The organism is Aeromonas sp. s8, assembly GCF_040907785.1.
In the GTDB taxonomy this organism is placed as follows: domain Bacteria; phylum Pseudomonadota; class Gammaproteobacteria; order Enterobacterales; family Aeromonadaceae; genus Aeromonas; species Aeromonas veronii.
In genome coordinates this window covers 1-56,862 of the sequence record NZ_JBFOCL010000037.1, presented here as the reverse complement: position 1 = coordinate 56,862, position 56,862 = coordinate 1, and the positions used below count along the sequence as shown (strand labels likewise).

Here is a 56,862-nt window from a genome sequence, read left to right as displayed (position 1 = left end):
ACCACCAGCGCGCCCGGCAGGGGCGGCGCGGAGATCCAGCCGTCGGCCGTCTCGACCTCAAGCCCCGAGTGATTGTCCTGCATCACCAGCGTCAGGTAGCCGGGATCCTTGTGGGCGCCGACCCCCTGACTGCTGCCGCCCGCCTCTTGCCCCGGGTAGTGAATCAGCTTCATGTGCTGGTAGGGGGCGCCGCGAATACTGTCGTCAAACACTTGGGCCGGTTGTTCCAGCACCTCGGCAAAAGCGGCCAGCAGGGTGAGGGTGATATCGCTCAGCCGATCCTGCCACGCCAGCAGATGGCCTTTCATCTCTGGCAGAGCGGTCGGCCACTGGTTGGGGCCGATCAGCCGCTGCCATGGTTCACGGATCAAGGCCGCAGGCAGGGCTTGCGCCTCGTTCATGATATCGAACTGCTCTCGCAGATCCGGCCGCTGGCGGGTCAGCTCGGCACCGACCCGGTTGTAGCCGCGAAAGTGGGGGCTGTTGACCATCTGCACTGCCAACTTCTCCTGCTCCGGCAGAGCAAAGAAGCGCTCTGCCAGCGCCAGGGTCTGTAGCATCTCAACCTTGCTCAAGCCGTGGCCGACCAGATAGAAAAAGCCCACATCGCGGGCGGCCGCGGCCAGCCTGGCCAGCATAGGGCGACGCACCTCGGGCGCCCCCTTGAGGGCAGCCAGATCGATGATCGGCAGTGGTGAATGTTCCATGTGCACCTCCTCACTCTTTCGTTATCTCTGGCGCCATCTCTTGCACTGCCTCCGCTGTTGGCAGACCTGATAAGCGGCAAACGGGATGGCGCGACAGTGTGGCGGTGTGCGCTGCGGTGTGGCGCCATCTGGAATGAAGGGGATGCTACTGTTCGGTGTTATAAGACGGAAACAACAAATTATTCTTAGTTATATACAAAATTCGAAATGGAATTCGGCGTCTGATGGGCTGAAGGTTTTTTGCGCAGCCATTGCGGGGTCAAGGGGCAATGATGAGGGGGAGAGTGATAACCAGAGGCAAGCAGCCAGTGGCAAAATCACCAAAACAGAAAATGGCCAAACCAGAAAATGACCAAAACAGAAGGGAGGCGGATGCCTCCCTTCTGGTTGAGCGGTTTTTCACCTGACCGAAAGCACAGGCGAATGACCGCGTATTCTGGCCTTAACCGCCTGCTGGCTCTCAGTAACCCAGGGTAAAGCGCTGGCGCAGGTGAGCCGGTTTTTCCACCTCGTTCAGCACGCCATCGGCCAGATCACCGGCGGTGATCCCGGCAGGCTGTTCGCCGCTAAAGAGCACCTGATCGCCACCAATCCGATAGCCGCCGCGCTTCTCGCCCGGTTCGAGGAACACCGGGGGAGAGACAAAGCGCCAGTCGAGGGTGGTTTCACGACGCAGGGCGGTGAGACCGTCGCGGGCCGCCAGTGCCCCCTGTTTCCACTCAGCCGGGAACTCCGGGGTATCTACCAGTTGCACGCCGGGGGCAACCTCCAGACTGCCGGCGCCACCTACTACCAGCAGCCAGCTGTGGGCCGCTTTGGCTGCTGCGACGATCGCGTTGGCACCTTTGAGGTACTGGTCGTAGATATCCGGTGTGGTCCAGCCCGGGTTGTAGGCGCTGATCACCCGATCGTGCCCCTTGAGCACCTCGGCCAATGCCTGCGGGTTTTGGGCATCCACCGCCACGGCGGTGACCTGCGGATGGGCGGCCACCTTGCTGACATCGCGGACGATGGCGGTGACGTGATGGCCGCGGCTGATGGCCTCGTTCAGGATGGCTGAACCGACAAAACCGCTGGCACCGATCAGGGCAATCTTCATGGGGAACTCTCCTTCACTGTTGGAATGGGGCTATCCTACGCCGCCATTTATGATTTAATAATCACCTCAAAAATGCATTCACTTATAAGCTGGATTTAATAATGGAACAGCTCAGACGTTACGCCATCTTCGCCGCCGTGGTGGAAGCGGGCAGCATGACAGGGGCGGCCAAATCCCTTGGCATGACCCCCTCCGCCGTCAGTCAGCATATCAGCCAGCTCGAAAGCCTGCTCGGACTGCCCCTGCTCCATCGCTCCACCCGTCGTCTCAGTCTGACCGAGGCGGGAGAGGTGGTGTGGCAAGGGTGCCGGGCGTTGCAGCAGACTCTGAGCGAGACCGAGCTGCGCCTCTCGGAGGTGCGTGACGCCCTGCTCGGGGAAGTGCGGATCACTGCCCCGGTGGGGATGGCGGGCCAGCCGCTGGCACTGGCCCTCTCACCGCTGCTGCAGGCCCACCCCGGCCTTACCATCCAGATCATCGCCGACGACGAGAAACGGGATCTCATTGCTGAGCGGATCGATGTGGCACTGCGGGTCGGCACCTTGCCCGACTCAACCCTGGTGGCCCGCAAACTGGGGCAGACCCGGATGCTGCTCTGCGCCGCCCCCGCCTATCTGGCGCGCAAGGGAACACCACGCACCCCCGTCGATCTGGCCACTCACGACTGGCTCTGTGGCGACATGCTGGGCAACGGTTTGCTGCTGCAGGATGAAAAGGGTGGCGAACACAGGGTGAGGTTCAAGGCCAAGGTGCTCTGCAATAACGTATTGCCCCTGCGCCAGTTTGCGCTGGCGGGGCAGGGGATCTCGCTGCAACCGGAGGGGGAGATTGGCGAGGATCTGGCGCAGGGGCGTCTGCTCGAACTGTTGCCCGGTTTTCGGGTGGCACCGATGGAGATCCACGCCATCACGCCGCAGCGGGAGATCCCGGAGAAGGTGCGACGGGTGGTGGAGGCGCTGCGCAGCTACTTCGGCACGACGATATCGTCATAAGCTGCGCCTTAATGGTTGAGAAAAGGCCCCCGATTATCCTGAAGGGGGATTATCCATAAGGCGGTTTGTCGAGAAGAGCGATAGCCCGGATGAGGAGATGGGCATGCTTGACTGTTAAGCATACTTAAAACGAACTGACGGCCCGCACCTGATCTTTGAGCCAATTAAGCCCGATATCCTGACCGGAGCTCTTGTGCCAACTCATGTAGACGGGGCAATCCTCCGAGAGCCAGGGGAGGGGATAGCTGGCCAGATCCAGCGCTTGCCCCAGCTTCTCCATATGCCACTGGCTGGCGACGCAGAGCCAGTCGGTACGACTCACCAGATGAAGAGCGGTGAGCAGGGAGTCGCTCTCGTAGGCAATCTGGCGCGGCGGCAGCGGCGCCTTGGTCAGGGTGTTGAGCAGCAAGCTGTCGAGCCGTCTGGTTTGCAATACCACGTGCTTTTCGTTGAAGAAGGTGGCCATGTCGGGGGCCTGGCGGATCCTGGGGTGATCCTTGCGGCAGGCGATGCGCAGGGCCTGGGACATGATCTGCTCGTTTTCGATCCCCTGCTCCGCCATCGGCTTGGTGGCCAGCACCAGATCCACGCTGTGCAGATAGAGGCTGTTCTGGCGCAGGGCTTCGTCCTGCACCTGGGTGTTCCACTCCAGCTGACAGTTGGGGGCTTGGGTCTGCAGCAGGTTGTTGAGCTCCGGCAGGAAGAAGATATCGATATCGGGCACCCCCGCGATGCGAAAAGTGCGCCGACTGGTCTGGGGATCAAAGAGATCGGTGCGCTGCAGGCTGCGCTCCATGTCGTGCAGCGGCACCATGATCTCGTGGTGCAGACTGAGCGCTCGCGCCGTGGGGGTGATGCCGCGTCCCTGGCGGACAAACAGCGGCTCGCCCACCAGGCTGGTCAGGCGGCTGATGGCCTGGCTGATGGCCGAGGGGGTCATCTCCATCATCTCGGCGGCCGTGGTGACACCACCATAGCGGATCACCGCATCGAGGACGCGAAAGAGATTGAGATCGACTTGAGACATGGTGGCTACCGTTAAGCAAGATTAAACAGTTAACATACTGAACAGCCTCTTGTCCGGCCAGCATTCCCTGCGATAACTGTGATGTTTCCCTCTCTATTCGTCACCTTTCATCTTGCCGCGAATGCGATCGAGCCTGTTTTGCAGCCATGCTTGAGCCCGGCAGGTGGCCCGCGGCATAGAGTAGCGCGACCAGCAGCAAGCCGCCCAGAAAGAGCCAGCGAGCGCTTCCCCAATGGCCGCTGTCCGTCATCAGGGCCGCCAGCAACAGGGGGCCAAGCAGCTGACCGAAGTTGGCGAGCTGGACAAAAAAGCCCTGCACGATGGCCAGTTGCACCGGCCCCTGACTCACTCCCTGCGCAGACGAGAGGATAGCTGGCGGCGCCATACCGCCCGCCAGGCAGAGGACGAGGCACAATCCATAGGCCCACCACGGCGACAGGCCGGGCCAGAAGGCGAGCATGCCGCACAGCGCCATCAGGCCCAGTGCCCAGCTGATGAGCCGATCTCGTGCCACGCCCCGGCGCAGCAGCCATGCACCCATCAGGTTGCCGGGAATATTGGCGACCACCGCCAGCGCAGAGCAATCTGGCTTTGGCCAATCCCGGGGCTGCCTTGCAACATGGTTGGCAGCCAGACAAAGAGCGCCCAGAGCATCAGGCTGTAGAGCGTGAACGCCAACCCGTAGCGCCAGAGTGTCAGTTGTCGGAGCACCGTGAGCTGGCGCAGTGGGTGGCCCGAGTTGATCGAGTTTTGGGGTGCCCAGACCCGCAGTTTATCTGCCGAGCGACTGGCGAGCAGAAGCAGCAGGGCAGAGAGTTGCGGGATCATCAGGATCTGCCAGGCCAGTCGCCAGCCACCTTGCGCCGTGAGCCAGGGGTGAGCAGCATACCCGCCGCCGCCCCGAGGGGCAGGTTGACTGCCCACAGGCTTATGGCCAGCCGTTTATCCTCCTCCCGGGTCACCGCCACGATAAAGGCGGGCATGGCCACCGAGACCAGCAAAAAGCCAATCCCCTCTACAATGCGCGACAGCAGCATCATGGCTAGCTCGGTGGCGGGCAGTGCCAACGCCCCGCCTATGACGATAACCAAAAGCCCGACAACCCCGGTTTGCCGCCCACTCCAGCGGGTCAGCAGCAGGCCGAGAAAGAGGCTGAAGAGGATCGCCAGCGTATTGAAAGCTGAGGCGAGATAGCTGGCTTCGACCAGTGTCAACCCCAGCTCGCCGCGCAGTATGCCGAGCACGGCGGGCACTTTGCCAAGGCAGAGAGCGCCGCTGGCACCGGCGAAAATGGCGAGGAAGACCAGAGGCCAGCGCGTGCTTTGTGGCTGGTGGCCAGCGAGCGTGCTCATGGCCGAGATTGGCCGTTGCGCAGCCACTCATCGTTGAGCTGACCAAATTCGCCGCGCTGATAGGCATGCAGCCGATCTGCAATGGCGTCGTGGCTGTTCATGACGAAGGGGCCATGTTTGACCAGGGGTTCATTGAGCGCCTGGCCTGAGAGCAGCACAAAGTGGCAGGGCTCGGTGGCCTCAAGTTGCAGTGCCACCGCCTCGCCGCCATCGGCAGAGAGGCTGACTGCCATCCCGTGACCTGCCGGGATGAGGTGCCGCTCTCCCTCCGCCTGCAGGGTCAGCGATCCGGTCAGGGGATAGATCATGGCATTCCAGCCTGCCGCCAGCAGATGGGTGAAGCGGCTGTCGGGCGCGCAATGGCCATCGAGCAGGGTAAAGGGTTGGGGCAGTTCTGCCGAGTGTGGTGCCGTTATCCCGTTACTGTGGCCTGCGACCACCCGTACTCGCACCCCTTCGCCATGAAACTCGGGGATGGTGGCTACGTCTGCGTGGACGGTAAAAGGCGACGCCATCTTCTGACGGGCAGGCAGGTTGACGAAGATCTGCAGGGCGTGTACATAGGGCGATTCCCCTTCCGGCTGCTCGGTATGCACAGCCCCGCGCCCGGCCGCCAGCCAGTGGAGTGCCCCCGGTTCGATGGGGCCCTGATTGCCGAGGGAGTCGTAGTTGACGTGGGGGCTCGTCGAATCTTCAAACAGATAGGTGACGGCAGAGATCCCGGCGTGGGGGTGGGGCTCGAAGGTGGGGGCGGTCATCTGGAAGTGATCCACCATCACCACGGGGTCTATCATGCCGTTGAAAAAGTGTTCGCCAAAATGGCTGGCTGCAAAGCCGCTGCCAATGTGCAGCGGTTGGCTCTTGACGGGGGCGGAGAGAGTCAGGCGTCTGGTCATCGATATAACCTCTTGAAGATAAAAGATGCCTTCGGTCATCTGACCGAAGGCGGGCGAGTTACGACTTCTTGGCACCTTCTTGCATCTGCCACACCAGGGTAGCGAAAGGCATGTCGAGGGCGCTGTAGACATCGTGCGCCTTGGGGTCGACGTTGCTGCGTAGCATCTCGACCGCGGCAGAGGCGTAGTCGGTGACCGGGATACCGGCCCCCAGCAAGCGTTGCAGACCCGTGGTGCGCTTGGCTTCGTTGAAGGTGCCGGAAGCATCGAGCACCACCCGGGCATCATAGCCGGCAGCCTTGGCAGAGAGGGCCGGGAAGCTGGCGCAGATCTCGAGGGATACCCCGGCGATGATCAGCTGTTTGCGGCCGGTCTTCTCAATGGCGGCACGCACGGCAGGATCGTCCCAGGCGTTAATGACGGTGCGGTTGATCACCTTCACATCCGGCAGGGCGCTGGTCAGTTCGGGCATGGTGGGGCCCCACATGCCATCGGGCATGGTAGCGGTCACGATCACCGGCACGCCGAGGGCGCGGGCGGCGTTGGCCAGCGCCACCACGTTGTGCTTGAGTTCGCCCACCGTGGTGTCGCGCACACCGCTCAGCAAGCCGACCTGATGGTCGACCAGCAGCAGTACCGCATTGTCTCGGGAGAGCATCTCCAGATACCGGTTGGGTGATACGGTCGGATGGCTGGCAGCCTCGGCGGCCATGGCAGGTGTCGCTGTGGGGGCCAGCGTGGCGGTCAGGGTCGCCAGACCGAGCAGGGTGGCAGAGCAGATTTGTCGCAGTTTCATGGTGAACTCCTTGTGATATCGGAACAGTCAAACGGCCCTTGCTGGTGGGGCGGATTGCCCGCGCAGCAACCGTCTGATGGGGACAGGGCCATTATGATGGCTGCAAAAATGGCGACAATCTGGTGAAATAGGTTCTTATCGTTCTATTGGTGGAACGATGTGAATGCACCTCACCCTGACCAAGGCTGCCCGATGACACCACTGGAACTTGATTTGAACGATCTCTATCTCTTCACCCATGTGGTGCAGCGACAGGGATTCACTGCCGCCGCGCGGGCGCTTGGCGTGCCCAAGTCGCGGATCTCGCGCCGGATCCGGCTGCTGGAGGAGCGGCTGGATACCCGGCTGCTGCAACGTACCTCGCGCCAACTCAGCCTGACCGATGCCGGTGAGGTGCTCTATCGCCACTGTCAGGCGATGCTGGCCGAGGCGCAGGCGGGAGAGGCGGCTGTGCGGCAACGGCAGCAGGAGCCGAGCGGTCTGGTGCGGATCAGCGTGCCCATTACCATGGCCGATGCGCTGCTTGCCCGCTTGCTGCCCGCTTTCATGGCCCAATACCCCAAGGTGAGGCTCGCCGTGCAAGCCAGCAATCGGCAGGTGGATCTGCTGGAGGAGGGGCTGGATGTGGTGATCCGCGGGGTTGCCTTTGAGCAGCCCCCCTCCAGCCTGGTGCAGGTGCCGCTCTGTACGGTGCAGTGGGGCGTGCTGGCGACCCCGGCGTGGCTCTCGCGCCACAATGCGCTGGCGCATCCACGCCAGCTGGAAGGAGAGGATGCCCTGCTCTTCAGCTCGCTGGAGCGTCAGGCCGATCTGTTGCGGCTGCGGCACGATAGCGGGGAGAGTGAGGAGGTGGCGGTCAATGTGCTGCTGCGCAGCGACAATGTGCAAACCCTCAAACAGGCGGCGCTGGCGGGGCTCGGGATGGTGGGCTTGCCACTTTACGCCTGCGTGAGTGAGTTGGAGGATGGGCGGCTGCAACAACTGTTGCCCGAGTGGCGTCCCAAAGATGGCAAGCTGGTGATGCTCTATCCCGCGCGGCGCGGTCTGTCACCGGCGGTCAGGGCCCTCATCGACTTTATCAAGGCGCAGTTGCCTGCACTGCTGGCAGAGGTCGGTCAGCCACGCTGAGGAGGGCTATCCCTCCATCTTGCGGCGAATGCGCTCGAACAGGCTCTGCAGGCAGGCTTGATCCCGATCGGCGGCCCGCACCGCGCCGTACATATGGCGACGAATACCACTGCCGAGGGGGCGGGCGCAGAGCATCCCCTGTCTGACAAATTCGTCGCTTGCCCAGCGCGGCAAGGCGGCGACGCCGAGTCCTGCGGCGGCCATCTGCAGCATCACCGAGGTATTGTCCACCGGCTTGCAGCGGGCGGGCTCCACCCCGGCGGGTTGCAAAAAGCGGCTGAAGATATCCATGCGGCTGCGCTCCACCGGATAGACCAGCAGCACCTCCGGCCCCAGATCGCCTGGCTCGATGTGGCTCCGGTGGCAGAGGGGATGATCCGGCGCCATCACCAGAGTCAGATCGAAGGCAAACAGCGGCTCGAAGTGGAGATCGCCGCGGGCCTGTACGTCCGAGGTGAGCAGCAGATCAAGCTGGCCGCCGAGCAGGGCATTGATGGCATCAAAGCCCGGCACCGACTCCACCTCCAGATCCACCCCTGGCCACTGGCGGCGAAATTCCGGCAACAGCGGCAGCAGCCACTGGATGCAGCTGTGGCAATCGAGCGCCAGATGCAGCCTGCCCGCATCGCCGCTCTGCAGGGCCTGCAACTGTTTCTCGGTCTGGGCCAGGGCGGGTAACACCTGACGGGCGAGGGCGAGCAGCTGGCTGCCGGCGGCGGTCAGCACCAGCGGGCGGCTTTTGCGCAGGTAGAGCTCCAGATTGAGGCGGGTCTCCAGCTCTTTGAGCTGGTGGGAGAGGGCGGACTGGGTGAGGTTGAGGGTCAGCGCCGCACCGGCCAGCGAGCCCTGCTCGGCCAGTGCGGTCAATGTTTTCAAGTGTTTGATCTCTATCCCTGCATTGCTTGGCACTGCCATAAGATGGCTCCTTGTGAGATTGCGTATGGCGCTGAGGTTGCGGTCGGCGGTTACCCTGTTGCGCTTCTTGACTCCGGCACCTCTTGCACCTGTAAACATCGGCCTCTGTATCCTCGCGGTGAACCTGATTGGCGGTCAGTTGAGGATTATTTGAGAGCCACTTGAAGAGGATTCAATAGCCAGCGTCACCTTATCTTGTCATTTTGGATGTGTAAACATCTGGATGGCTAAATCATCCAGTTTCCCATCAGATGAATGAGCATAAGGAAATGAACCTATGACACGAGCACACACCCTGGGCTTCCCCCGTATCGGCGCCAAGCGCGAGCTGAAATTTGCCCTCGAATCCTACTGGCGTGGCGAGACCACTCAGGCCGAACTCGTTGCCGTGGGCAAGACGCTGCGTGAGCGCCATTGGCAGGCCCAGCACGGCGCCGGGGTCAATCTGCTGCCGGTGGGCGACTTTGCTTGGTACGATCAGGTGCTCGGTACCAGCCTGCTGGTGGATGCGGTGCCTGCCCGCCACCGTCATGGCGAGACCGATCTCGACACCCTGTTCCGGGTGGCCCGTGGCCGTGCGCCGACCGGCCCGGCGGCGGCGGCCGCCGAGATGACCAAATGGTTCAACACCAACTATCACTATCTGGTGCCGGAATTTAGCCGTGATCAGCGCTTCAAACTGGGCTGGAGCCAGCTGTTTGATGAGGTGGAAGAGGCCAAGGCGCTGGGGCTGCCGGTCAAGGCGGTGCTGCTGGGGCCGGTCTCCTACCTCTGGCTCGGCAAGGAGAAAGAGAGCGGCTTCTCCCGCCTTGAACTGCTCGATCGCCTGCTCATCGTCTATCAGGAGATCCTGGCCAAGTTGGCCGCCCAGGGAGTGGAGTGGGTACAGATCGATGAACCTGCGCTGACGCTGGACTTGCCGGACGAGTGGCGGCTGGCCTACCTCAACGCCTACGAGCGCCTCACGGGCCCCTGCAAGCTGCTGCTCACCACCTATTTCGGTTCGGTGGCTCATCAGCGCGACATCATCACCAGCCTCAAGGTAGATGGCCTGCATCTGGATCTGGTGGCCGCCCCCGAACAGCTGGAGACCCTGGTGCCGCATCTGCCCGCCCAGTGGGTCATCTCAGCCGGGGTGATCAACGGCCGCAACGTCTGGCGTGCCAATCTGGCCAAGCTGGCGCCGACTCTGAAGGCACTGAAAGCCAAACTCGGCGAGCGGCTCTGGGTGGCCTCATCCTGCTCATTGCTGCATAGCCCGGTGGATTTGACCCTGGAGCAGGAGCTGGATCCCCAGACCCGCAGCTGGTTCGCCTTCGCCTTGCAAAAATGTTTCGAGCTGGGACTGCTCAGAGAGTATCTGGATGGGGGCGAGCTCGACAAAATCACCGCCTACAGCCAGCCCATCGTCGATCGGGAGTCCGACAGCCGGGTGCACAAAAAAGCGGTGCAGTCACGGCTCGCCAGCCTCACCAACAGCGATTTTGATCGCCACAGCCCCTATCCGGTCAGGGCCGAGCTGCAGCGCTCGGATCTCAAGCTGCCGCTGCTGCCCACCACCACCATCGGCTCCTTCCCGCAGACCTCCCAGATCCGGGTGTTGCGGCAGGATTGGCGCGCCGGTCGCATCGATGACAGCGCCTACGAGGCTGGCATTAAGGCCGAGATCCGCGATGCCATCGCGCGTCAGGAGGCCATCGGGCTGGACGTGCTGGTTCATGGTGAGGCCGAGCGCAACGACATGGTGGAGTATTTCGGTGAGCTGCTGGATGGCTTTGCCATCACCCGCTTCGGCTGGGTACAGAGCTATGGCTCACGCTGCGTCAAGCCGCCGGTGATCACCCGTGACATCGACCGCCCGACTCCCATGACGCTCGAATGGACCCGATTTGCCCAGAGCCTGACCGACAAGCCGGTGAAGGGGATGCTGACTGGCCCTGTGACCATCCTCTGCTGGTCCTTCCCGCGCGAAGACGTGAGCCGCGAGCAATCGGCCCTGCAAATCGGGCTGGCTATTCGCGACGAGGTGGCAGATCTGGAAGCCGCCGGCATCAAGATCATCCAGATCGACGAACCGGCGATCCGTGAAGGCTTGCCCCTGCGCAAGCAGGATCATCAGGCTTATCTCGACTGGGCGGTGCGCGCCTTCCGTCTGAGCGCGAGCCCGGTGGCGGACAGCACCCAGATCCACACCCACATGTGCTACAGCGATTTCAACCTCATCATCGAGGCGGTGGCGGCGCTGGATGCGGACGTGATCACCATCGAGACCAGCCGCAGCCAGATGCAGCTGCTCGAAGCGTTCGAACGCTTCAACTACCCCAACGAGATTGGCCCGGGCGTCTACGACATCCACTCGCCAAATGTGCCGAGCCAGAGCTGGATTGAGGGGTTGCTGCGCAAAGCCGCCAAGCAGATCCCGGCCGAGCGGCTCTGGGTCAACCCGGATTGCGGCCTCAAGACCCGCGGCTGGGAAGAGACAGAAGCCGCCCTCAAGGTGATGGTTGATGCCACCAAGGCGCTGCGGGCCGAGCTGGCGTAACCGGCAAGCCGTGACAGCCATCGGTAAGGTGGCGTGCTGACAAACGAACAAGAGAGGGGAAGCCACTGCTTCCTCTCTCTTTTTTCGTTGGCCACTTTTTCCACTGGATCCTGAACCTTGCCGCAGCCCGCTTTGCACTAGGCTCAGAGTTGGCAGAAGTGGATGGAGTCGCGGCCATGAGAGTCAGTCTGGGGAGCGCAATCCTGTGGGGATTGCTGATGTGGCAGAGTGCATGGGCGGCGCCAGCGGCCGAGTTGAAGATGGTCTACTTTGACGACTTTGCCCCATATTCGTGGCGTGACGAACAGGGCAGGATGCGCGGGCTGATGATAGACGTGATGGATCGGGTGGCAGCGCAGATGGGGCTGCGGGTGCGCCATGAAGGTTATCCGTGGCAACGGGCGCAAAAACTGGTGCGGATGGCGCAGGCCGATGGCTTTGTCACCATCGCCACCCGGGAGCGCCGCTCTTACACATTGGTGGTGGAGGAGCCCGTTACCACGACGGTTTTGACGGTATTTACCCGGCTTGGCCACCCCCGGATGAGCGATTTTCAGCGTGCCAGCCGCTTGAGCGACTTCAAATCACTTACCTTTCTCGACTATTTCGGTAACGGCTGGGGCAAGGAGAACCTGGCGGGCTTCACCGTTCATCACACCATCAATGTCGATAATGTTTTCAAAATGCTGGCGGCGGGTCGGGGGGACCTGATGGTGACCGACCCACTGGTGGCACGCTTCAAACTCAACCAGCTGGGATTGTCCGGGCAGGTGGTCGAGGTGCCGCTGCAGCTTGCCTCTACCCCGTTCAATCTCTGCATCGGCAAGCACTCCCGCTTCAATACCCGGATAACCGAGTTCAACCGTGCCCTGCAACAGCTGCGACAAAGCGGCGAGTTGGCGCGTATCGTCGAACGCTATCGTTGATGCGTTGCCGCCATCTGCGGTTTGCCAAGGGCGTGTCTATCTTGGCGTCATATCGGCGATGGTTGCCCAGAAGGCATCGATCAAGGGCCCCTTGCTGTGGGGCGGACGGATCAGGCCAATGGTCCAGCAGGCTTCCCCGTCTCTCAAGGGGAGGGTGAGCACATCCGGGTGCTCTATGGTGGTGGAGGAGGGGACCAGGGTCCAGGCGATCTCGGCTGCCGCGGTGGCGACGCCAGCGGCGAAGTCGTTGACGTACTGGATATCGCGAAAACGCAGCCCGCTCTGGGCCAGATAGTTCATCAGGTGATCGTAAAACGACGGGGCCTTGTCCCGACGCAGGATCGCCAGCGGCTTGTCCACCAGATCCGCCAACTCCCTCACATCGCGGTAGCTGGCGGGCAGCACGGCGACAAAGTGGGCTTCGACCACTGGCAGGGCGTGCCACCCCTTGGGGGCAGGCAGGCGACAAAAACCGAGATCCAGCTTGCCTTCACTGAGCGCCAGCAGCTGGTGGTGGGTGGAGAGATCGTTGAGCTCGATAGTCACCTGCGGCCGCTCGGCGCGAAAACGGGCGATGGCGGCGGGCACCAGGATTTTGGTGGCCACGCCAAAGCCGATGCGCAGGGTGCCGACATTGCCCGCCAGCACGTCGCGGGCGGTGCGCGAGAGCTGCTCGCTCTGGATGACCACAGCGCGGGCATCCTCATACAGCGCCCTGCCCAGTCCGGTGAGGCGAGTGGTACTGGCATTGCGCTCGAACAGCTCGCCGCCCAGCTCCTCCTCCAGCCGCCTGATCTGTTTGCTCAGGGCCGACTGGGTAACGTGCTGGCGTACCGCCGCCTGGCCGAAGTGCAGCACCTCCCCCAGAGTGACAAAGGCTTTCAGATCCCGTAGCTCCATCAGGGCTCCTTTCATTCCTGTTGGGAATGTTGAGTGGTCAAATTTGTCATTGGACGGAATTTTAGAAGTGATGGATGCTTATGCCAATTCATTTCGGGTGCCCCGACAGGGGGCGCCGAGTTATCAGAGATGGCTGACACCATCAGCGCAGAAGGAGCAACACCAGATGCATCACCACAAGTTCAACGACTTCCCGAGCGATTTTCTGTGGGGCGCCGCCTCCGCCGCCTATCAGGTGGAGGGGGGCTGGAATGCCGATGGCAAGGGGCCCTCGGTGTGGGATCTCTTCACCAAGCTGCCGGGCAAGACCTTTGAGGGGAGCAACGGCGATGTGGCGGTCGATCACTACCACCGCATGGAAGAGGACGTGGCGCTGATGGCCGAGATGGGGCTCAAGGCTTACCGCTTCTCGGTGAGCTGGCCGCGCATCTATCCCACCGGTCGGGGGGAGGTGAACGAGGCGGGTCTGGCCTTCTACGAGAAGCTGATCGACACCCTCTTGGCCCACCAGATCGAACCGGTGCTGACCCTTTATCACTGGGATCTGCCGCAGGCGCTGCAGGATGAGTACGGCGGTTGGGAAGACCGACGCATTATCGAGGATTTCGAGCGCTACTGCGTGACCCTCTATCAGCGTTTTGCCGGCAAGGTGAAGTACTGGGTGTCGCTTAACGAGCAGAACTACAACCTGACCAACGCCTATCAGCTCGGCACCCATCCGCCGGCTGTGCAGGATCGCAAGCGCTTCTTTGCCGCCAACCACATCGCGTTTCTGGCCAATGCCCGAGTGATCAAGGCGTTTCGCCAGCATGTGCCAAATGGCCTCATCGGCCCGAGTTTTGCCTACTCCCCTGCCTATCCGGCGTCGTGCGACCCGAAAGATATGCTGGCCTATGAGAACGCCGAGGAGTTCAACAACCTCTGGTGGCTGGATGCCTACTGCTTTGGCCGCTATCCCCAGGCGGCGCTCGCTTACTTGCGAGAAAACGGCGAGGCACCCGAGATCCTGCCGGGCGATATAGAGTTGCTGCGAGAGGGGACGCCCGACTACATCGGCGTCAACTACTACTACACCCTGACCTACACTGATAACCCCTTGGGCGGTCAGACCCTGCAGCGCATCAACACCACCGGCAAGAAGGGTACTACGCCATCCAGCGGCATCCCCGGCCTCTACAAGACGGCGCCCAATCCGCACCTTGAGACCAGCAACTGGGACTGGGCCATCGACCCGACCGGGATGCGCATCGCGCTGCGTCGCCTCTCTTCCCGCTATGGCCTGCCGCTGATGATCACCGAGAACGGCCTTGGCGAGTTCGACAAGCTGCAGGCGGGCGACAAGGTGAACGATGTGTACCGCATCGATTACCTGCGTAGCCACGTCAAGGCGTGCCAGGAGGCGATGCAGGATGGGGTGGAATTGCTCGGCTACTGCGCCTGGTCGTTCACCGACATCCTGAGCTGGCTCAATGGCTACCAGAAGCGTTACGGCTTCGTCTATGTGGAGCGTGACGAGCAGGGGGGCTCCCTTCGCCGGATCAAGAAGGCGAGCTTCCACTGGTACAGCCAGGTGATTGCGAGCCAGGGCAAGCAGCTCTGACGATGTATCGCGTCGCGTAACCAGCGGGCCCGGGCAATCCCCGGGCCCGCGCTGTTTTTGGCGGGGGAGAGGGGGCAAGCCGGTTTCTCACCGTGCGACTCATCCCTGTTTGCTGATTTTTGTCCTGCCAAAGCCGCCGACCCCTGCTATTATCTGCGGCCGAACATGAGCCAATAAAAATCAGGATATCGTGATGACTGACCACACTTTTATTCCCGGCAAGGACGCGGCGCTGGAAGACTCCATCGAACGCTTCCAGACCAAGCTGCAAGCCTTGGGCTTTGATATTGAAGAGGCCTCCTGGCTCAACCCCGTGCCGAACGTCTGGTCGGTGCATATTCGCGACAAAGAGTGCGCCCTCTGCTTCACCAACGGCAAGGGTGCCAGCAAGAAGGCGGCCCTCGCGTCTGCCCTTGGCGAATATTTTGAGCGTCTCTCCACCAACTACTTCTTCGCCGACTTCTATCTGGGCGAGCAGGTCGCCAACGGCGATTTCGTTCACTACCCGAACGAGAAGTGGTTCCCCATCGAGGGTGACCAGTTCCCGGCCGGTCTGCTCGACAGCTTCACCCGCAAGTTCTACAACCCGGACGGTGAAGTGACCGCCGACATGCTGGTGGATCTGCAGTCAAACAACGAGGAGCGCGGTATCGTCGCCCTGCCGTTCGAGCGTCAGTCCGATCACGAGACCGTCTACATCCCGATGAACATCATCGGCAACCTCTATGTCTCCAACGGCATGAGCGCTGGCAACACCAAGACCGAAGCGCGCACCCAGGCGCTCTCCGAGGTGTTCGAGCGCCACGTGAAGAACAAGATCATCGCCGAGGCCATCAGCTTGCCGCTGATCCCGGACGAGGTGATTGCCCGTTATCCGGGGATTGCCGCCTCCATCGCCGCCCTCGAAGCGGAAGGCTTCCCCATTTACAGCTTCGATGCTTCCTTGGGTGGCCGCTATCCGGTCATCTGTGTGGTGCTGCTCAACCCGAGCAACGGTACCTGCTTTGCCTCCTTCGGCGCCCACCCGCGCTTCGAAGTGGCCTTCGAGCGGACCGTCACCGAGCTGCTGCAGGGCCGTGGTCTCAAGGATCTCGACGTATTCGTGCCACCGTCATTCGATAACGAGCAGGTGGCGGATCACCACAACCTCGAGACCCACTTCATCGACTCCTCGGGCCTCATCAGCTGGGATCTGTTCAAGCAGGATGCGGACTTCGAGTTTGCCGATTGGGACTTCCGTGGCACCTCACAGGAGGAGTTCGATCACCTGATCGGCATCTTCCACGAGCTGGAGCAGCCGGTCTATATCGCCGACTACGAGCATCTGGGTGTCTACGCCTGCCGCATTCTGGTGCCGGGCATGTCCGACATCTATCCGGCCGAAGATCTGCTGCTGGCCAACAACAACATGGGCGCCAACCTGCGCGAAGTGATCCTGGCGCTGCCATCACTGGATTGGGATGCCGAGCAGTACATGGCGTTGTTTGATCAACTGGATGAAGAGGGGCACGACGAGCGCACCCGTGTACGCGAGCTGCTGGGCATCGCCGCTGCCAAGGGGACCGCGATGCACACCCTGCGCGTTGGCGAGCTGAAAGCCATGCTGGCGCTGGCCGCCGGTGAGCTGGAGACGGCGCTGGATCTCATCGACTGGACCATGGAGTTCAACCAGTCGGTGTTTACTGCCGAGCGTGCCAGCTACTACCGCGCCCTGCGTGCCTGCGTCGAGTTGTTCCTCGACGAGGAGCGGGATCCGGAGCAGTATCGCGCCGTCTTCATTCGCATGTATGGTGAAGAGACGCTGGCACAGGCATGGGCCAACGCCACTGGCGAAGCACGCTTCCACGGGCTGGAGGCGGCCGATCTGTCGCTCTCCCAGTTCCCGCTGCACCAGAAGCTGCTGGCGGCCTACGAGAAACTGCAGAAGGCCAAGCGAGCCCATCACTGGGCGTGATCGTTGCTGTAAAGGAAGGGGCCGTGTGGCCCCTTCTGTTTATCGTGCGGCAAGGCACGGGATTGTTATTCAAAGATGAAATAAAAAACAAAAAATACCCCTAAGGGGGTTGATGGCAGGGCAGGGGATGTGCTGTCGATCTGCAAAGATATCTTGCCAATGCCACATTTCCATGCTCTAGAATAAATTCTTTAAAATCATTGCATTAAAAATGTGATATTTCTGTTTCAGCTGATACCTGGTGTAAAGTGGCGTAGCCATCGCACTAAAATATTTGTAGTAAAATTACATTCGCACTCTGATAAACTTGATCAATGTCAATTTTGGCTATTTGGCCCTTTGTTATGATTTCAACAGGCAAAACATTCAGGTAGAAAATAATTGAAAGCTGAATCTCCATTCGATTGTCTCAAGCCCGAAGCCATCGCTGCACTGGCTGAAGACATCACCTATGCCAAGGCTACCAAGCCGGCATACAAGGTCATTCCACTGGCCATCACCGCAGGCGCTTTCATCGCCATCGCATTTATCTTCTACATCACAGTGACGACCGGAACCGGCTCCATGCCTTGGGGTATGGCCAAGCTGGTGGGCGGTCTCTGCTTCTCTCTCGGACTTATTCTCTGTGTGCTGCTCGGTGCCGAGCTGTTCACCTCCACCACCCTGACGCTGGTGGCCAAGGCTGCCAATCGCATCAGCTGGGCTCAGCTGCTCAAGAACTGGGGTCTGGTCTACTTCGGCAACCTGATTGGCGGTCTGCTGATGGTGGCGCTGATCATCGTTTCTGCCGAGTACACGGCAGCAGACGGTCAGTGGGGTCTCAATGCCCTCAAAGTGGCCCAACACAAAATTCACCACACCTTCTTCGAAGCGGTGGCGCTGGGTATCCTCTGTAACCTGATGGTATGTCTTGCTGCCTGGATGGCGTTTGGTGCCCGCAGCGCGACTGACAAGGTAGTGGTTATGCTGCTGCCGGTTGCCATGTTCGTTGCATCAGGTTTCGAGCACAGCATCGCAAACATGTTTATGATTCCGGTTGGTATCGCTATCCACAGCGTGGCTAGTCCGGAATTTTGGCAGGCCATCGGCCAGGATCCGGCAACCTTTGCTGACCTGACCGTATCCAACTTCGTCCTACACAACCTCATCCCCGTGACCATCGGCAATATCATCGGTGGTGGCGTGATGGTTGGTCTGACTTACTGGTTTATCTTCCGTCGTCATCATTAAGGATGATTGCGGGATACTACATCAATACCGTGTGAGGTAATGAAAAATGGCAGAACTTAACGAACAGTTCCAAAAAGCATGGGAAGGCTTCGCGGCCGGTGAATGGCAGACCTCTGTCAACACCCGTGACTTCATCCAGAAGAACTACACCCCGTATGAAGGTGACGAGTCCTTCCTGGCTGGCGCGACCGAAGCGACCACCAAGCTGTGGGACAAGGTCATGGAAGGGATCAAAATCGAGAACCGCACTCATGCGCCGGTCGATTTTGATACTGACCTGCCCTCCACCATTACCGCACACGATGCCGGTTATATCGATCAGAGCCTGGAGCAGATCGTTGGTCTGCAGACTGACAAGCCGCTGAAGCGCGCCATCATCGCCAACGGCGGTATCAAGATGGTTAAAACTTCTTGCGAAGTGTACGGTCGTCAACTGGACCCGATGGTCGAGAAGATCTTCACTGAATACCGCAAGACTCACAACCAGGGCGTGTTTGACGTTTACACCAAAGACATCCTGAACTGCCGTAAGTCTGGTGTTATCACCGGTCTGCCGGATGCCTACGGCCGTGGCCGTATCATCGGTGACTACCGTCGTGTTGCTCTGTACGGTGTTGACTTCCTGATGGCCGACAAACTGGCCCAGTTCAAGTCCCTGCAAGCTGACCTGGAAAACGGCGTCAACCTGGAAGCCACCATCCGTCTGCGCGAAGAGATCTCCGAGCAGCACCGTGCCCTGGCACAGATGAAGGTGATGGCTGCCAAGTACGGTTGCGATATCTCCGTACCGGCCAAGAACGCCAAAGAAGCCGTACAGTGGACCTACTTCGCCTACCTGGCGGCAGTCAAGTCCCAGAACGGTGCAGCCATGTCCTTCGGTCGTACCTCCAGCTTCCTGGATATCTACATCGAGCGTGACCTGCAGAAAGGCCTGATCACCGAGCAAGAAGCCCAGGAGCTGATGGACCACATGGTCATGAAGCTGCGTATGGTTCGCTTCCTGCGTACTCCGGAATACGATTCACTGTTCTCCGGCGACCCGATGTGGGCGACCGAGACCCTGGCTGGTATGGGCGTTGACGGCCGTACCCTGGTCACCAAGAACAGCTTCCGTATGCTGAACACCCTGTACACCATGGGCCCGTCCCCTGAGCCGAACCTGACCATCCTGTGGTCCGAGAAGCTGCCGGTCGGTTTCAAAAAGTACTGTGCCAAGGTATCCATCGAGACCTCTTCCGTTCAGTACGAGAACGACGATCTGATGCGTCCGGATTTCAACAACGATGACTACGCCATCGCTTGCTGTGTATCCCCGATGATCGTTGGTAAGCAGATGCAGTTCTTCGGTGCTCGTGCCAACCTGGCCAAGACCATGCTGTATGCAATCAACGGTGGTATGGACGAGAAGCTCAAGATCCAGGTCGGTCCGAAAACCGAGATGGTCAAGTCCGAGTACCTCGACTACAACGACGTAATGGATCGTCTGGACCACTTCATGGATTGGCTGGCCAAGCAATACGTTGCTGCGCTGAACATCATCCACTACATGCACGACAAGTACAGCTACGAAGCCTCTCTGATGGCGCTGCACGACCGTGACGTATATCGCACCATGGCGTGTGGTATCGCTGGTCTGTCCGTAGCCGCTGACTCCCTGTCTGCCATCAAGTACGCCAAGGTCAAGCCGATTCGTGACGAAGATGGCGTTGCCATCGACTTCGAAATTGAAGGCGAATACCCGCAGTTCGGTAACAACGACGCTCGCGTCGATGATATCGCCTGTGACCTGGTTGAGCGCTTCATGAAGAAGATTCAGAAGCTGAACACCTACCGTGGTGCTGTTGCTACCCAGTCTGTTCTGACCATCACCTCCAACGTGGTATATGGCAAGAAGACCGGTAACACCCCGGATGGCCGTCGTGCCGGTGCTCCGTTCGGCCCGGGTGCAAACCCGATGCACGGTCGTGACCAGAAAGGTGCTGTTGCTTCCCTGACTTCCGTTGCCAAGCTGCCGTTCGCTTACGCTAAAGATGGTATCTCCTATACCTTCTCCATCGTTCCGAACGCACTGGGTAAAGATATGGAAGCCCAGAAAGCCAACCTGGCTGGCCTGATGGACGGTTACTTCCACCACGAATCCAACGTAGAGGGTGGTCAGCACCTGAACGTTAACGTGATGAACCGTGAAATGCTGCTGGACGCCATGGAAAACCCGGAGAAATATCCGCAGTTGACCATCCGCGTATCCGGTTATGCCGTTCGCTTCAACTCTTTGACCAAAGAGCAACAGCAAGACGTCATCACCCGTACCTTCACTGCTTCTCTGTAATCGAGAGATAGTGAGCAAAAACCGGCGCCAAGGCGCCGGTTTTTTTATGCGTGCGATTCAGGGGGAGTAATCATCCCCTGTGAATCGCCTCCAGTTCCATCGCAACCACAACAGTTGTTACTGGGGGTATTCGAAGAGGATTAAGGGGAGGGACTCACCAGGATTGACCTAGGCCCCGTCTGTAATGCGATTATGCTTTATTCGCGCTCTAAGGGGATAGGCGGTTGCTTTACCTGCCATTGCATCAGTGTTGCTATGGCTCGTGGAACAGCTGATCAGGTTTAAGGGGTGAACAGAGGCGCCATCGTGGGTATCAAGCAATACCCATAAGCCTGTGACTATGGAATCATGCTCTGCCTCTGCCTCTGCCTCTGCCTCTGCCTCTGCCTCTGCCTCTGCCTCTGCCTCTGCCTCTGCCTCTGCCTCTGCCTCTGCCTCTGCCTCTGCCTCTCTCAATGTGCAGTTGGGAGGGGGTCTGGTTTAGCCAGCCAGATATGTGTGAAGCTACAAACCCTGCTTGCAGAAACAACAAGGGCTGCACATTGTGCAGCCCTTACCTCTGGAGAATAGCGGGTTGAGCGTGTCAGCTGGCCCAGGTGATGATGTGATCGATCCATTCACCGGCCTGATCCTCGTGAATGACTTTGCCACGGACGGATTGACCAGCCTGATGCATCGCGGAACGACTGCCGGTCAGCAGAGGATGCCACTCTGGAAGAACGTCACCTTCAGACAGCAGGCGATATGCGCAGGTTGAGGGGAGCCAGTCATATTCGGTGATCTTGTCATGGGTGATCTGCAGACAGTCAGGCTCTTTTTTGAAACGATTGGCGTAATCAGAGCACTGACAGGTCTTGGTGTTAAGCAAATTGCAGGCGACATTGGTGAAAACCAGTTCGTCGGTATCTTCATCGATCAGCTTGTTGAGGCAGCATTTTCCGCAACCATCGCAGAGGGATTCCCATTCGGATTCAGTCATCTGCTGCAGACTCTTGGTCTGCCAAAAGGGGGCTTGCATCATACCGCTCACTTATTACACCTGATAAAACGCGTGGTTATACCCCTTGTTACCCAGTATTTCAAGGGGCGCTTTTTCAATGGCTCCAGTGGAAGCTGATCAAAAAGAATATTTATGCGACAAGGGGGGAAGCTTGCTGCAACGTATTTGATTATATCGAGATGTATTACAACCTAATCAGGTTTCATGGTTCCGATGATGGGCTGTCGCCGGCTGAGTTTGAAAGCAGTTCAATGTTCAACAATCATGTGTCTAGAAAACTTGGGACGATTCAGTATGGCCCCCGCTAGGTGTGCTCTCTTTGTAGGTTGTTCACTCGGGGCATTCCCGGAGAATTGGAGGCTCCAACCAAACCAATCATCCGATGAGTCCCAGTGAGCAATCATAAAAATGCCCGATTAAGCGTCTTTGGTCGACAACTTCTTGTCCAGCGTATCCTTCAACAGGGTCTGTGCTTTGAAGAAGCCGCTCATGCTGCCGGCGTTAGAACCGGCACCGCTTACAAGTGGCTCACTCGATATCGCTAGGAGGGGCCCTATGGCTTGTACAATCGCTCTTCTCGACCCGCATTTCGCCCCCATGCCATTGATGACCTGGGCCAACAGAGGTGTATCGAACTGCACAGACAGCGACAGATCTATCGGCACATCAGCCAATCTCTGGGCATAGGGCACAGTTCAGTCGCTCGTATCCTGCAAAGAATGGGACTGACTCGACTGGCTAATCTGGAACCTGCCCCTTCAGTACAACGCTATGAACATGAGAAACCGGAAGACTTGCTGCATCTGGACATCAGAAGGTTGGGGCGTTTCCATCGGGCGACTGGTGACCGCTGCCAGGACTCTCCGGGGGCAGGATGGGAGTATGTGCATGTGGCGGTTGATGACCACTCCCGTGTGGCATTGGTTTCATTCAGCTACTCACTGACAATGGCGCCTGTTATCGGGCGACACGCTTCCAGAAGCTCGGTCGTTGCTTGGGACTCAAGCACCTGCAAACCTTACACACCCCAAAGGAATGGCAAAGCAGAGCGCTTCATTCAGACAGCGTTGCGTGAATCGAATTGGGCTATCGGGAGATCAAGCACAGACTGGCTCTTCGTAGCAAGAAGGCGATGGGGATACGACAGGAGTTATTGGGCGTGCTGTTGGCGTACAACCTACTGCGCAGTCAGATGGTGAAGATGGCGGTGAGTCTGAAGGGATACACGTCGAGCCAGCTGAGTTGTTACATGTCATCGGCGTACCTCATCCATGAGCTGAGCTGCATACCGTACCTGTTACCGGGGAGTATCCCGAAGCGGGTGGCATAGCTGGAGAAGCAGGTGGGGCCGTTTGTCCTGCCGCCTGCACGAAGGAAACGAAGTTACCTCCGCTGAGTGAAGCCCAGACCACAGAAATGCAGTGTAAAAAAAGCCAATAAAAACAATGCCAGTCAGGCTTAATTGACTGGCATTAGGCACCCTCGGGTGCCTTTTTCACAATCTGAATGGCTTGCCTATTAGGCAGCGGCTTTCAGCTGTACGGCGGCGGCTTTCTTGTGATCGCCGATCGGCATCACGGTGCGGCCGAACTGCTCGTTGATCACGGTGGCCATGGCCAGGTAGATGGCGCTGGCGCCACAGATGATGCCTTCGAAACCGGCGATGGTGCCGATCAGGGTGCTGCCGGTGAAGTCACGGGCGGCCAGCAGGAAGAACAGCACGGTCAGGGAGGCGAACACGAACTGCTTGGCGCGCGGGTAGTTGATGGTGCCAACCAGCATGAACAGGGTGAACATGCCCCACATCAGCAGATACCAACCCATGTAGGCGTGCGGAGTGGCTTCGGCCAGACCCATGGTCGGCATGATCAGCAGGAACACCAGGCTCAGCCAGAACAGGCCGTAGGAGGTGAACGCGGTCACACCGAAGGTGTTGCCACGCTTGTACTCCATGATGCCAGCGATGATCTGGGCGATGCCGCCGTAGCACAGGCCCATGGCCAGGATCATGGCGCTGATGGGGAAGAAACCTGCGTTATGGATGTTCAGCAGGATGGTGGTCATACCGAAACCCATCAGACCCAGAGGGGCAGGGTTGGCCAATTTTTCGCTCACGTGGCGTTCTCCAAAAATAGAGGTGGGGTTAACAAAAGACGCGCGATTTTAGGCAGGCTGTGGCGCGCCCGCAAGGGGGCAAGGGGGATAAATCGTAAAAAAACTACGTGATTATTTGCATCAGAGGCCAAATGCTCACCAAGACAGGCTGTTTGGTGAGCAAAAGGTGTCAAAATAGTTGAGGGGTTGTATTTTTATTACGCATTTGCGCAGTGCGGCGGCCTTACTGATCCAGTGTCAGGATCACTTTGGCTTCCTTGTCCTCTTCCTTGACCTGGCTGTCGAGCACGAACAGCCGCTCCGGGGCGATCCCCTGGCTGTCGACCAGAAACTCCTTGGTATTTTGCGCCCGGCGCATGGCGAGATTGCGCAGGGATTTGGCGGTGATGAGCTGCTGATCCCGCAGCAGGATCACCGCCTGGGCCCGCAGTGCCGCGCTCTCTTCATCCAGATGGAGCCGATCGGCCAGATCATCCAGATCTTCGCCAAAGCGCTCTTCATAGGCTTGGGCCAGCGCCTCTTGCAGGGCGGGGTCCTGTTCCAGCAGGTCGAGATCCGCCTGATTGCCGGTGAGCTTGGCCAGTACCCGTTCCAGCTTTTGCCGTTGCAGGATGGGGCGCTCCTCGTTGAAGTTGACCTTGCCGCGAATGTTCATGCTGAGCTTGGGTCTATCCTTGAGGGCCTGCGCCAGCTTGACCAGTTTCTCCTGCTGGGTGGGGGTGAGATCGGGATCCCCCGGCAGGAAGGGAAGTTCGTCGAGATCTTCGGTGCCATCGGCCAGCGAGGCGAGCAGGGAGAAGGGGGAGGTGATCGCCTTGCTCAGGGTGTTGCCCAGCACATCCCAGAAGATATTGCTGATGCTGAAGTCAGGTTGATCGAGATCGCCCTTCACCTTGAGGTTCATCTGTATCACCCCGTTGGCATCGCTCAGCAGGGCGATGGCCAGCCCCAGCGGCAGATCCTTGGCCTGATCGCTCTTGATCTTCTCGCCCAGTTGCAGCTTCTTGATGGTGATGTCGTTATCCCCCTCCAGCCGATTGCCCTCCAGCTTGTAATGCAGCTTCATGGAGAGCTGCCCCTTGTCGATGGCATAACCGGCATAGGTGCCCGAATAGGGGGTGAAGGTGGTGAGCTCCAGATTGTGGAAAGCGACCGCGATGTCGAGGATCGGGTTGGCGACCAGCAGGTTGGTACCGCCGCGAATGGTCACTGGCGCATAGCGATCCACCTTGCCGTTGAAGGCGAGATCAGAGCGTTGCCCCGGAATATTGCTGATATGGCGACTCTGGCCGCCCAGCGAGGCGATATCGGCCACAAAATCCTGACTCAGACTGCGGTCGGCAAAGCGCAGGTTGCCCTGCTCGGTGCGCAGCTGGTCGATGGTGAAACGAAAATCGGGAGCCTTGCTGCCAGCCGTCGCGTGAGGGCTGTTGGTTGCCGCCGGTTGTGGCAACAGCAGCTGTTGCAGGTTGGTGGTGCCATCTTCGTTGATCTCGATGCGGGCGAAGGGCTTGTTCAGGGCAATGTCCTTGATCCGCATCTGCTGGCTGATGCCGTCGTACGTCAGACCGGTGAGAGCTAGGGTGTTGAACTCCAGCAACCGCTGATTGTCTGCCCGATCGACCACCTTGAGCCCGTTGACATCGAGCCCTCCCTGCAGGGTCAGCTTGCTCAGATCTCCCTGGGCGGTGGTGGCGAGATCAAGTCTGGTCTTGCTGCTCAGCAGCCCGTTTTGCACCTTAATGCGTACCAGATCGGCCAGATAGGGCTGTGCCAGCGTCAGGGGCAGCCCCTGCTGGTTGATGTCGCCGCTTAAGGTGAAAGGAGTCAGGGTCAGTTGGCCATCAAAGGCGAGGGGGCTGCTCTGGTTGAACTGGGTGGCCAGAGTCAGTTTGCTCGGTTGCTCCACCTCGCTGCCCAGTGGCCCCAGCGCCAGCTTGAGGCCGGAGAGCTGGCGTGCCTGCGGTTTGCCGCTGCTCGATTCGGTGAGGGTGAGATCGCCCTTGTCGATAAGGATCTGCTTGATCTGCCACTGCCAGGGTTTGTCTGGCACATGTTTCTTGCCGTTACCGGCTGTCTTTGCTTGTTGTGCCGATTTGGGCGCCGCATTGCTGGCCACCTCGTTTGCGGCGTGGGCCCCTTTGACGGGCTTAGCGGGGGCCTGTTCAATCAGCAAGTCAGCCAGATCCAGCTCCTGCTGTGGGTTGAGGGTGGCCTTGAGCAGGGGCTGTTGCAGGGTCACCTTGCCGATCTGGAGCGACTGTTTCTGGCCATCGACTGCCAATTCGCTCAGGGCCAGCTGGCCGAAGCGGGCAAATTCGTCGCCCTTGTGTTTTTTAAGCTGCCAGTTGTCCAGGGTCAGCTTGCCTTTGGACAATTGCCACAGCACTCCTTGCTTGCCCTCTTTAAGCTGGTATTCCACCTCTGCATTGGCGTGGCCCTTGGCCAGATCCAGCTTGAGATAGGGTGCCCAGAGCGGGGCGAAGGGTTTCAGGTCGACCTGCTTGAGGCTCACCTTACCCTGACCCATGCCGCTCATCACATCGAGCTTGCCGTGAGCGGCGAGGCTGCTTTTGCCGTTGATGGCGGTGCTCAGCTGATAGGCGGTCGGATGGTTTGCCTCGGTGCGCAGGTTATCGAGCTTGAGGGTCACTTTTTCCAGATTGAGGGGCGGCAACCAGCCGGGTTCGCTCTCCTTGCGTTGATCCTGATAGCGCACATGGCCGTCAGTGACCGCGATGCTGGCGATGTCGACCAGTAGCGGGGCGCTGGCTGTCTCGGGCTCGGGGGAGGGCGCAGGGGCGAGCAGGGTGGCCAGCGCATCGGTCAGATTGAGTCGAACATCCCCCTTTTTGTCTGCCAGCCGTTGCAACTGCACCACGGGGTTGGTCAGGGTGACGGCGGAAAGCACGACCCCTTTCTGCTGCCAGCTGGCTTGCAGGTCGGGGGTGATAAAGAGCTGCTCAAAACGGACGATAGGCTGCTGTTTGGCATCGAGCAGGGCGGTCGCGCCGAGGGTGAGAGATGGGTTGCGTACTCCTACGTCAATCTCCCCCAGCGTCAGTTGCAGGCCATAGTGCTCGGCCAGCCAGCCGGGCAGATAGCGCTGGATCAGACGGGGGGTTTGCCACAGCAGCAGAGTGATCAGGATAAGAAGCAGCAGAAAAGCGTAGGCAAGGTAGCGCAGCAAGCGGAGCTTGGGGGACGCGGGCTCGGTGGTGTTCATTTGGTGCACTCCCATTTGGTTCCCGCCATGGTACAGAAAAGCTGGATAGTAATCATGGGGTTGCGTGCTGTTGTACGCCGTACTTTGTCCAAAGGCGATCCAGTTCCCCCTTTTTTTGCAGCGCTGCGAGCCACTGTTCCAGCTGGGCAGGGGTAATGGGGGCCGCAGGGTGAAGGATGGCGCGGTGCTGATACTGTTGATCCCATTTTTGCGAGATCAGCAGCTGGTCGGCGGTGTCGGGATGGGCCAGCAGATACTGGTTAAGGTAGGAAACGTTGAGAATGGCTACCTCGCCACGCTCTTTGAGCAGGGCTTGCAGGGCGCTGATGTTGTCCTTGACCAGGGTGATATTGAGCTTGCGCTGCAGGTAGAGGGGATCAGCATTGAACTGGCCGACGCCGTAGTGGTAGCCGGTCACCCCGATAAGATGATGCCGAGAGGGGTCATCGAAAAAGCGCTGATCCCGGCCCGTTTTGTTCAGGGCCACATAGACCTCACCACCACCGAGAAAGGGGGCTGTTATCTTGAATTTATCTGTGTCCCAGCCCCACTTGGTGTCTTCAAACAGCATCAGCGAGAAACGGCCCAGATCGAGCGCCTTGTAACGGTTGGCGGCCGAGGTGGGAACAAACACGAATCTTACCTCGTGCTGGATCTCGTTTAGCTTGGCGATGAGGTCCAGCGTCAGCCCTTCATAGCGGGAATCGGAGAGTTTGACCACAAAGGGGGCATAGGGGTATCCGCCAACCTTGATGAGGGGATGGCTCCAGCCAGAGAGGCTGAACAAGAGCAAAAACCAGCACCAATATCTCATGGGATCCCCAGGGCAATAGCTTGCTCCCAGATTCGGTTAATCTGCGCCAGTTTTCAAGCTGTTAAGGGAATTAACACAGCGCTGTTCGGCGGCCTCCAGCTCGGCCATCACCATCTGGATATCCTCCAGTTGCTGGCGCAGGGCGCCGCGTTTTGCCTCGATCAGCTGGATCATGGAGTGGAGCTGGGTTTTGCTCGATTTGTCGGTGTCGTACATATCGAACAGCTCGCGGATCTCGGCCAAGCTAAACCCCAGCCGTTTGCCGCGCAGGGTCAACTTGAGCCGGATCTTGTCCCGATGGCTGTAGATGCGGGTTTGCCCCTCCCGCAGCGGGGTGAGCAGCCCCTCATCCTCGTAGTAGCGGATGGTGCGCGGCGTGACATCGAACTCGTGGGCCAGCTCCGAAATGCTGTAGGTGATCTCCTTGCCGGGCAGGGAACGGGGCATGGTCATGACTCCTGTTGCTGGGCGTGTGGCTGGCAGAGGCGGGCACGCAGCCGCTCGGCATTGGCGTGCAGGGCCTGACCGACCCGCGAGCCGTTGGGGCGAGCGAGCTGCTCGCTCACCCACTGGCCGGTGGCCGCCAGTTTGTCGAGATCCACCCCCGTCGTCATGCCAAGGCCGTGCAGCAGGTAGACCACCTCTTCTGACGCCACATTGCCGGAGGCGCCCGGCGCATAGGGGCAGCCGCCAAGCCCCGCCACCGAGCAGTCGATGGTGCGAATGCCACGCTCCAGCGCGGGTAGCAGGTTGGCCAAGCCCTGACCGTAGGTGTCGTGGAAATGGACCGCGAGTCGACCCGCCGGGATCTCGTGCAGCACCGCATCCAGCATGGGCGCCACCGTGCCCGGGGTGCCGACGCCGATGGTGTCCCCCAGCGAAATTTCGTGGCAACCGAGATCCAGCAGTTGCTCGGCCATGGCGGCGACCCGTTTCGGGCGGGTCGGGCCATCGAACGGGCAGGCGATGACGGTGGAGAGGTAGCCGCGCACCTTGATGCCGAGGCGGCGGGCCTCCTGCACCAGCGGGGCGAAGCGCACCAGCGACTCCTCCACGCTGATACCGATATTGGCGCGGGTAAAACCGTCGGAGCAGGCGGTGAAGAGGCCAATTTCGTCGGCGCGGGCGGCAATGGCAGCCTGCAAGCCTTGCAGATTGGGTACCAGAGCGCCGTAACGGGTTGAGCCCTTGCGCGGCAGTGCCTCGAACAGCGCTGCGGAGTCCGCCATCTGCGGCACTTTTTTGGCAGAGACAAAGGCTCCCACCTCGATGCGTTGCAGGCCGCTGTCGGTAAGGCGCTGGATCAGCTCCAGCCGCTGTACCAAGGAGAGGGGCGCAGCTTCATTTTGCAGGCCATCTCGCGGCCCCATCTCTACCAGACTGACCCTGTCGTCACGGACGTCCTGTGATCGGTTCATGGGTGATCCTCCTGTGTGGCAATCTCTTCGGCAAAGCGCACCAGCACGGTTCCCTGGCTTACCTGCTCGCCCTGTTTGCACTGCAGGGCTTCAATTACCCCGTCCCGCTCTGCACGCAACTGGTGTTCCATCTTCATCGCCTCCAGCACCAGCAGGGGTTGCCCCTTGCTGACTGTTTGCCCCTGCTCGATCAGCACGGCTACCACTATGCCGTGCATGGGGGCGATGGCGCCCTGCGCCTTCTCGTTTGTCTGATCATGATGGTGGCTGTGCTGCCGATCATCGGCCGCGAAACGGATGCGCTGCCCCGCCAGGGTCATGATGAAGGTTGCCTCCGAGCCTGCGACCGTCTGAATGGGGATCTGTTGCCAGCAGCCACCCTGCTGCAGCCGGATATTATCGTCACCTCTCTGGTAGCAATGAGTCTCCCCTTGCCACTCAAACTGGCCGCCATGATCGTGAAGGGTCAATACCCGGTGCTCATCACCGATGCGCACCGCCGCTGTCCAGCAGCGATCCGGCCCCAGCCGAAATCCGCAGGCTTGCTGCCAGGGGGAGGTGCCCGCAGGGCGGCTCGCCAGCCAGAGGGCGGCCAGCGGCCAGGCAAGTTCAGGAATGGGCTGCGCTGTGGTAGGGATGGGCCACTGGGTATGGTGGCCCATGGCCAGGACGTCAGGCTCTTCACACAGGCGCAGCAGCAGAGGACCGTTGTGCACCAGCGGGCCGAGATCCAGCGCCGCCAGCGCATCTGCCAGTTTGGCGAGCGCCTCGGTGCGGTTCTGGCCGTGGGCGATCAGCTTGGCGATCATGGGATCGTAATAGGGGCTGACCTCATCGCCAACGGTAACGCCGGTGTCGATGCGCACGCCAACGGGCCAGTGGAGCCAGTGGATAGGCCCGCTGGCAGGCAGAAAACCGGCCGCCACATCCTCAGCGTAGAGGCGCGCCTCCACCGCATGGCCGCGCAGCACCACTTCCTCCTGGGTGAGTGGCAGCGGCTTGCCTTCGGCCACGGCCAGTTGCCAGGCCACCAGATCCTGCCCGGTTACCGCTTCGGTGACTGGATGCTCTACCTGCAGCCGGGTGTTCATCTCCATAAAGAAGAACTCATCCTTGCAGAGCAGGAACTCGATGGTGCCGGCCCCCTGATAGTGGATGGCTTTGGCTGCGGCCACGGCTGCCTCCCCCATGGCGCGGCGCAGAGCCGGAGGGATGTCGGGGGCGGGCGCCTCTTCGATCACCTTCTGATGGCGTCGCTGCAAGGAGCAGTCCCTGTCCCCCAGATAGATGGCGTTGCCTAGGCTATCGGCAAAGACCTGTACTTCCACATGGCGAGCCTGGGGCAGATAGCGCTCCAGCAGCACCAGATCGTCACCAAAGGCGGCCTTGGCTTCCCGTTTGACTGCCGCCAGCGACTCGTCAAAGTCGGCCAGCTGATCGACCCGACGCATCCCCTTGCCACCGCCGCCACTGGCTGCCTTGATAAGTAGCGGGAAGCCAATCTGGCTCGCCTGATCGCGCAAGAAGTCCTGCCGCTGATCCGTGCCGTGATAGCCGGGCAGTACAGGTACACCGGCCGCCTGCATCAGCGCCTTGGCCCCCGATTTGTCGCCCATGGCGAGAATGGCGGCGCCGCTTGGGCCGACAAAGCGCAGGCCGCGCTGTTCGCAGGCGGTGGCAAAATCGCTGTTTTCCGACAGAAAACCGTAACCGGGATGGATGGCATCGGCGTGCGCCTCTTTGGCAATCTTCAGCACCTTGCCGGTGTCGAGATAGCTCTCTCTGGCCGGTGCGGGCCCCAGATGCCAGGCCTCATCGGCCAGGTGGGTGTGCATGGCGTGGGCGTCGGCATCGGAGTAGAGGGCGATGGTGTGAATGCCGAGGCGTTTCGCCGTCTTGATGATGCGCACGGCGATTTCGCCGCGATTGGCAATCAGCAGGCGTTTAATCTGAGTGTGATGGGTCATGTCTCATCCTTGAAACGGGGACGCCAGGCGGGAGGGCGTTTGTCAAAGAAGGCCTGCATCCCCTCCTGGGCTTCGAGTCCCACCCGAACCCGGGCAATGGTCTCGACAGTTTTCTCTTCGTGCAGGCGGGAAGGATGGGCCTCTATCGCCGCCAGCAGCCGTTTGGTCTCTTTCATCGCTTCCGGCCCGTTGCGGCACAGACGAAGGGCCTGCGCCCGTCCCTCCGCCAGCAGTTGATCCGGTTGGCAGAGTTGGTGTGCCACATTGAGCCGACAGGCGGTAATGGCATCGAACGGCTCGGCACTGAGCATGTAGCGGCGCGCCTGACGCATTCCCATGGCACGTACCACGTAGGGGCTGATCACCGCAGGTACCAAGCCCAGGCTCACCTCGGAGAGACAGAAGCGGGCATCATCGCTGGCCAGCACCAGATCGCAAGCGCAGATGAGGCCCAGTGCCCCGCCATAGGCGGCCCCCTGCACCAGCGCTACCGTGGGGAAGGGGAGCTCGTCGAGGGTCTGCATCAGCCGCGCCAATACCCGGGCATCTTCGCGATTGTGCTCAAAATCGGCGTGAGCCAGATTGCGCATCCAGTTGAGATCGGCACCCGCGCAAAAGTGTTTGCCCTCTGCCCGCAGCAGCAAAGCATGAGGACGTTCGGCGAGATCATGACCATGGAGATGGGCCAGATCATCGAGGCAGTCGAGCAGCCCCAGCATCAGGTCGGCATCAAAGGCGTTGTGGCGGGCCGGGCGCGACAGCACCAGCTCGGCCAGCGGGCCGTGCCGCTCCAGCCGAAATGGGCCCTGTGTTGAAGAGCCAAGTGCTGAGGAAGTAAGTGGATCTGACATCGTTTTGCTCCTTACATCCGAAAGATGCCGTACTGCTCGGGTTCAATGCGGGCACCCTGACAGGCGGCGAGCGCCAGCGCCAGCACGGTGCGGCTCTGGGCCGGGTCGATGACGCCGTCATCCCAGAGGCGGGCGCTGGCGTAGTAGGGGTGACCCTGCCGCTCATACTGCTCGATCACCGGGGCACGGATGGCGGCCGCCTCCTGCTCGCTCAAATCTTTGCCCTCGGCAGCCAGCTTGTCCCGACGCACCTGCACCAGCACCCCGGCAGCTTGTTCGCCACCCATGACAGAGATACGGCTGTTGGGCCAGCTAAAGAGAAAATCGGGCTCATAAGCGCGGCCACACATGCCGTAGTTGCCGGCACCAAAGCTGCCGCCGACGATCAGGGTGATCTTTGGCACCCGGCTGCAGGCCACTGCGGTGACCAGCTTGGCGCCGTGCTTGGCGATCCCCTCTTTTTCTGCGCTACTCCCCACCATAAAACCGGTGATGTTCTGCAAAAAGAGCAACGGGATGGCACGCCGGTTACAGAGTTGGATAAAGTGGGCCCCCTTCTGGGCACTGTCGCTGTGCAGCACGCCGTTGTTGGCGAGGAGCCCCACTTCCATGCCGCAAATACGGGCAAAGCCGGTCACCAGAGTGGTGCCAAACAGCGCCTTGAATTCGTCAAAGTCAGAGCTATCCACCAGTCGTGCAATCAGTTCGCGGGCGTCGTAAGGGCGTTTGAGACTGGTGCCCACCAGACCGTAGAGCTCCTCTATGGGGTAGCAGGGGGGCTCGTAGCCGGGGCTGCTCTCTATCGGCTCGTTACCCAGATGAGTAACCAGCGTGCGGGCGATGGCCAGCGCATGGGCATCGTCACGGGCCATATGATCAGCAACTCCCGAGTGGGCGCAGTGTACCTCGGCGCCGCCCAAGGCCTCGGCGCTGATCTCCTCGCCGGTGGCGGCCTTGACCAGCGGCGGACCCGCCAGAAAGATGGTGGCCTGCTCCCTGACCATGATGGATTCATCAGCCATGGCGGGCACGTAGGCGCCGCCAGCGGTGCAGAGCCCCATCACCACCGCCAGTTGAGGGATGTTTTGGGCCGACATGCGGGCCTGGTTGTAGAAGATGCGGCCAAAGTGATCCCGGTCGGGGAACACCTCGTCCTGCATCGGCAAGAAGGCGCCTCCGGAATCCACCAGATAGAGGCAGGGGAGACGCAGCCGCTCGGCGATGGTCTGGGCGCGCAGGTGTTTTTTCACCGTGAGCGGGTAGTAGGTACCACCCTTCACGGTGGCGTCGTTCACCACCAGCATGCAGAGCCTGCCCGAGACCCGGCCGATGCCGGTGATGATACCGGCGGCGGGTACCGGCTCGTCATAGACCTGCCAGCCAGCCAGCGCCGAGAGTTCGAGAAACGGGGAGCCCGGGTCCAGCAGCTGATTGATGCGCTCGCGGGGTAGCAGCTTGCCACGGGCCTGATGGCGGGCGTTGTTGGTCGCGCCGCCCCCTTGCGCGATCTCGGCAATGCGGATATGGAGATCGTCGACCAGCCCCTGCATGGCGGTCCGATTAGCCGCATATTCCGGGCTCGCCGTGTCGAGGCGGGAGTGGATACGACTCATGCATTTTCTCCCATCAGCTCGCGGCCGATGAGCCAGCGGCGGATCTCCGAGGTGCCGGCGCCGATCTCGTAGAGTTTGGCGTCCCGCAGTAGGCGGCCAGTGGGGTATTCGTTGATGTAACCGTTGCCGCCGAGCAGCTGGATAGCGTCGAGGGCTATCTGGGTGGCGTTTTCGGCGGCAAACAGGATGGCTGCGGCGCAATCTTTACGGCTTGTGCGACCCTGATCGCAGGCGCTCGCCACCGAGTAGACCAGCGCCCGGCTGCTGGCGAGGCGGGTATACATGTCGGCGAGCTTGCCCTGCACCAGCTGGAACTCGCCGATGGCTTGACCAAACTGCTTGCGCTCACGCACATAGGGCAGCACTACATCCATGCAGGCCTGCATGATGCCAAGGGGGCCCGCCGCCAGCACCACCCGCTCGTAATCGAGCCCGCTCATCAGCACCTTGACCCCGCCGTGCAGCGCGCCCAGCAGGTTTTCCTGCGGCACTCGGCAGTTGTCGAACACCAGCTCGCAGGTGCTGGAGCCGCGCATCCCCAGCTTGTCGAGCTTCTGGGCGGTAGAAAAACCGGGAGTGCCGGCTTCAACGATAAAGGCAGAAATTCCTTTGGGGCCCGCACTGGTATCTGTCTTGGCATAGATGACGAAGGTGTCGGCATCGGGTCCGTTGGTGATCCACATCTTGTTGCCGTTCAGCACGAAGTGATCGCCCTCGCGCTCCGCGGTCAGGCGCATGCTGACCACATCGGACCCGGCTCCCGGCTCGCTCATGGCCAGTGCCCCCACATGCTCGCCGCTCACCAGCGGGGGGAGGTAGCGTGCTTTTTGCTCCGCCGTGCCGTGGCGGTGGATCTGGTTGATGCAGAGGTTGGAGTGGGCGCCGTAGGAGAGGCCGACCGAGGCGCTGGCGCGGCTCACCTGCTCCATCACCAGCACGTGGGCGAGATAGCCGAGGTTCACCCCGTCATACTCCTCCGCCACCGTGATGCCGTGCAGCCCCAGCTCACCCATCCGGGGCCAGAGATCACGGGGAAAGGCGTTGCTCTGATCGATCTCGCTGGCGCGCGGGGCGATCACTTTCTGGCAGAAGGCCGCAACCTGTTCGGTCAGGGCATTCAGGGTCTCATCCATCTGCATCCATGCTCTCCTTGCGGATATGACAGTCGGGTAGGAAGGTTGGCTCGACCGGCTGACTCGACTTCAAGGCTGGCAGTGGTCGGTCCATTTTGTACTTCACTTCTGCCACAAGTTTACGTTAGCGTAAACGTAAATCAATTGTTAATCTGTTGTGTGTCGATAGATAGGTGGTAGTGAGAGCGTCAGCAGCTACCACGACAACAGCGCCATAGTGGCAGATCCGACTGACGCAGCGTGTGGGCGCCGCGTCATAAAGCACTAACTCAGGAAAGTAAGCGCTGGGCAACAAGGGAGCGAACGACAAGATGGATTTTACCCTGACCGATGATCAACAGGCGTATGTGGAGGCGGCCACCGCCTTTGCCGATGAGGCGCTCAAACCCCATGCCGCGCGCTGGGACAAGGAGCATGAGTTTCCGATCCCGACCATCAAGCAGGCGGCCGGGCTAGGTTTTTGTGGTCTCTATACTCCGGAGCAGTTTGGCGGATTGGGGCTGCCGCGCCTCGATGCGAGCCTCATCTTCGAACGCCTCGCCATGGGCTGTACCTCGACCACTGCCTATCTGACCATCCACAACATGGTGAGCTGGATGCTGGGCAGCTGGTTGCCCACCGAGGTTGCCAAAGAGTGGGTGCCCAAACTGGCTAGCGGCGAATTGCTGGGCTCCTATTGCCTCACCGAGCCGGGGGCGGGTTCCGATGCGGCGGCACTCAAGACCCGGGCGGTGCGCGAGGGTGACAGCTACCTCATCGAGGGAACCAAGGTCTTTATCTCGGGAGCAGGCAGCAGCGATGTGCTGGTGGTGATGGCCCGTACCGGTGGTGAAGGTGCGAAGGGGATCTCTGCCTTTATGGTGCCGGCAGATAGCGCGGGTATCGTCTATGGCAAGCCGGAAGAGAAGATGGGCTGGAACAGCCAGCCGACCCGGGAGGTTGTTTTCAATGGGGTTCGCATTCCTGCCTGCTATCGGTTGGGCGAAGAGGGGGAAGGGTTCAAGTTCGCCATGCAGGCGCTTGATGGGGGGCGCATCAATATCGCCACCTGCTCGGTGGGCACTGCCCAGCAGGCACTGGACGATGCGCTGGCCTATGTGCAGCAGCGCCAGCAATTTGGTCACCCGATCAGCGAATTCCAGAGCGTGCAATTTCGCCTGGCCGATATGGCGACCGAGCTGGCTGCCGCCCGTCTGCTGGTGCGTCAGGCGGCTGACAAACTGGATCGCGGGGATCCCGACAAGAGCGCCTGGTGCGCCATGGCCAAACGGTTTGCCACCGACGTCGGTTATCGGGTTTGTGATGAGGCTCTGCAACTCTTTGGCGGCTATGGTTATATCCGCGAGTATCCGCTCGAGCGCTATCTGCGCGATACCCGGGTACACCGCATTCTGGAGGGCACCAACGAGGTGATGCGACTCATCATCGCGCGCCGCCTGCTGGCCGATCCCGGTTTGTCGCTGGGCTAACCGGTGGTCGCATCAAGGGTGTGTTGCCTGCCACCCGATTTGCACCGTGCCATGCCGGTTTCGGCTTTGTGAGCCAGCCACAGGTTGGTGTCACTCAAGCCTGTCATCATGGCGGCAGCTTCATCGACAAGGACAATGTTATGACAAGGATCAGACTCGAATATCATGGCCACGTGGCCTATATCACCCTCGACCATCCCCCTGCCAACACCTGGACCCTCGCCAGCCTGCAGGCCTTTTTGCAGATGATGGTGGAGCTCGACAGTCGTCCCGATGTGGTGGCGCTGGTGATCCGTGGTGCGGGCGACAAATTTTTCTGCGCCGGTGCCGACCTCAATATGTTTGTCGAGGGGAATGTCGAGCTGGCCCGCGAAGTAGCCGAGGCCTTTGGCAAGGCCTTCGAGGCGCTGGCCCGTTTTCACGGCGTCAGTATCGCCGCCATCAATGGTTATGCCATGGGCGGTGGCCTGGAAGTGGCGCTGGCCTGTGATATTCGCATCGCCGAGCAGCAGGCGTTGCTGGGACTGCCGGAAGCTTCGGTGGGCTTGCTTCCCTGTGCCGGTGGCACCCAGCGTTTGACCGAGCTGGTGGGGCCGGGCTGGGCCAAGCGGATGATCCTCTGCGGTGAGAAGGTGAGTGCCTCGCTGGCCTACGAGATGGGGCTGGTGGAGGAGGTGGTGAAAACCGGTCAGGCGTGGGAGGCCGCGCACCAGATGGCCCATCTGGTGGAGCGCCAGAGCCCGAGTGCCCTGCGCGCCTGCAAAACCCTGATCAATCAGGGCCGCAGTGGCCCGCGGGATGCCGCCTTGCCCCTTGAGCGAGCGCGGTTTCTCGATCTCTTTAGCGATGCCAACCAGCGTGAAGGGGTGGCCGCCTTCCTGGAGAAACGCTTACCGCGCTGGCAATATGGCCCAACAGAATAAATCCATACGGAGCCGTTTATGAGTGAGCCGGTCAAGGTTAGCTGTTATCCCACCGAAGATGGCCATCAGATCGGGGTGTTGACCCTCGACAGCCCTGCGTCTCTCAACGCATTGAGCCTGCCGATGATCCAGATCCTGCAACAGACGCTGACCCGTTGGGAGCAGGATCCCGCCATCGTCTGTGTGCTGCTGCAGGGGGCGGGTGAGAAGGCGTTCTGTGCCGGTGGCGATATCCGCTCATTCTATTACCGCAAGCAGGAGGCGAGCGAGGCGGAACTGTTCGAATATGCCCGCGACTTTTTCGAGCAGGAGTACCGGCTCGACCACCACATCCACTCTTACCGCAAGCCCCTGATCTGCGTGGCGGACGGTATTTGCATGGGGGGCGGCATTGGCCTGTTTGCCGGAGCCGATTTTCGGGTTGTCACCGAAAGAAGCCTGTTCGCCATGCCGGAGGTGACCATCGGCCTCTACCCCGACGTGGGAGCGAGCTGGTTTTTAAGCCGGATGCCGGGGCGGCTCGGGCTCTGGCTCGGTCTGACTGGCGCCCGCTTCAACGGGAGTGATGCCATCGGTCTTGGGCTGGCGGATCACGCCATCGCCAGTGGCGAGCGCAGTGCGCTGTTGTCACGCCTCGCCGTGCTCGAGTGGGCTGGCAGTGGTGAGCCCCGCGAGCAGATCGATCTGCTGCTCAGGGAATTGCACAGTGAGGTGGCGGCCCGGTTGCCAGCGCCTGTATTGCTGCCCCATCAACAGAGGATCGGTGCCCTGCTGGCGGGGTGCACGCTGCAAGGGGTATTGGCGCGGTTGTTCGAGGCTCAGTTCGATGAACAGGAGGCGGTACTTCAGCAGGCGCAGCAGCTCTGCCGCACCGGCAGCCCCATCAGCCGCGCCATTTTGTGGCGTCAATATTGGCAGGCTCGCCGCAACTCACTGGCAGAGGTATTTGCCGAGGAGCTGACCCTCTCGGTCAACTGCGTGCTGAAGGGGGATTTTGTGGAAGGGGTACGGGCACTGCTGATCGACAAGGATAAAGATCCCCGCTGGCAACAGTTGCCACCGGAGGGGGAGTGGCTGGACGAGTTCTATCGCTGGCCGCAGGGGAGCAATCCGTTGGCCTGCAAGGAATAACATCTTGGCAACCGGCGCACGCCGCCATCAGTAACGCAAGGAGCAAGCGGGATGACAAGGATAGGGTTTATCGGGCTCGGCAACATGGGGGGGCCCATGGCGGCCAATCTAGCCAGGGCCGGGCACAGGGTGCAGGTGTTTGATCTGGTTGCCCAAAACATTGAGCGCGCCATCGCCGCTGGCTGCATCGCCACGGGGGATGCCCGTGAGGCGGTGACCGGCTGCGAGGTGGTGATCAGCATGCTACCTGCGGGGGAGCATGTGCGCGACCTTTGGTTGTCTGAGGGGCAGGATCTGCTGGCAGCCCTGCCGTTTGGTGCACTGGTGATCGACTGCTCCACTATCGATGTCGACTCTGCCCGTCAGGTCGGGGAGGCGGCCCGCGCCCGTGGTTTGCGCTTTATCGATGCCCCTGTCTCGGGCGGTGTCGCCGGTGCGGCCGCCGGGACGCTCACCTTTATCGTTGGCGGCGATGCGGCAGATTTCGAGGCGGCGAAACCTCTGCTCGCCTGCATGGGGCAGAACCTGTTTCACGCCGGGACGCTGGGCGCCGGGCAGATCGCCAAGATGTGTAATAACATGCTGCTTGCGATCCATATGGCGGGCACTGCCGAGGCGCTGGCCCTCGGGGTGAAGGAGGGGCTGGATCCCGCCGTGCTCTCCACCATCATGGGCAAGAGCTCCGGCAACAACTGGAGTCTGGAGCGCTACAACCCCTGGCCCGGGGTGATGGAGAATGTCCCTGCCGCCCGCAACTATCAGGGGGGCTTTATGACCCGTTTGATGGTGAAAGATTTGGGATTGGCCATGGCGCTGGCCGAGCATGGCCACAGCGCTGTGCCCATGGGGGCGCTGGCCCGCAACCTGTTCAACCTGCATGCCGCTCAGGGGCAGGGGAGCCGCGATTTCTCCAGCATCGTCGAACTCTATCTGGATAAACAGGATCCCGCCTGACGGGCCACCTATCTTCAAGGCATCTCCCTTCGACCAGCTACAAGGAGCATTGATGGATATCAAAGATAAGGTCATCGTTATTACCGGCGCTGGACGTGGCTTGGGACGGGCCATTGCGCTGGCCCTGGGCGCACAGGGGGCGACGCTGGCACTGCTCGACATCAATCGCGCCGATCTGGAAGCGACCGCCGCCCTGGTGCGCAGTCAGAATGATCAGTGCGATCAAGATAGCCAGTGCGAGCTGTTTGTCTGCAATGTGGCAAGCGAAGCCGAGGTTGAGTCGGTTTTTGCTGGCATCAAGGAGCGTTTTGGCGTGCTGCACGGTCTTATCAACTGCGCCGGCATTTTGCGCGATGGCATGCTGATCAAGGTGAAAGAGGGTGAACTGGTGGAGAAGATGACGCTGGCCCAGTGGCAGAGCGTGATTGACGTCAACCTCACAGGTACCTTCCTCTGTGGGCGTGAAGGAGCCGCGTTGATTGCCCAAGGGGGGCAGGGGGGCGTTATCATCAACATCTCCTCCATCGCCCGCGCCGGCAATATTGGCCAGAGCAACTATGCCGCCAGCAAGGCGGGGGTTGCCTCGCTGGTGGTGACCTGGGCGCGGGAGTTGGCGCGCCATGGCATTAGGGTGATGGGGATTGCCCCTGGGGTGTTTGCCACCGACATGACGGCGGCGATGAAGCCGGAGGCGATGGCGCGGATGCAGCAGGCCATTCCGGTCGGCACCCTTGGCGAGGCGCAACAGCTGGCCGAGACGGTGAGCTTTATTTTTGCCAACGACTATCTGTCGGGACGGATGATTGAACTGGATGGCGGTTTGCGTTTATAGGGATTTACATAATGGGCCCCGGTGTTTCCACCGGGGCTTTTTTATGCAGATTATTTATACAGAGAGTGCCTGAATGGCGATGCATAGGAACCATTCGAGTCAGGTTGTGTTGACAGAAAAATGAGAAATATCAATGGGTCTTGGTTAATTTGAGCCAGCTCACAGGCCATATGGGTCAGTGCTGTAAAATTGCGCGCGGTCAAGGCGGTGCATGATTGACGGGACGAGGGATTGCGGTCGGAATAGTCATGCAATATAGTTGCCGCCTTTTTCACGGGGTCAGGATTCCCAGCCCCTCCCATATTGCGCGCAGTATGAATACGGACGCTCTGCCGCCGCCTAAATAAACAGGATTGAAATGGACAAGAAACTAGGGCTGGGCGCCCTCATTTCGCTGGTGATCGGCTCCATGGTCGGCGCCGGGGTCTTCAGTCTGCCACAAAATATTGCTGCGCATGCCAGTGCCGGGGCGGTCGCCCTGGGTTGGGCCATCACCGGTCTGGGCATGATCTGTCTCGCGCTGGTTTATCAGAACCTCTCCATGCGCCGCCCCGATCTCGATGGCGGTATCTTCAGCTATGCCAAAGCCGGTTTCGGCGATTTCATCGGTTTCAACGCCGCTTGGGGTTACTGGCTCTGCCAACTGCTGGCCAACGTCTCTTACGCCATCGTGGTGTTCAGCGCCCTGAGCTACTTCTTCGATACGCCGGACAACGTCATCTTCGGTGACGGCAATACGCCGGTCGCCATCACGCTGGCCTCCATCCTGATCTGGTCGGTGCATGCGCTGGTGCTGCGCGGGGTACAGGTTGCTGCGCTGGTGAATATCGTCACCACCATCGCCAAGATGGTGCCGCTCATCGTCTTCTGTGTTGCGATCCTGCTGGCCTTCAACATGGATACCTTCACTCTGGATATTTGGGGCCAGAACAACATGGAGCTGGGCTCCGTGATGGATCAGGTCAAGTCCACCATGAAGGTGACCCTCTGGGTCTTTATCGGGATTGAAGGGGCCGTGGTGGTCTCTGCCCGTGCCCGTCATCGCAAGGATGTGGGCCGCGCCACCGTGCTGGCGCTGCTCGGCGCCCTGACGCTTTACGTGATGGTGACCCTGTTCTCGCTGGGTGTCATGAGCCAGCCGCAACTGGCGGCGCTCAAGAACCCTTCGACCGCCATGATCCTCGAAGCCGTGGTCGGCCCCTGGGGCGCCTGGCTTATCAACATCGGTCTGGTGGTGTCGGTGATGGGTGCTCTGCTCAGCTGGACCGTGCTGGCCGCTGAAGTGCCCTACATTGCAGGCAAGACCGGTGTGTTCCCGGGCTGGTTTGCCAAGGAGAACAAGAACGGCTCGCCGCAGGTGTCCCTCTGGTGCTCCACCTGTCTGGTGCAGATCTTCCTGATCATCATCTACTTCCAGAGCAGCACCTATCTGGCGCTGGTCAATATCGCCACCTCGGCGGCGCTGGTGCCTTACGTCTTTTCGGGCGCTTATGGCCTGAAGCTGGCATTGAAAGGGGAGACCTATCAGGGTCAACCTCATCAGCGCAAGCGTGACCTGCTGCTGGCCCTGGTGGCGACGGTTTACGGCTGCTGGCTGGTATACGCTGCCGGTGTGGAGTACCTGTTGCTGGTGGCGCTGCTCTATAGTCCGGGCATCTTCATCTACTGGAAGGCGCGTCAGCATCACGGTCTGCGCGGCCTTAACCGGTTGGAGCAGGGGATGACGGCGGCCCTGCTTGGCTGTGCCGTGCTGGCCTTCTACAAGGTGATGGACGGTACCATTCCACTGCACTAACCGGCACAATGAAGAGATGGCCCTCGCGCCATCTCTTTTTTTTTCATGCAGATATCCACTGTTGCCCGGCCGTGTTGGCCAGTTTTTGTTTAACACAGGAATTTTTATGCTGTTTATGGGTTACCTCCTGCTGGGCGCCTTTGCCGGTATGCTGGCGGGGCTGTTCGGGATCGGCGGCGGTCTTATCATTGTCCCCGTGCTGGTCATGACCTTTCGCGCCCAGGGCATAGACCCTGAAATCATTACCCATCTGGCCCTCGGCACCTCGTTGCCCACCATGATCTTTACCGGATTCAGCTCGCTGCGGGCCCACCGGGAGGCGGGCGCCGTCGATTGGGTGATGATCCGCCGACTCGGCGCCGGCATGCTGATTGGGGGCTGGCTTGGCGGCATGACCGCCAATCTGCTCAGCACCAGCACCCTCAATATCATCATCGGTTGTTTCGCCTGGAGCATGGCGCTACAGATGGGACTCAACCTTAAACCCAAAGCGGAACGCCATATGCCGGGTCCGCTCGGCACAGGCATCGCCGGTACCATCATTGGCTGGATGTCTGCGCTGTTTGGTATTGGCGGTGGCTCGCTCACGGTCCCTTACCTGAGCTGGAACTCGGTGCCCATGCGCAATGCGGTAACGGCCTCTGCAGCCTGCAGCATGCCCATCGCGCTGGCGGGGAGCCTCAGCTACCTCTATGCGGGTTGGGATCATGCCGATCTGCCCGAGTGGAGTGTGGGCTACATCTATCTGCCCGCCCTGCTGGGCATTGTGCTGACCAGTACCCAGTTCGCCCGCATTGGCGCCAAGCTGGCACACCGCCTGTCACCCACACGCCTCAAGCAGGCCTTTGCCCTGCTGATGCTGCTGGTGGGGGCGAAATTTATGCTGTTTAGCTGATTCATTCGGCAGATTGTTGAAAAATAAGGCAAACGATCTGTTGGAGGGTAGAAAGCCGTTGCATTGAACGCCCAGTTTGCCTATTCTCCTCGCCGGTGGTCCTATTGGTCCTCTCGCATTGATAACCCGTCGACCTGGTCAGGACCGGAAGGTAGCAGCCAAGGCGGGGGACTCGAGTGCCGGGATGTGGCTGGTAGGGCCACCACTTGTTTCTGCAATTCAATAAGTTAGCTTCCTAAAGCCCTTGGTCATCCACTTTGTGTGGACGACGAGGAGCTCATCGATGAATCTCTGGCTCAGTCCCCACGGCATCTGGTATTACCGGAAAGTCACCACGCTCCCCTGTGGTCGTCGTAAAGAGATCAAAAAATCCCTGCATACCCGAGACAAGCCGACGGCCCGTGCAACTGTTGCGAAGCGGCTTGCCTGTGTGCGTTCTAAAGCTAAGCCAGTTGTGCAACCCACAAGCGAGCCAGATAACCCTCAACCTCAGCCGAATATCAAGCCTGCTGTTCCGGCGGCCAAACCGCTTGCTCCGCTGTTGTCGGTCTCGTGTGACCGCTATCAAAAAGAGAAGGCCCTCTCCTGGGCACCGAAAGAGCTCAGCAACCAGAAGAACTACATCGGCTGCTTCATCAAGGCGCTGGGTGAAATTGCACTGTGCGATGGCGAATGGATTTGCTAACGGATGGGTCAACTTACTGGTCAAGCGTGACGGGCCTTAGTCGGCTGCCATTGCCGACCACCATGGAGGCGGCGGTCAGTAACAGGGCACTGCCCATAAAGGTGGCCCTGATAGAGAGGGAATCCAGTAACCACCCCCCCACGGCAGCCCCCAACGTGATCGCCAGCTGAATAGCTGCCACCATCAGGCCTCCACCGCTCTCGGGTGAATCTGAGATGCTCTGGGCGATCCAGGCTGACCAGGCGACCGGAATGGCGGAGTTAAGAGCGCCCCAGAGGATCAGCATCAGGGCCACACTCCAGAAGTGATGCTCCACCGCCAGCAGCGCCAGGGTGATAACGCCTAGCACCAGTGGCAACCAGCGCAGCATCCGGTAAAGATGACGGCGCAGCAGCATGCTTACCGCTGTGGTGCCGACAAAACCGGCCAGCCCCAAAGCCAGCAGCAGCGCCGAGAGTTGTGGCAGGTCGACCTGGGTGCGTGTCTCCAGGAAGGGGCGAAAATAGGTAAAGGCACTGAAGGCGCCGGCAAAGGTCAGCGTCACGCCCATGATGGCAATGGCGACGTTGGGTCTGCGCATAAGGCGAAATGCGCTGTGCGGGCGTGCTTGGGAGTGCATGGAAGGCAGGCAAAGTACCATCCACAGCAGGTTGATCACTCCCAACGGTACCAGCAGCCAGAACACGCCTCGCCAGCCGATCAGTCCACCCAAGTAACTGCCAATGGGGGCCGCAAAGGCGGTCGCGACCGCATTGCCGGTATACAGGATGCCCAACGCTTTGGGGACGGATTGGCTGGAGACCAACCGCATGATGGTCGCGGTTGCCAGCGCCCAAAAACCGCCGATAACGATCCCGAGCAGAGCGCGTGCCACCATCAGCACGGTAAAGTTGGGGCTTAGGGCGATCACGATTAAAGAGGTCAGCATCACGACGGCTAGCCCCATGAGCACATGACGTCGGTCCAGCCTGTGAGATAGAGGTGCGATCAGCAAACTGGTCGGGACGGCAAACAGGCCGGAGATGGCAATAGCAAGACCGGCCATGCCATTGCTGGCACCTAGATCGGTGGCGATCGGCGTCAGCAGGCTGACCGGCATAAACTCGGCGGCAATGAGCAGTGCCACACACAGGGACATGGCAGCAACCGCAGACCAGTGTTCGTTGACGACAGCGGGTGTATGTGATGATAACGATGTTACGTTCATGGCATGACCTGAAAGTGAAATATGGGCTTATTCGATTGCTTCGATCGTGATGCTGGCGGCCGAGGTTGTGGTCAGGTGGGAGAGACCCGATTCAATGCGCCCTAACTTAATCAGTCCGGTCGAATAGCCAAAGTCCCGATAGAAGATCGCCAGATTGCCCCACGGGGCGTAATAGGTGAGATCTCCCACGTTCGGGTCAATGCCTTTTGGGGCGCCCTGTGTGGTCAATTTGCGGGGCAGATAAGCAATCTTCTCGGTGTCGGCGTAATCCTCGAGGGGCAGTGTCAGGGGGAGCATGGCAAAAAAGTCCCGGGCGCTGTGACTATCTTCCAGGGTGGCCGTGATGATCTGGCTGGCTATCGTCATCTTGATGTTCATACTATCTGCCTTGTTCTGAGCCTTAGCACTTGTAGCGGTTGCTGTGCTGGTCACCCCCAGCAACAGAGCCATCGCGCCAACAAACACTCCTCTGATCATTGAGCTTCTCCCTATGTGACGTGAATGGTGGCGTCGAAACCAGTGAGAAAACGCGGCGAAGAGGCCGCCGCGTTTTCGACGCTTACTTCATGTTGGTCTTGAAGAACTGCTCGAACTTGGCGAACGGGATCTTGCCAGCCTGGTTGTCATACAGGTCGACATGATTGACGCCAGGCACAACGACCAGCTCTTTCTGCTTGCTGCCAATGGCCTTGAAGGCATCTTCGGCAAAGTAACGAGAGTGAGCCTGCTCACCGGTCACGATCAGAGTGGGAATGGATATTTCGCTTGCATAACTCAGCAGCGGCATATTCATGAATGACAGCGGCATGGTAGTGGTCCAGGCCCCGTTGGAGTTGACAGAACGGGCATGGAAACCACGCGGTACACGGTAGTAATCGAAGAACTCCTTGAGTACCGGGTGCGGGTTTTCCGGCAGAACCTCTGGCAGGGTGCGGGCGGCAGCGGTGACATTTCCCTTGTCATCGACATAGAGGTCGTGATTGCTATGGGCATAGGTGCCACTTTCCGCATCTTTCCAGCGTTGTTCATTCAGGTATGCCAGCACGGCGCGGCGATCGGCGGTGGAAAATCGATCCTTGCCATCGCCCACCCCATGCCCCATGGCCCGGCTCATGTCATACATCACGCTGGTTGCCACCGCCTTGATGCGGGTGTCGCTAGCGGCGGCATTGAGGGCCATGCCACCCCAGCCGCAAATCCCCAGTAGACCGATACGGTTGCGGTCGACCTCTTTTTGCAGGCCGAGAAAATCGACGGCGGCGCTGAAATCTTCGGTGTTGATGTCTGGCGAGGCCACATCACGCGGCTGGCCGCCACTCTCACCGGTGTAAGAGGGGTCAAACGCCAGCGTGACAAAACCATGCTCAGCCAGGGTCTGGGCATAGAGGCCGCTCGACTGCTCTTTTACGGCACCAAATGGGCCGCTCAGAGCAATGGCCGCCAGCTTGGCGTCTCCCCGGTTTTTCGGCAGATAGAGGTCAGCCACGAGAGTGATGCCGTAACGGTTCTTGAAGGTGACCTTGCGATGATCGACCTTGTCGCTTTGGGTGAAGGTCTTGTCCCATTGGGTGACCATGGAGACAGGTTCAGTGGGGTTGGTTGTTTGGGCATGACTCAATGTAGAGACTCCGGTTAATGCGGCGCCCAGCAGCAGGGTAGACGCGATAGCTGTCAGTTTCTTGGGGAGAACATTCATGGCAAAGTTCCTCGAAATCGGATTTCAGATGCATGGTCCTGGTGGTGGAGGGTTGGTTTTGTGAACCACGACACACAGTCTAGTTAGAACGAATAGTGATGATTAGAGGCGGTTTTTTGATAACATTAATGCTTTTTGTTCTAAATTAAGACGTCTGACGCGCACCTGACTCAGGTCGTGGCGGACAGGAACATAGGGGGTGAACAAAATGACAGGCCGCGAGAATTACAACGATCTCCACGTCTTTATGCTGGTCGCTCGGGAAGGGAGTTTTACCAAGGCCGCAGCCAGGTTGGGGCTTGCCCAGTCCGGGGTCAGCCGAACGATTCGGGATCTCGAGGCCCGGCTCGGGGTGCAGCTTCTGATGCGCACCACCCGCAGCCTCTCCTTAACCCAAGCGGGTGAGCAGTTGTACCGCACGGCGCAGGGCTGTTTTCAGTCCCTTGATGCGGGTCTGGCTACGCTCGCCCACTATCGTGATACCCCTTCAGGCACGGTACGGATCAACGCCAGCCAACATGCCATCGACAAGGTGCTGCTTCCCAAGCTGACCAACTTCAGGCAGCGTTATCCCGATATTCGGCTGGAACTCATCAGTGAAAGCCGCTTCGTGAACATCATCGATGAGCGCTTTGATGCTGGCGTGCGGCTGGGTGACGAGGTGGATGAGGGGATGGTGGCCGTGCGCATTACGCCCGATTTGGAGATGGTGATGGTAGCCACACCAGATCATTTTCTTCAATACGGATTTCCCCAGGCGCCTGCCGATCTGGCGGGACATCCCTGTATCGCTTACCAGTTTGCCGATGGCAGCCTCTATCAATGGGAACTGTGGCAAGAGGGGAAGGCGATTAAGCATCGACCACAGGGGCAGTGGGTCTTCTCTGACAGTTATATGGAGGCGGCTGCTGCCAAAATGGGGCTGGGACTGGCCTATGTGCCAGAGGAATTGGTGAGCGATGAACTTGAGCGCGGTATCTTAATCCAGGTATTGAAACCCTATAGTCACCGTTTGGCTGGTCTGTACCTCTATTATCCCCACCGCAATGTTTCACCCGCATTAAGAGTGGTTATTGATGCATTAAAAACATAAATATAGTCATCCACTCTGGTCTGGACGTTGTAGGGAGGGGATTACTAGATCTGTACAGAACAAAAAATCCCTGCATACCCGAGACAAGCCGACGGCCCGTGCAGCTGTTGCGAAGCTGCTTGCCTGTGTGCATTCCAGACCCAAGCCCATTCAGTTGCCTGCAGAGGTCAATGTTGCCCCACATGAGCAATCAGTAGCCCGGAATCCGCGGTTTTATTGCTTGGTGACACGCATGGCTGCGTTGTATTTGAGCCGACCATGGGAAATATGTCTGTTTATCTCGCTCAGTAGCGTCTCTTTATTGATGGGCTTGGTGATATATCCATTCATGCCATGGGAGAGATAGTATTGCTTGGATTCCGGCATCGCATCCGCCGTCAGGGCGATGATGGGGATATCTGCCCAAGGCATCTGGGAGGTGCGGATCCGGGTGGTGGCCACCAGGCCATCCATCACTGGCATCTGGACATCCATCAACACCAGATCAAATTCGGTGTGACCCAGTTTCTCCAACGCCTCTTCTCCCTGAACGGCCAGTGTGACCTGATGGCCCACGGAGTCGAGCATGGCGCCGATCACCTTGCGGTTGGTGGCATTGTCATCAACCAGCAAGATGCGATAGCTTTCCTGATCCACCGGCTTGGACGGCAGGCAAACAATCGAGGGGGTCGTGGCTCTGGCGGGCCAGATGTAGATAAAGGTACTGCCATGTCCCTCGCTGCTCTCTACCGAGATATCGCCGCCCATCAGGCGTGCGAGGTTACGGGATATTTCAAGTCCCAGGCCCGATCCGCCATATTGGCGGGTGATCGAGACATCCGCCTGGGCGAAACGTTGAAACAGGTTCTTTAGCTGACTTTTGCTCATGCCGATCCCGGTGTCCTGGATCGAGATGCGTATCGAGTGGCGATCCTGCTCCAACAGGGTGCTATCAACATGGATCTTTACTTCCCCCTGGTGGGTGAACTTGATGGCATTGCTCACCAGGTTGAAGAGGATCTGACGCACTCTCAGCGGGTCGATCATCAACCACTCCGGCGTATCGGGGGCAACAGTCAGGGTCAGCTTGATCCCTTTTGCATCGCAGTTGCTCTGCATCAGGGCACGGATATCCTCCAGCAGCTGGGGCAAGTGATGGGGGGCCAGTTGCAGCTCGATCTTGCCCTCTTCCAGCTTGGATACATCCAGAATGTCGTTAAGCAGACCGAGCAGATGATTTGCCGATTCCCGCGCCGTCTCCAGATAGTCTCGCTCCCTCGGGTCCATATCCCGGTCGGCCAGCAGTGAGAGCATGCCGAGAATGCCATTCATGGGGGTGCGAATTTCATGGCTCATGTTGGCCAAAAAGCTGCTTTTGGCTCTTGTGCCTGCCTCTGCCGCCTGATTTGCCCGCAGCAGTTTGTCATTGAGCTGCTGCATCAGTTTGTGTTGCAGAAACGAGATATTCATTTGCCGCCAGATCAGCAGGGCGAGCACAAAGAGCAGCGCAAATTGCAGGGTCGCGATGAGTGTCGTCGTGATGATCTGCTCCCTCACGCTGTCGCGGCGTGCCACATCAAACAGGGTCGCCTGCTGGTTCACCTCCAGAGTCAGCTGATGGAGCAGGGAGGCAAGCTGTTGGCGCAGCTCCTGATGGGCAAGATTGTCGAGCGGCTTGGTGGCTTCCGGGCCGAGCCAGATATCCGCCAGAGAGATGTAGGATCGAATGGCTTTGCTTGCCTGCTGGTAGATCTCTGTTTGCTGAAGCAGGCTGCGATCCTTGCTCTCCAGCACCAGATCCATGCGGCTGACCAGAATATCGTATCTGAGCTGGAAGGTCGGTTGCGACTCATGGAGCAGCGAGCTTTGAAAACGCAGCGCTTCGTTATAGAGCTGGAAATAGTTCCACATCACGTTGTCTTCGCCCTGGCTGGTACTGCGCTGCAGATCCTGAAATTGCCGATACTGAATGGTACCAATACCGGCAAAGGCTAGGAGCAGCACACAAAGCACCACAAACAAGAAACGTTGACTGGCCGCCATGGAACGCATGATGGGATCTACTCCACTTTTATCGCACTGATCTGCCAGATAGCCCGACCGTAATAGAGCTTGTTTTGCAGTTCGGGATATTGATCGAACGGATAGACAAGGAACAGCGGCCCTTTGTCACGCACCGACAGTGGCTTGCCATTGATCGTGCGGGCGAGGATGACCCGATACTGCTCGGCATCGCTTGTCGGCACCTGTACCGAGTAGTCATTGAGCGCGGTAATGGTGAGCTGTTTGCCGGTTGCCCCGACCTTGGCCAATACATCTTGCAGCAGCGGGCCGCGAAAGGTCTTGGCTTCGTCATACCATGGGGTATGGGTTTTGATTTCGTGTACCGGTAGTTGATCCAGCATGGCGCTGTCCCACAGGGCCAGAGCCTGATGAGTGGGGCTGCTGATGGCGCCTTCAACCTTCAACACGGCGCTGTCAGGGGAGGGAGCTGCGTATGCGGTGCTGCAAAGGGCTGCCAGCAGTGGTGCGATGTAAAGGCCTGCTTTCATGATCTCTCCTTCCTGGAAAATGGCGGCATGGGGGCCGAACCAACGGTGGCTTGTGAGCTGTGTCCAAAGGCAAGCAATAATCGGGCCCGGTGTAATGGGCTTGAATTATCAGTCATTTAGCCTGTTATCGGGCGATCTCGGCCAAGGTGAATTGCAGTTTGCAACGTGCGGGGGAGGTTAATTGCAATTTGGCAATCAAAACGAGGAGTGGGTGTCGGCGAATAAGGCGCAAAGAGTATCATTTGGAGAACAAGTGCCGTGGTACTGCCCGGCATAACATTTGCAGCGTGCTGAATGCCGTGACCGCAAATAGTCTGAGAATCGACAAGGAGCTAGCGATGGAAAGCATGACTTACACCCTTAATGATATCCAGGTAGTGGTACTGGAAAACGAGTTTGACGCGATGGCCGTCAGTGAGCTCCGCCCGTTGTTTGAAACCCTCTCGACCCACCCGGGAGATATCCTGGCCGATATCAGCGATGTTCATTTTATCGACTCGTCGGGGATCGGAGCCTTGGTATTTCTCTATAAAAGATTGATTATGAACGGGCATCAGATGGCCCTTGTCTGTGGACCCGGTCAACCTCATGACCTGCTGGAGATGCTGCATATTGACCGGGTGATCCCCTGCCATGAGAGCATCAAGGCCTATATGCGTTCCCGTGGCATGATGGCCGCTGCATCATGAAACGCTTTGGTATCCTGCTCTCGTCCATTCTGCTTTCGGGTTGCGCGCAGTGGCCGCCGGAGGGATATGGCGGCATGGCCGAGGCAAGACCCACCCGTATTCCGGTCAATGAGGATGAACGGCGGGTCTGGTCTCGTTATGATGAGCGTCAGAAGGAACTCGACTTGCAGCTGACGGAATTAAAGCAAGCGAGTCTGCAGGGGTGTATGCCTGCCGAGTTGAAACGACTACAATCTCAACGTATTGATATCGAACGGGATATGCACGGACGGCTCTGGTCGGATGTAGCCTGGCGTCAGACCGTGTTGGCACAATCACTACAACAAGTACGTTTGCGGCTGCAACAGACAACAGCGGATGGCTGTCGTGCTGATTGGTCAGGGCTCCCCTTACGCCAATGGGGGCAGACGTAACAGACGAAAAGGATGTCTATGAAACGGGGCGCTCTCGAAGGATTGATCTGTGTTCTCTTGCTGTTGTTCACCTGCCCGTTACTGGCCTCCACCTTGTTGGCTCCCGGTGATCGGTTGGCCATAGTGCAACCCGGTGAGCCTGCTTTTGATCAGCCTTTCCAGATCAACAAGCAGGGGGAGATTGCACTGCCTGAAGTTGGCAACGTCGTGGTGGGGGGGAAGACCCTGCAACAGGCGGATGAACTGATCCGCACCGCCCTCAAACCTGTTTACAACAACCTCTCTCAATTGACCGTCACCTTGCTGGAGAAGCGGCTGCTGATCAGCGTGATGGGCTATGTCAAAAAACCCGGCAGTTATGATCTGGCGCCCGATGGCAACGTGCAGATGGCCCTCGATGCCGCTGGCGGTCTGGTGCCTGGTGCCCAGCTCAACAACATGCAGGTGCGGCGCGGCAGCACGGTCTCTAGCTTCGACTACAAGCGTTATCTCGATACCGGCGATGCCAGCGTGTTGCCGCCATTGCAATCCCTTGATGTGGTGTTCGTGCCAGCATCCCCTTTGATCGGCAACGTGCAGATTGATTTTGATGCGGCAACCCTGGCGGCAGGCGGGGATGGCGATACCGGCAAGGCGATCAAGGTGTTTGGCGAGGTCAACAGCCCCGGCGCCTTCAGTTTCAAGAGTGGCAACTCCATCGTGGATCTGCTGATGCGAGCCGGTGGGGTGACCCGTTTTGCCGGGGTGGAGCGGATCCGGGTGATCAATGGTGATGCCCCCGAACTGTTCGATCTCAAAGCCTATCTCGACTCCGGCAACAACAAGCTGCTGCCCAATCTGGCGCCGGGCGCCACCATCTTCGTGCCCAAGGATGAAGAGCAGATAAAACGGGGAGCACGCACCATCTACATCATGGGCGAGGTGTTCAAACCCGGCGCCTATGAGGGGCGGGAAGGGGACTCCTTCCTCGATATTCTGGCCAATGCCGGCGGCCCGACCCGCTATGCCGAGAGTCGCCAGATCCGTTTGCTGCGCACCGATGGCACGATCGAACCCATCGACTTGCAGGCCTATACCGAAGGGATGCAAAAGGCGCTGCCTCAAGTCAAACCCGGTGATGCCATCTTTGTGCCGGAAAAAACCGATATCAACGAGAAGTCCTGGTTGAAAGTGGCACCCGGGCGGGCGGTGATGGTGATGGGGGCGGTGCGGATCCCGGGCCGTTATGAATGGTCTGACGAAATGTCGTTGCTGGATCTGATCGCCCACGCCGGAGGGCCCAACGAGCGGGCCGATATCGCCAAGGTACAGATCCTGACCGCCGCAGGGGGGCAGGCCACGCCAACCCTGTTTGATCTCGACAAGTTCCTTCATCAGGGCGGGGCTCTGGCCAGCCTGCCGAAGATCCGGGCCGGATTCACCATCATGATCCCCGAGCTGCCCACCGATCCCAGTGACAACAAATCCCAGTGGGTGCGCCAGTCACCGGATAGCTCCATCTATATCTTCGGTCAGGTCGGGGCGCCCGGTCGCTATGCCTTCAATGAGCAGATGGGCTTTATCGACATCCTGTCGGCCGCCGATGGCCCGACTGCGGCGGCGGATCTGCGCAATGTGCGCATCGCCCATCGCAGTGGCAGCACGGCGCGGGTCAGCAAGCTCGACCTTGCCCTCTACTTTGAAACCGGCGATGAAACCTTGCTGCCCAAGGTGCTGCCCGGCGACTCCATCTATCTGCCGGAGAAGAATCGCCCCTGGCTCGACGAGCCCAAGGAGAACACCATTCGGGTGTTGGGGGCGATTGCCCGTCCCGGTCGCTACCGCTTTGACTCCTCCATGACCCTGCTGGATCTGCTGGCCGAGGCGGGGGGCCCGACCAGCAGCGCCTATATCAAGAAGATTGTGGTGATCAACATGGCCACCAGTGGTCAGGGGGATCAGGCCCGCAGCTTCGATCTCGACGGCTTTGCCAAAGAGCCCGACTTTAGCCAGTTGCCGGTGCTGCGCGCAGGGGACACCGTCTTTATCCCTGACAGCAAAAGCAGCAACTGGGCCATCTTCATGGATGGCATGCGCGACATCCTGACCACGATCTCGGTGGTGGCCCTGGTCGGGACGCTTTGATATGAGCATCCCCATTCAATATCTGGAGCTCGAATCCCTCTACGCGGCGACGGTCGCCCGGGGGATCCGCTCGCTGGCGGTCACCTCGTCGGAAGGGGGGGAGGGGGTGAGCTCCATCTGCGATGCGCTGGCAAGGCGCTCGGAGGCGGATGGGCTGCGCACCCTGCTGGTGGATCTCAACCTCTATCATCCCGGCCGCGCCACGGCGGTTGCCTGGGGGCCCAATGATGTGCCCGAGCCGGTGGCCACTGGTCGGTCGTTGTCGCTGCTCCCGGCGCCGGGCAAGGATCTGATGGCTTTTCGCAACAAGGATACCTTGCGTCAGCTGCTGGTTCGCTGGCTGGAGCATTACGATGTGGTGATCTTCGATACCTCGCCGCTCACCGCTCTCAATCGGGGCAATATTCCGGCCGATCAGGTGTGTGGGGCCTGTGAAGGGGCGCTGCTGGTGGTACTGGCGGGGGTGACCCCGACGACCGTGGTACAAAGTGCGGTGGATAAACTGACTCGTGCCGAGGCCAATCTGATTGGCGCAGTCTATAACGACAAACTCAACCCGGGGCTGGCCAGCGAGATCCTGCGCGAGCTCAACCGGCTGCCCAGCAACCGGGTGACCGAATGGCTCAAGCGCTGGTGTCGGCGCAGCGCCTTGCTCAATTTCCGGATCTGATCGCCCGCTGATGGAGGCCCGATATGGATGACTGGTTGCGATCTGCTCCGGCAACCCTGCAGGCGGTGCGCGAACTGCGCAACCGGCTGGCACAGGGGCTCTCCCTGTTTCAGGTCTCCCCAAAGGATCAAGCCAACTGGCTGCTCTGTTTCAGTGAGCTGGCCACCAATAGCGTCAAACACACAGTCCCTCCCGCGACCCGGCTCTGGCTCACGCTGAAAGAGGATGAAACGGGTTTGAGTCTGATACTGGAGGATGATGGCGGCCCGCAACCCGGTCTTGCCAGTGCGCCGTTACCCGATGAACTGCAGGAGGGGGGATACGGGCTGGCGCTGGTGCACCAGCTGTTTGCCGAGGTGCACTTCTCTCGCGACGATGATCGCAATCGCGTGACCCTTCGCCAGCAGGGCCCGGTCAACCAGCTGCCGGTGATCGCGGTGATCGACGATGATAAGGTGATGCGTGCCCTGCTCACCGCCTATCTCCATGAGCACTACCGGGTTGAAAGTTATGCCGACTCCCATGCCGCCCTGCTGGCGCTCGGAAAGCAGCCCCCCGCGCTGGTGCTCTCCGATATCGAGATGGAGGGGATCGATGGCTTTGGGCTGCGCCAGCAGTTGATGAAGGATCCCAAGATGAAGGGGGTGCCCTTTATCTTCCTGACCGGTCATCAGGATCAGTGGACCCAGAGTCGGGCGGGGGCGCTGGGGATCGATGACTTTCTGGTCAAACCCATCACCAAGCAGGACCTGTTGCTGGCGGTTTCGCGGGTGCTGCAACGCTCGGAGCAGCTCAAGTCGCAATGGGGTGAGCAGCTGGATCAGCGCATGACCTCGGCGCTGCGCCCGTTATTGCCCGCCACCTCCATAGGGGGATACCAGCTGGCGTTGCAAACCCGTGCGGCCACCGTGGGGGGCGGGGACTTTCTGCTGGTCAAGGATCGGGTGCTGTGGCTCGGGGATGTGATGGGCCACGATGCGGAAGCCAAGTTCTTCGCCCATGCCTATGCCGGTTATCTGCGCGGTTTGCTGACGGCCCACGATCTGGAGCGCGCCCCCGCCCGCTTGCTGACCATCTTGTCCAATGCGGTTCACAGTGATCCGCTCCTCGGGGCAACCCTGCTCACCACCCTCTGTATTGAGCTCGGCAACGAGGGACGGGTGCAGTGGGCCAGTGCGGGCCACCCTGCGCCCTGGCTGGTCGGGCCCGGCACCATCCGTCAGGTCGGCGTGACCGGCCCCTTGCCCGGCTTGCGCCCGGATCCCCACTTCGTGACCAATGAGCGTCAGCTCAAGCCCGGCGAGATCCTGCTGTTCTGGACCGACGGTCTGCTCGATAGTCGTGATGCCGCAGAGCGCCAGCGCTGGGAGTCGCAGCTAAAAGAGATCTGCCTGACTTCGGGGCCCGGTCTTGAGCAACTGGCTCATCGCATTGCCCGCTGGTTTGATGAGCGCATCAATGATGCCGCCCTCGATGACATGACCCTCTTGCTGGTCGCCTGTCCCGGCGCCTGATCCTGCCCCTCTTCGCCTGACTGGCCCGCTCTATGCAAAGCCTCATTTCAGGTGGCATGGAGCCACGGGAGGAGGGCCTTATGTTACCCATGCAGCAGATCTGGCTGGCCATCGATGCGCGTCAGGTCGGTGGAATAGAAGTTCACATTATCCACTTGGCCAACGATCTGCTGGCCAGGGGATTTCGCCCCACCATAGTGCTGGTGAGCAACCACGGTATGACCCCCTTTACGACCCTGCTCAAACAACAGGGCTTGCCTTACGAGGTGTGCCAAAACAGCCGCGATTTTATGCGCCGTCTGGCCTGCCAGCCTGCCTCTGTGCTGATCCATACCCACGGCTACAAGGCCGGGGTGCTGGGGCGACTGACGGCCTGGTTCACCGGCAAATCGGTGGTTTCTACCTTTCACAGTGGGGATGACGGGGAAGGGTTGCTGAAGTTTTACAGCTGGCTGGATCGCACCACAGCGCGTTTTGCGAAGTGTATTGCAGTAAGCGAGCCCATCGCTCGCAAATTGCCTGTGCCAAGCACGGTGATCAGCAACTTTGTCCCCATGCCTGCGACGCCGGCTACGGTAACTGGCAACCGGATTGCCTTTGTCGGCCGCCTCTCGCCGGAAAAGGGGCCGGAGGCATTCTGCCAGCTGGCCGCCTTCTGCGCGGATGGGGCGTTTCATCTCTACGGGGATGGCCCCATGAAAAGTGCCTTGTTGCAGCAGTATGGTGATCGCGTCCAGCTTCATGGTTTCCAGAACATGGCCAATGAGTGGCACAACATCGACCTGCTCTGCATCACCTCCCGCTTTGAAGGGTTGCCGCTGGTGGCCCTGGAGGCGATGGCTCACGGCATACCGGTTTGTACCTTTGCGGTGGGGGGGCTGGTCAATCTGATCGACCATAAATCCAATGGCTGGCTGGTGGAGCCCGGCCATGTGCGGGATATGGCGGAGCTGGTCAACTACTGGCTGCGCAGCGATGGGGTGGTGCGCAGCAAAATGAGTCAGGCGGCCCGCAACACCATAGCCCGCGGGTACAGCGTCAACAACAGGGTGACCGATATTCTGGCTGTCTACGGCGCCTGAATCCCCAAGGGGAAACCCGCCAAAAACGAGTGGCCGCTGGTTACTCGTTTTTTTATGTGCTTGGGCTGTATAAATAAGGATTTCCTAGCTTATTTAGGGCTATGTCCCAATTATGTGTTGCACGGGGGTGTAGTGATCAACTAAATCCGGACACTTGGTTAGGCCGTTCTTCGGCTTTTGCTGGCGGTATCCCGTCATTGTGTTGATGTGGACGCCGCCAGTTGTAGTAATCCATCAGGTAGTAACTGATATCCCGCTTCGCTGCTCGCAAGCTCATATATCCCATAGCCGGGAGCCACTCTGACTTCAGGCTCCTGAACAGTCGCTCCATCGGGGCGTTATCCCAGCAGTTGCCACGCCGACTCATGCTCTGGGTTATGCGATAACGCCACAGTCGTTGCCGAAATGCCCGGCTACCATATTGGCTGCCCTGGTCAGAGTGAAATAGCACACAGGATGGGCAACCCCGCTGCTGATAGGCCATCTCCAGTGCTTTGATGGCCAGCTTTGCATCTGGTTTATCTGACATCGCCCAGCCCACGACCCGCCGGGTGTACAGGTCAAGCACCGCTGCCAGGTAATGCCAACGACCACCTGCCCAGACGTAGGTGATATCGCCACACCACACC

The 56,862-nt window shown here is 59.8% G+C and carries 49 protein-coding genes, 1 other RNA gene and 3 pseudogenes (1 of these 53 only partly in view); 27 read left to right on the top strand and 26 right to left on the bottom strand.

All coding sequences use genetic code 11. The annotated features are described in order from the left end of the window. Positions 1-707, bottom strand: partial view of an isopenicillin N synthase family dioxygenase gene (locus tag AB5Y86_RS10995; protein WP_368192867.1) — the 5' portion only. 331 nt of this gene lie to the left of the window's left edge; the window shows 707 of its 1,038 coding nt (coding positions 1-707); the start codon lies at positions 705-707; its stop codon lies off the left edge, out of view. A 460-nt stretch (positions 708-1,167) separates the two neighbouring features. After that, positions 1,168-1,806: an NAD(P)-dependent oxidoreductase gene (locus AB5Y86_RS10990; RefSeq protein WP_368192865.1), complete on the bottom strand. Its 639-nt coding sequence runs from the start codon at positions 1,804-1,806 to the stop codon at positions 1,168-1,170. Positions 1,807-1,907: 101 nt separating this feature from the next. Between AB5Y86_RS10990 and AB5Y86_RS10985 the strand changes: the two genes are divergently transcribed. Then, positions 1,908-2,798 carry a LysR family transcriptional regulator gene (locus AB5Y86_RS10985; RefSeq protein WP_368192864.1) on the top strand — a complete coding sequence of 297 codons (891 nt, stop codon included), beginning with the start codon at positions 1,908-1,910 and terminating at the stop codon, positions 2,796-2,798. 124 nt (positions 2,799-2,922) lie between these two features. On the opposite strand, the gene AB5Y86_RS10980 is transcribed toward AB5Y86_RS10985, so the two are convergent. From AB5Y86_RS10980 to AB5Y86_RS10955, 6 genes are all read right to left on the bottom strand, one after another. After that, entirely contained in the window at positions 2,923-3,825 is a 903-nt protein-coding gene (locus AB5Y86_RS10980; RefSeq protein WP_368192863.1) for a LysR family transcriptional regulator, read from the bottom strand. Positions 3,826-3,925: 100 nt separating this feature from the next. Further along, positions 3,926-4,339, bottom strand: coding sequence for a hypothetical protein (locus AB5Y86_RS10975; RefSeq protein ID WP_368192862.1), 414 nt, complete (start codon positions 4,337-4,339; stop codon positions 3,926-3,928). Between the two features lie 26 nt (positions 4,340-4,365). Then, positions 4,366-4,653: a hypothetical protein gene (locus AB5Y86_RS10970; protein WP_368192861.1), complete on the bottom strand. Its 288-nt coding sequence runs from the start codon at positions 4,651-4,653 to the stop codon at positions 4,366-4,368. Next, complete coding sequence (locus AB5Y86_RS10965; RefSeq protein ID WP_368192860.1) at positions 4,653-5,177, bottom strand: MFS transporter; 525 nt, start codon at positions 5,175-5,177, stop codon at positions 4,653-4,655. Before AB5Y86_RS10965 ends, AB5Y86_RS10970 begins: the two co-directional genes overlap by 1 nt. Next, a complete protein-coding gene (locus tag AB5Y86_RS10960) occupies positions 5,174-6,073 on the bottom strand; it encodes a pirin family protein (protein ID WP_257687630.1) in 900 nt (299 codons plus the stop codon). Before AB5Y86_RS10960 ends, AB5Y86_RS10965 begins: the two co-directional genes overlap by 4 nt. Before the next feature lie 58 nt (positions 6,074-6,131). After that, positions 6,132-6,869, bottom strand: coding sequence for an isochorismatase family protein (locus tag AB5Y86_RS10955; RefSeq protein WP_368192859.1), 738 nt, complete (start codon positions 6,867-6,869; stop codon positions 6,132-6,134). Between the two features lie 192 nt (positions 6,870-7,061). On the opposite strand from AB5Y86_RS10955, the gene AB5Y86_RS10950 reads away from it, so the two are divergent. Continuing rightward, complete coding sequence (locus AB5Y86_RS10950) at positions 7,062-7,997, top strand: LysR substrate-binding domain-containing protein (protein ID WP_368192858.1); 936 nt, start codon at positions 7,062-7,064, stop codon at positions 7,995-7,997. Positions 7,998-8,003: 6 nt separating this feature from the next. Here AB5Y86_RS10950 and AB5Y86_RS10945 read toward each other — a convergent pair whose 3' ends face one another. Beyond that, positions 8,004-8,912: a LysR substrate-binding domain-containing protein gene (locus AB5Y86_RS10945; RefSeq protein WP_236562265.1), complete on the bottom strand. Its 909-nt coding sequence runs from the start codon at positions 8,910-8,912 to the stop codon at positions 8,004-8,006. A gap of 277 nt (positions 8,913-9,189) precedes the next feature. Between AB5Y86_RS10945 and metE the strand changes: the two genes are divergently transcribed. Together metE and AB5Y86_RS10935 are read left to right on the top strand one after the other, a co-directional pair. Further along, entirely contained in the window at positions 9,190-11,454 is a 2,265-nt protein-coding gene (metE, locus tag AB5Y86_RS10940) for a 5-methyltetrahydropteroyltriglutamate--homocysteine S-methyltransferase (protein ID WP_368192857.1), read from the top strand. 176 nt (positions 11,455-11,630) lie between these two features. Then, entirely contained in the window at positions 11,631-12,380 is a 750-nt protein-coding gene (locus AB5Y86_RS10935; protein WP_120414108.1) for an ABC transporter substrate-binding protein, read from the top strand. Between the two features lie 36 nt (positions 12,381-12,416). Here AB5Y86_RS10935 and AB5Y86_RS10930 read toward each other — a convergent pair whose 3' ends face one another. Further along, on the bottom strand, positions 12,417-13,280 hold the full coding sequence (locus tag AB5Y86_RS10930; RefSeq protein WP_021231364.1) for a LysR family transcriptional regulator: 864 nt from the start codon (positions 13,278-13,280) through the stop codon (positions 12,417-12,419). 166 nt (positions 13,281-13,446) lie between these two features. Here AB5Y86_RS10930 and AB5Y86_RS10925 point away from each other — a divergent pair, with 166 nt between their 5' ends. The 4 genes from AB5Y86_RS10925 (at position 13,447) to pflB (ending at position 20,393) form a co-directional block, all read left to right on the top strand. Further along, a complete protein-coding gene (locus tag AB5Y86_RS10925) occupies positions 13,447-14,880 on the top strand; it encodes a glycoside hydrolase family 1 protein (RefSeq protein ID WP_368192856.1) in 1,434 nt (477 codons plus the stop codon). 193 nt (positions 14,881-15,073) lie between these two features. Continuing rightward, positions 15,074-16,834 (top strand): 30S ribosomal protein S12 methylthiotransferase accessory factor YcaO, encoded by a 1,761-nt coding sequence (gene ycaO, locus AB5Y86_RS10920; RefSeq protein WP_368192855.1) that lies wholly within the window; start codon positions 15,074-15,076, stop codon positions 16,832-16,834. 381 nt (positions 16,835-17,215) lie between these two features. Further along, positions 17,216-18,064 (top strand): formate transporter FocA, encoded by an 849-nt coding sequence (gene focA, locus AB5Y86_RS10915; RefSeq protein WP_005333620.1) that lies wholly within the window; start codon positions 17,216-17,218, stop codon positions 18,062-18,064. Between the two features lie 46 nt (positions 18,065-18,110). After that, positions 18,111-20,393, top strand: a complete 2,283-nt coding sequence (gene pflB / locus AB5Y86_RS10910; protein WP_005352571.1) for a formate C-acetyltransferase — start codon at positions 18,111-18,113, stop codon at positions 20,391-20,393. Between the two features lie 583 nt (positions 20,394-20,976). On the opposite strand, the gene AB5Y86_RS10905 is transcribed toward pflB, so the two are convergent. Beyond that, a complete protein-coding gene (locus AB5Y86_RS10905; RefSeq protein ID WP_186301835.1) occupies positions 20,977-21,411 on the bottom strand; it encodes a YcgN family cysteine cluster protein in 435 nt (144 codons plus the stop codon). A gap of 56 nt (positions 21,412-21,467) precedes the next feature. Here AB5Y86_RS10905 and AB5Y86_RS10900 point away from each other — a divergent pair. From AB5Y86_RS10900 to AB5Y86_RS10890, 3 pseudogenes are all read left to right on the top strand, one after another. Further along, positions 21,468-21,701: pseudogene (locus AB5Y86_RS10900) on the top strand (IS3 family transposase); the annotation flags it as partial. Positions 21,702-21,785: 84 nt separating this feature from the next. Further along, positions 21,786-22,493 (top strand): annotated as a pseudogene (locus tag AB5Y86_RS10895) (leucine zipper domain-containing protein); the annotation flags it as partial. Further along, positions 22,469-22,855, top strand: a pseudogene (locus AB5Y86_RS10890) (IS4 family transposase); the annotation flags it as partial. The pseudogenes AB5Y86_RS10895 and AB5Y86_RS10890, both read left to right, overlap by 25 nt. Before the next feature lie 56 nt (positions 22,856-22,911). Here AB5Y86_RS10890 and AB5Y86_RS10885 read toward each other — a convergent pair. The 9 genes from AB5Y86_RS10885 to AB5Y86_RS10845 form a co-directional block, all read right to left on the bottom strand. Then, a complete protein-coding gene (locus tag AB5Y86_RS10885) occupies positions 22,912-23,508 on the bottom strand; it encodes a GPR1/FUN34/YaaH family transporter (protein WP_005336948.1) in 597 nt (198 codons plus the stop codon). Between the two features lie 223 nt (positions 23,509-23,731). Then, positions 23,732-26,734: a DUF748 domain-containing protein gene (locus AB5Y86_RS10880; protein WP_368192854.1), complete on the bottom strand. Its 3,003-nt coding sequence runs from the start codon at positions 26,732-26,734 to the stop codon at positions 23,732-23,734. 52 nt (positions 26,735-26,786) lie between these two features. Continuing rightward, on the bottom strand, positions 26,787-27,548 hold the full coding sequence (locus AB5Y86_RS10875; RefSeq protein WP_368192853.1) for a substrate-binding periplasmic protein: 762 nt from the start codon (positions 27,546-27,548) through the stop codon (positions 26,787-26,789). 36 nt (positions 27,549-27,584) lie between these two features. Then, positions 27,585-27,995: a MerR family DNA-binding transcriptional regulator gene (locus AB5Y86_RS10870; RefSeq protein ID WP_157160929.1), complete on the bottom strand. Its 411-nt coding sequence runs from the start codon at positions 27,993-27,995 to the stop codon at positions 27,585-27,587. 2 nt (positions 27,996-27,997) lie between these two features. Beyond that, positions 27,998-28,966 (bottom strand): hydroxymethylglutaryl-CoA lyase, encoded by a 969-nt coding sequence (locus tag AB5Y86_RS10865; RefSeq protein ID WP_064337796.1) that lies wholly within the window; start codon positions 28,964-28,966, stop codon positions 27,998-28,000. Next, positions 28,963-30,933 (bottom strand): biotin carboxylase N-terminal domain-containing protein, encoded by a 1,971-nt coding sequence (locus AB5Y86_RS10860; protein WP_236272490.1) that lies wholly within the window; start codon positions 30,931-30,933, stop codon positions 28,963-28,965. The genes AB5Y86_RS10865 and AB5Y86_RS10860 overlap by 4 nt, the downstream gene beginning before the upstream one ends. After that, positions 30,930-31,784, bottom strand: a complete 855-nt coding sequence (locus tag AB5Y86_RS10855) for an enoyl-CoA hydratase-related protein (RefSeq protein WP_368192852.1) — start codon at positions 31,782-31,784, stop codon at positions 30,930-30,932. Before AB5Y86_RS10855 ends, AB5Y86_RS10860 begins: the two co-directional genes overlap by 4 nt. A gap of 11 nt (positions 31,785-31,795) precedes the next feature. Next, entirely contained in the window at positions 31,796-33,397 is a 1,602-nt protein-coding gene (locus AB5Y86_RS10850) for a carboxyl transferase domain-containing protein (RefSeq protein WP_368192850.1), read from the bottom strand. After that, positions 33,394-34,536, bottom strand: coding sequence for an isovaleryl-CoA dehydrogenase (locus AB5Y86_RS10845; protein WP_368192849.1), 1,143 nt, complete (start codon positions 34,534-34,536; stop codon positions 33,394-33,396). Before AB5Y86_RS10845 ends, AB5Y86_RS10850 begins: the two co-directional genes overlap by 4 nt. Before the next feature lie 305 nt (positions 34,537-34,841). Between AB5Y86_RS10845 and AB5Y86_RS10840 the strand changes: the two genes are divergently transcribed. The 9 genes from AB5Y86_RS10840 (at position 34,842) to AB5Y86_RS10800 (ending at position 43,214) form a co-directional block, all read left to right on the top strand. Beyond that, complete coding sequence (locus tag AB5Y86_RS10840) at positions 34,842-35,999, top strand: acyl-CoA dehydrogenase family protein (RefSeq protein WP_368192848.1); 1,158 nt, start codon at positions 34,842-34,844, stop codon at positions 35,997-35,999. Between the two features lie 140 nt (positions 36,000-36,139). Then, positions 36,140-36,922 (top strand): enoyl-CoA hydratase, encoded by a 783-nt coding sequence (locus tag AB5Y86_RS10835; protein WP_108613869.1) that lies wholly within the window; start codon positions 36,140-36,142, stop codon positions 36,920-36,922. Between the two features lie 18 nt (positions 36,923-36,940). Next, positions 36,941-38,053: an enoyl-CoA hydratase/isomerase family protein gene (locus AB5Y86_RS10830; RefSeq protein WP_368192847.1), complete on the top strand. Its 1,113-nt coding sequence runs from the start codon at positions 36,941-36,943 to the stop codon at positions 38,051-38,053. Between the two features lie 51 nt (positions 38,054-38,104). Further along, positions 38,105-39,007, top strand: coding sequence for a 3-hydroxyisobutyrate dehydrogenase (mmsB, locus tag AB5Y86_RS10825; RefSeq protein ID WP_368192846.1), 903 nt, complete (start codon positions 38,105-38,107; stop codon positions 39,005-39,007). A gap of 52 nt (positions 39,008-39,059) precedes the next feature. Beyond that, positions 39,060-39,839, top strand: a complete 780-nt coding sequence (locus AB5Y86_RS10820) for an SDR family oxidoreductase (protein ID WP_368192845.1) — start codon at positions 39,060-39,062, stop codon at positions 39,837-39,839. 358 nt (positions 39,840-40,197) lie between these two features. Continuing rightward, a complete protein-coding gene (gene arcD, locus AB5Y86_RS10815) occupies positions 40,198-41,634 on the top strand; it encodes an arginine-ornithine antiporter (protein ID WP_005336921.1) in 1,437 nt (478 codons plus the stop codon). Between the two features lie 106 nt (positions 41,635-41,740). After that, complete coding sequence (locus AB5Y86_RS10810) at positions 41,741-42,529, top strand: sulfite exporter TauE/SafE family protein (RefSeq protein ID WP_368192844.1); 789 nt, start codon at positions 41,741-41,743, stop codon at positions 42,527-42,529. Positions 42,530-42,631: 102 nt separating this feature from the next. Then, positions 42,632-42,728: signal recognition particle sRNA small type (ffs, locus tag AB5Y86_RS10805), an RNA gene on the top strand. Positions 42,729-42,812: 84 nt separating this feature from the next. Beyond that, positions 42,813-43,214: a hypothetical protein gene (locus AB5Y86_RS10800; protein ID WP_368192843.1), complete on the top strand. Its 402-nt coding sequence runs from the start codon at positions 42,813-42,815 to the stop codon at positions 43,212-43,214. A 13-nt stretch (positions 43,215-43,227) separates the two neighbouring features. On the opposite strand, the gene AB5Y86_RS10795 is transcribed toward AB5Y86_RS10800, so the two are convergent. The 3 genes from AB5Y86_RS10795 to AB5Y86_RS10785 all read right to left on the bottom strand — a co-directional run bounded on the left by AB5Y86_RS10795 (position 43,228) and on the right by AB5Y86_RS10785 (position 46,117). Next, entirely contained in the window at positions 43,228-44,352 is a 1,125-nt protein-coding gene (locus tag AB5Y86_RS10795; protein WP_368192842.1) for an MFS transporter, read from the bottom strand. A 96-nt stretch (positions 44,353-44,448) separates the two neighbouring features. Next, positions 44,449-44,898, bottom strand: coding sequence for a cyclophilin-like fold protein (locus tag AB5Y86_RS10790; RefSeq protein WP_224969953.1), 450 nt, complete (start codon positions 44,896-44,898; stop codon positions 44,449-44,451). An 82-nt stretch (positions 44,899-44,980) separates the two neighbouring features. Further along, a complete protein-coding gene (locus tag AB5Y86_RS10785) occupies positions 44,981-46,117 on the bottom strand; it encodes an alpha/beta hydrolase (protein WP_368192841.1) in 1,137 nt (378 codons plus the stop codon). A 208-nt stretch (positions 46,118-46,325) separates the two neighbouring features. Here AB5Y86_RS10785 and AB5Y86_RS10780 point away from each other — a divergent pair, with 208 nt between their 5' ends. Continuing rightward, positions 46,326-47,210 (top strand): LysR family transcriptional regulator, encoded by an 885-nt coding sequence (locus AB5Y86_RS10780; RefSeq protein ID WP_368192878.1) that lies wholly within the window; start codon positions 46,326-46,328, stop codon positions 47,208-47,210. 213 nt (positions 47,211-47,423) lie between these two features. Here AB5Y86_RS10780 and AB5Y86_RS10775 read toward each other — a convergent pair whose 3' ends face one another. Both AB5Y86_RS10775 and AB5Y86_RS10770 read right to left on the bottom strand, forming a co-directional pair. Then, complete coding sequence (locus AB5Y86_RS10775) at positions 47,424-49,241, bottom strand: ATP-binding protein (protein WP_368192840.1); 1,818 nt, start codon at positions 49,239-49,241, stop codon at positions 47,424-47,426. An 8-nt stretch (positions 49,242-49,249) separates the two neighbouring features. Continuing rightward, entirely contained in the window at positions 49,250-49,741 is a 492-nt protein-coding gene (locus tag AB5Y86_RS10770; RefSeq protein WP_201910093.1) for a molybdopterin-dependent oxidoreductase, read from the bottom strand. 338 nt (positions 49,742-50,079) lie between these two features. On the opposite strand from AB5Y86_RS10770, the gene AB5Y86_RS10765 reads away from it, so the two are divergent. The 6 genes from AB5Y86_RS10765 to AB5Y86_RS10740 all read left to right on the top strand — a co-directional run bounded on the left by AB5Y86_RS10765 (position 50,080) and on the right by AB5Y86_RS10740 (position 56,233). Continuing rightward, positions 50,080-50,430, top strand: coding sequence for an STAS domain-containing protein (locus AB5Y86_RS10765; RefSeq protein WP_005333409.1), 351 nt, complete (start codon positions 50,080-50,082; stop codon positions 50,428-50,430). Further along, a complete protein-coding gene (locus AB5Y86_RS10760; protein WP_005351415.1) occupies positions 50,427-50,843 on the top strand; it encodes a hypothetical protein in 417 nt (138 codons plus the stop codon). Before AB5Y86_RS10765 ends, AB5Y86_RS10760 begins: the two co-directional genes overlap by 4 nt. Positions 50,844-50,861: 18 nt before the next feature. Then, complete coding sequence (locus AB5Y86_RS10755) at positions 50,862-52,967, top strand: SLBB domain-containing protein (protein WP_199427454.1); 2,106 nt, start codon at positions 50,862-50,864, stop codon at positions 52,965-52,967. 1 nt (position 52,968) lies between these two features. Further along, positions 52,969-53,637 carry a tyrosine-protein kinase family protein gene (locus tag AB5Y86_RS10750; RefSeq protein WP_005360129.1) on the top strand — a complete coding sequence of 223 codons (669 nt, stop codon included), beginning with the start codon at positions 52,969-52,971 and terminating at the stop codon, positions 53,635-53,637. 23 nt (positions 53,638-53,660) lie between these two features. Continuing rightward, a complete protein-coding gene (locus tag AB5Y86_RS10745; RefSeq protein ID WP_368192839.1) occupies positions 53,661-55,151 on the top strand; it encodes a SpoIIE family protein phosphatase in 1,491 nt (496 codons plus the stop codon). Positions 55,152-55,231: 80 nt separating this feature from the next. Then, positions 55,232-56,233: a glycosyltransferase family 4 protein gene (locus tag AB5Y86_RS10740; RefSeq protein WP_368192838.1), complete on the top strand. Its 1,002-nt coding sequence runs from the start codon at positions 55,232-55,234 to the stop codon at positions 56,231-56,233. A gap of 136 nt (positions 56,234-56,369) precedes the next feature. Here the strand turns inward: AB5Y86_RS10740 and AB5Y86_RS10735 are convergent. After that, on the bottom strand, positions 56,370-56,862 hold a 493-nt coding region (locus tag AB5Y86_RS10735), incomplete at its 5' end, for an IS3 family transposase (protein WP_368192837.1).

Bases quoted from the DNA above. Each gene is read 5' to 3' on its own strand.
- AB5Y86_RS10790 (WP_224969953.1), bottom strand. From the start codon at position 44,898: ATGATCAGAGGAGTGTTTGTTGGCGCGATGGCTCTGTTGCTGGGGGTG.
- AB5Y86_RS10960 (WP_257687630.1), bottom strand. From the start codon at position 6,073: ATGACCAGACGCCTGACTCTCTCCGCCCCCGTCAAGAGCCAACCGCTG.
- AB5Y86_RS10760 (WP_005351415.1), top strand. From the start codon at position 50,427: ATGAAACGCTTTGGTATCCTGCTCTCGTCCATTCTGCTTTCGGGTTGC.
- AB5Y86_RS10990 (WP_368192865.1), bottom strand. From the start codon at position 1,806: ATGAAGATTGCCCTGATCGGTGCCAGCGGTTTTGTCGGTTCAGCCATC.
- AB5Y86_RS10845 (WP_368192849.1), bottom strand. From the start codon at position 34,536: ATGCAGATGGATGAGACCCTGAATGCCCTGACCGAACAGGTTGCGGCC.
- AB5Y86_RS10800 (WP_368192843.1), top strand. From the start codon at position 42,813: ATGAATCTCTGGCTCAGTCCCCACGGCATCTGGTATTACCGGAAAGTC.
- AB5Y86_RS10765 (WP_005333409.1), top strand. From the start codon at position 50,080: ATGGAAAGCATGACTTACACCCTTAATGATATCCAGGTAGTGGTACTG.
- AB5Y86_RS10870 (WP_157160929.1), bottom strand. From the start codon at position 27,995: ATGCCCCGTTCCCTGCCCGGCAAGGAGATCACCTACAGCATTTCGGAG.
- AB5Y86_RS10840 (WP_368192848.1), top strand. From the start codon at position 34,842: ATGGATTTTACCCTGACCGATGATCAACAGGCGTATGTGGAGGCGGCC.
- AB5Y86_RS10955 (WP_368192859.1), bottom strand. From the start codon at position 6,869: ATGAAACTGCGACAAATCTGCTCTGCCACCCTGCTCGGTCTGGCGACC.
- AB5Y86_RS10740 (WP_368192838.1), top strand. From the start codon at position 55,232: ATGTTACCCATGCAGCAGATCTGGCTGGCCATCGATGCGCGTCAGGTC.
- AB5Y86_RS10985 (WP_368192864.1), top strand. From the start codon at position 1,908: ATGGAACAGCTCAGACGTTACGCCATCTTCGCCGCCGTGGTGGAAGCG.
- AB5Y86_RS10875 (WP_368192853.1), bottom strand. From the start codon at position 27,548: ATGAGATATTGGTGCTGGTTTTTGCTCTTGTTCAGCCTCTCTGGCTGG.
- pflB (WP_005352571.1), top strand. From the start codon at position 18,111: ATGGCAGAACTTAACGAACAGTTCCAAAAAGCATGGGAAGGCTTCGCG.
- AB5Y86_RS10820 (WP_368192845.1), top strand. From the start codon at position 39,060: ATGGATATCAAAGATAAGGTCATCGTTATTACCGGCGCTGGACGTGGC.
- AB5Y86_RS10835 (WP_108613869.1), top strand. From the start codon at position 36,140: ATGACAAGGATCAGACTCGAATATCATGGCCACGTGGCCTATATCACC.
- AB5Y86_RS10830 (WP_368192847.1), top strand. From the start codon at position 36,941: ATGAGTGAGCCGGTCAAGGTTAGCTGTTATCCCACCGAAGATGGCCAT.
- AB5Y86_RS10965 (WP_368192860.1), bottom strand. From the start codon at position 5,177: ATGAGCACGCTCGCTGGCCACCAGCCACAAAGCACGCGCTGGCCTCTG.
- AB5Y86_RS10855 (WP_368192852.1), bottom strand. From the start codon at position 31,784: ATGTCAGATCCACTTACTTCCTCAGCACTTGGCTCTTCAACACAGGGC.
- AB5Y86_RS10970 (WP_368192861.1), bottom strand. From the start codon at position 4,653: ATGATCCCGCAACTCTCTGCCCTGCTGCTTCTGCTCGCCAGTCGCTCG.
- AB5Y86_RS10745 (WP_368192839.1), top strand. From the start codon at position 53,661: ATGGATGACTGGTTGCGATCTGCTCCGGCAACCCTGCAGGCGGTGCGC.
- AB5Y86_RS10755 (WP_199427454.1), top strand. From the start codon at position 50,862: ATGAAACGGGGCGCTCTCGAAGGATTGATCTGTGTTCTCTTGCTGTTG.
- AB5Y86_RS10980 (WP_368192863.1), bottom strand. From the start codon at position 3,825: ATGTCTCAAGTCGATCTCAATCTCTTTCGCGTCCTCGATGCGGTGATC.
- arcD (WP_005336921.1), top strand. From the start codon at position 40,198: ATGGACAAGAAACTAGGGCTGGGCGCCCTCATTTCGCTGGTGATCGGC.
- AB5Y86_RS10850 (WP_368192850.1), bottom strand. From the start codon at position 33,397: ATGAGTCGTATCCACTCCCGCCTCGACACGGCGAGCCCGGAATATGCG.
- AB5Y86_RS10785 (WP_368192841.1), bottom strand. From the start codon at position 46,117: ATGAATGTTCTCCCCAAGAAACTGACAGCTATCGCGTCTACCCTGCTG.
- AB5Y86_RS10880 (WP_368192854.1), bottom strand. From the start codon at position 26,734: ATGAACACCACCGAGCCCGCGTCCCCCAAGCTCCGCTTGCTGCGCTAC.
- AB5Y86_RS10860 (WP_236272490.1), bottom strand. From the start codon at position 30,933: ATGACCCATCACACTCAGATTAAACGCCTGCTGATTGCCAATCGCGGC.
- AB5Y86_RS10925 (WP_368192856.1), top strand. From the start codon at position 13,447: ATGCATCACCACAAGTTCAACGACTTCCCGAGCGATTTTCTGTGGGGC.
- AB5Y86_RS10945 (WP_236562265.1), bottom strand. From the start codon at position 8,912: ATGGCAGTGCCAAGCAATGCAGGGATAGAGATCAAACACTTGAAAACA.
- AB5Y86_RS10750 (WP_005360129.1), top strand. From the start codon at position 52,969: ATGAGCATCCCCATTCAATATCTGGAGCTCGAATCCCTCTACGCGGCG.
- AB5Y86_RS10905 (WP_186301835.1), bottom strand. From the start codon at position 21,411: ATGCAAGCCCCCTTTTGGCAGACCAAGAGTCTGCAGCAGATGACTGAA.
- AB5Y86_RS10780 (WP_368192878.1), top strand. From the start codon at position 46,326: ATGACAGGCCGCGAGAATTACAACGATCTCCACGTCTTTATGCTGGTC.
- AB5Y86_RS10935 (WP_120414108.1), top strand. From the start codon at position 11,631: ATGAGAGTCAGTCTGGGGAGCGCAATCCTGTGGGGATTGCTGATGTGG.
- AB5Y86_RS10810 (WP_368192844.1), top strand. From the start codon at position 41,741: ATGCTGTTTATGGGTTACCTCCTGCTGGGCGCCTTTGCCGGTATGCTG.
- AB5Y86_RS10930 (WP_021231364.1), bottom strand. From the start codon at position 13,280: ATGGAGCTACGGGATCTGAAAGCCTTTGTCACTCTGGGGGAGGTGCTG.
- mmsB (WP_368192846.1), top strand. From the start codon at position 38,105: ATGACAAGGATAGGGTTTATCGGGCTCGGCAACATGGGGGGGCCCATG.
- AB5Y86_RS10950 (WP_368192858.1), top strand. From the start codon at position 7,062: ATGACACCACTGGAACTTGATTTGAACGATCTCTATCTCTTCACCCAT.
- AB5Y86_RS10865 (WP_064337796.1), bottom strand. From the start codon at position 28,966: ATGAACCGATCACAGGACGTCCGTGACGACAGGGTCAGTCTGGTAGAG.
- AB5Y86_RS10775 (WP_368192840.1), bottom strand. From the start codon at position 49,241: ATGCGTTCCATGGCGGCCAGTCAACGTTTCTTGTTTGTGGTGCTTTGT.
- metE (WP_368192857.1), top strand. From the start codon at position 9,190: ATGACACGAGCACACACCCTGGGCTTCCCCCGTATCGGCGCCAAGCGC.
- ycaO (WP_368192855.1), top strand. From the start codon at position 15,074: ATGACTGACCACACTTTTATTCCCGGCAAGGACGCGGCGCTGGAAGAC.
- AB5Y86_RS10795 (WP_368192842.1), bottom strand. From the start codon at position 44,352: ATGTCCCTGTGTGTGGCACTGCTCATTGCCGCCGAGTTTATGCCGGTC.
- AB5Y86_RS10770 (WP_201910093.1), bottom strand. From the start codon at position 49,741: ATGAAAGCAGGCCTTTACATCGCACCACTGCTGGCAGCCCTTTGCAGC.